Origin of the sequence: Bacillus sp. UNC437CL72CviS29 (assembly GCF_000482345.1) — a bacterium.
GTDB lineage: Bacteria > Bacillota > Bacilli > Bacillales > Bacillaceae_G > Bacillus_A > Bacillus_A arachidis.
Genome location: NZ_AXVB01000018.1, coordinates 1 through 57,671, shown reverse-complemented (window position 1 = coordinate 57,671; position 57,671 = coordinate 1). Strand labels below are relative to the sequence as shown.

Genomic DNA, 57,671 nt, shown 5'->3' with positions numbered 1-57,671 from the left:
TATTTACCAAGAAAGCTTTTTTTGAAGAAATCTAATTGAAAATCTAACGTAATTGGATCATTAAAGTAGAATTCTTTTGCATTTACTTCAAAAACTTTATTGTTTTTAACAGCTGGAATATTTTTATACGATTCTGTTTCTTGGAATGAATTATTTGCATCATTGTTTTTACTTACGATTAAGTAATCTCCAGCATATTCAGGTAGAACCTCAGCAGATAATGCATAGTATCCATCTTTTTGCGCTTTTTCTTTTACTTTTTCAGGCATTTTTAATTTCATTTCTTGATAAAGAATTTCCGTTCCACGTCCCCAGTTATCACCAAATACATAAATTTGTTTGTCAAAGTTTTCGATAACAGAAACGGTTGTATCTTCACCAATTTTTGCTTTAATATCTTTTCCTGCAGTTTGTGCACGTTTTTTGAAATCATCGACCCAAGCTTGTGCTTCTTTTTCTTTATTTAGTAGTTTACCGATTTCTAAATGTTGTGTTAAGTAGTCTACTTTTCCATATGTGAATGTTACAGTAGGAGCGATTTTCTTTAACTTATCGATATTTTTAACGTTTGATAAACCAATGATTAAATCTGGATTTAATTCGATGATTTTTTCAATATTTTCATCAGATACTTCTGTAACATCTTTTAATTGTTTCTCGAAACGTGGATTCATTTTAGACCAAGAATCTACACCAACAAGATTTACACCTAAAGACATTACGTTACCTGCGAATGATGATAGTACAACAACACGTTTTGGATTTGCGGGAACTTCAACTTTCCCGTTTTCGGATTGGTATGTAACTGTTTCTGTTTTACTTTCCTTTGCATTTGAAGCGTTTTTCTTATCTGTAGAGCCATTGCTACAAGCACTCATAGCGAGTACAAATAGAACTGTAAGTGAAATGAATAATTTTTTCATTTTTCTTCTCCTTCTATAAAGTGTTTGTAATGTATAGATTTCTAACAAGCTAGGTGTCTCGCTATTAATTATTCTTATAAATCTTGATATCGAGATTTATAAGAATAAAATACTTGATTGATCTAAAAATGAATCTTTATTTTCCTACCAATTTTGTTAATAGTTTACATATTGATAATGATTATCAATATTAACCCTTTAAATAATATAATTTTATCTTTTTGTCTTGTCAATAGTATTTTTAATTGTAAATTTAACGAAAAAAAGATATATTTTATTGATAATGATAATCAATTTTGTTCAATGAATGAGGAGTGAACGGAAATGAATCAAGAAGAGTTATTTGATGTGACCGTGATTGGAGGAGGTCCAGCAGGGCTTTACTCAGCGTTTTATAGTGGACTAAGAGAAATGAAAACAAAGATAATTGAATTTCAGCCACAGTTAGGTGGAAAGATACATGTTTATCCGGAAAAAATGATTTGGGATATCGGGGGATTGCCACCAGTTACTGGAGCGCGGTTAATTGAGCAACTTGTGGAGCAAGGGTTAACATTTCATCCAAAAGTAGTGTTGAATGAAAAGGTAGAATCAATCACTCGGAATGAAGAGGGAATTTTTATACTAACAACTTTCTCTGGTCAAAAGCATTTTTCAAAAACAGTTATTGTAGCTACTGGAAGTGGAATATTGAAACCACAAAAGTTAGCAATTGAAGGTGCAGAGAGGTTTGAAGTCTCAAATTTAAATTATACTGTAAAATCCTTAAAGCGTTTTAAAGATAAGACTGTAATTATTTCAGGAGGAGGAAACTCTGCGATAGATTGGGCAAATGAATTAGAACCCATTGCGAAAAAGGTTTATTTAACATATAGAAAAGATGCTTTAGCTGGCCACGAAGCACAAGTTACTCAACTTATGAATAGTTCGGTAGAGTGTTTCTTTAATACGTCTATTACAAAGTTGATGGCTGATGATAATCACGAAGTAATTGAATATATTGAGTTAACGAATCAAGAAACAGGTGAAGTTTCTCATTTATCTATTGATGAAATCATTATTAATCATGGGTATGAACGTGATATGACGTTATTGGAAAATAGTGAGCTAAATGTTGAAATCGTTGATAATTATTTTATTGCTGGGAGTGCAAGCAGTGAATCTTCCATAGAGGGGTTATATGCTGCTGGGGATATTCTAAAGCATGAAGGGAAATTGCACTTAATTGCTGGGGCCTTCCAAGATGGTGGCAATGCTGTAAATAAGGCGAAACAATTTATTCAGCCAGATGCGAGTGAATATGGAATGGTTTCTTCACATAATGATGTTTTCAAACAGCGTAACCGAGAACTTATTAAGCAAATGGTGAAATAATGGGTTGTGTTAAGAAGGTCAAAGAAAGAAATGAATAGAGAAAAATGCGTAAATGAATGATGAGGGATTTGAAATAAATATCTTTGTAATAGATAAACACCCAGTTACTTTCTTATCTTTATTAAGTAAGGAAGTAGGCTGGGTGTTTATCTGTTTTCTATCTTTTTTCTCATTTGTATTACACCGGTTTCTTCAGTGCACGTCTTTTACATGTATTTTGAAAGAAGAGAGTATAGAGACGTGAACGATTTATTTATAAATCCTTTTTTTGTTTATCTATTTTCTTAAGGCAAGGAAAATCATGCTGTTCCTTGTGCGTAATGATCAGGAAATTGCTTGTTTTGCACAGAGGCAATGTATTGTTTACCATGTTTTCTAGCAACAGATTCTAGTATGTGGCGTACACGTTTTGTAAGTCGCCCCTGATTTTGTAATGCCTCGCAGTATGCATCATAGTAAGCATATTTAGCCCAAAGAAAATCATCTTGTTGGAATAAGAAATGATTTTGGTACCATTCTCCAATTGTACTATAGTTCACGTTTTCATTTATAGCCTTTCTTTGCTCAATAATTCTTTTTGGTAAATCTTTAGAAAGCTGAGCAGCGGTGTTTGTTGTTTCAGATTGTAATGCTTGCTCTAACATTGTAATGATGTGATGAGTAGCCATATGTTAACTCCCCTTTTTGTAAATGGATAAGTGCCATCTGTATTTTTTATATCCTCTATATTACTATACAAGATATGGAATGCATCTACCTGCTTTTTGATTTGTATTTACAAAATCTTTTATAATGATCTAGACATAAAAAATAATAAGGGAATGAAACAATTGTATATAACGGTAAAAGAAGCAGCAGAATATTTAAATCTTCCGGAAGCTTACATTGAAGAATTGATTCAGCAAAAACGAATTCGAGCCGTATATGACGGTGAGCAATATTTGCTGAATAAAGAACAGTTCAATACGCATTTAGAGCAGATGGAAAAATATAAACAGTTAGTAGAAGAAATATTAAATGAGCCAATTCCAGAGGATATGGATGTAAAAGACGAAGATTAAAATTCATGGGTCTATGGTGTAGTATCCTATGAAAAGCTATACAGAATCGTTTTTAAAAATACCGTTTCAAGATGTGTAGAATGAGTATCTTGAAACGGTATTTTTTTATGCGGAAATAGTAAAAGAATGTGCATAAATGGAGGCCGATATCATGCCAGGTATTGATAGGAGCCCTGTTAGTCTTTTGTACATAAGAGACATACATATTGGATAAATGTACCTCCGTGTTAAAAACATATTTTTATATAATGGGACAATCATAGAGAACGTAACATGTACAGATACATATACTATCAGTGCAAACGACTTATAAATGAATGAAAGGAGTTTTCTCATGAGCGAGCTTAGTAGTGATTTGCTGTATGGATTGATTGGAGAGAGTGTTAGAGTGAATCGAGGTGGACCAGAGTCCCAAAAAGGTACAGTGGTTTCGGTTTATTCTGATTACTTTGTCTTGTTAAGTGAAAGTGGAACGGTTTTCTATTATCAGTTAGAGCATATTAAAAGTATTACAAGGAATGTAAAGGAGAGCGGTGTGGAAATTGTAAGTTTACCAACATTTGTAGAAAGTGATGATTTTCACGGCTTACTCCAAAACTTAAAATATCGTTGGGTGAAAATTAATCGCGGTGGTCCTGAAAAAATTGAAGGGATTTTACAAGATGTATCTTGTGAATTTGTAACATTAATCGTAAAAGAGGAAGTTGTACAGATTGCTCATTATCATATTAAAAGCATAAATTACGGTTTACAAGTACAAGCAGAAGAGGATGAAGATAATCAATCAAATAATCAACAATATAGAGCAAGAGCAACAAGACAGTCGAGTCGAAACCGATAATGATAAAGAAGGAAAAAGAGGAAAAGGAGGAGTGGAATTGAAAAATATACAGCCTTTCAATCAAATTAAAGGCTTGGTGTATCAAGGAGTAAAAGTGAACCTCGGCGGACCAGAGAGTCGAACTGGTGTGTTGTTAGCGGTTGGAGATGACTATCTTGTTCTTCAAGCCAATACGGGTGAAGTTGTTTATTATCAACAAGAGCATGTTAAAAGCGTGATAAATAAAGCAAAAGAACTAGGTATTGCCGCTAACTTTATCGAGCAGCCATATGTGACGGGGCAAGCTTTTCAAGATATACTTGCTACTTTGAAGCATAAGTGGGTAAAAATTAATCGTGGTGGTCCAGAGAGTGTTGAAGGTATATTAAGTGAAGTGAATGATGAATATATTACATTAGTGAACCGCGATGAAGTGATTTATATTGTTACATTTCACATTAAAAATGTAAATCAAATTACTAAAAATAAGAAAAATGAAGAAGAAAATTAATTATTAAAAATAAGAAGGGGCATATGGAAACAAGGGTCGAGAATGGAGACTGCTCAATAGGTCTTGTTTTTTCTTATAATATTGGTTACATGTCCCGCACATTTTTTGTGAGAAATGGATCATGTTTGTATTCCGTCATTAGAAATATGAAAAAGCAATGTGTGCTGTAAATAGGTCATAATCAATCTTATTTTTAGCGATATTGTCAAAATTAGTATTTGTAGAAAGGAGGACACAGATGAATGACCTAAGCAAAAATATTGGAGAATATATCTATGTTAAATTAATCGGTGAGAAAAGGTTTAAAGGATTATTAATTGATGTAGGCAATGATATTGTCGTTATTTATGATGGGAAAGATTATATCTATATTTCTTCATATCATATTCAATATTATAAATTTTTGGAGAGTCCTATGGCCGAAATACAAAAGCCAGAAACAGATTCTGTTATTAAAAGAGAGTCACCATCAATTTCGCTAAGGAAAGTCTTGAGTACATCGAAAGGGATCTTTACGGAGATTTATGTAGCTGGTGATTACGCTATTCATGGTTATGTTACAAGTATTATGAATGACTATTTAGTATTCTATAGCCCCGTGTACAAAACAGTATATGTTTCTTTAAAACATTTAAAATGGTTAATCCCCTATCAAGAAAATCAAATTCCGTATGCCCTCAATAAAAATGAACTTCCAGTTAATCCATTAAATATTACACTAGCTAGAACATTTGAAGAACAGCTAATCAAAGTAGCAGGGAAAATTATAGTGTTCGATTTAGGAGAGCTCTCAAATAAAATAGGGAAGATGACAAAAATTGAAGACGGTCATATTGAATTGATTAAGGCGCGTGATGAAAAAGTATATTTAAATATTCAACATGTAAAATCGGTTCATTTTCCGTAAGTTTGTTATGATGGCTTGCTTTTTCTTTTATGCATGTAAAAGAAAAAGCAAGCCTATTTTTGTCTTCCCATTCGGATGGGGAGTAGTACTTCAACCTAAAAAGAAAGGTTACATGTCGTTTTTTCAATTTGTATTTATAGAGTTATGAGTTAATAAGGCATATTTTCATAATAAAAAATGTGTACGAGCATGTTTATTATGTCCAAGCTACCCTTTCAAAATTGAATAAATTATGTATTATCTAATTAAATATTAAAGGAGTTTTCAAAGTGAGTCAGCTTAAACATTCATTTTCAATTACATTACTTGGTAGTGGCGGTGGAGCAGCTAAAGCAGTATTGGCAGTGTTAAACCAATCTGTGGTAAATATCAATGATCCTATTTATTCCGTGATAAAAGATTTAAAGTTTCATCTTGTTGATATAAAGCAAAAGGAAAAAAATTATTATGATGAATTATTTCCAAACTTGAAGGACAAATTCTTTCTTCATGAAATAAATCTTCAAAATTCGGTACTGTTTAAACAGCATTTACAGCAAACGGATACTGGTGTAGTTATCGACGTTTCTGGAGCAGATACGATTAGTATACTGAGTTGTTGTAATGAATTAGGAATTGCTTATATAAATTCAGCTTTAGAGAATGAACAGGTTGATCAAGATGATAGTTTAATGGGTTTTCAGCTTACGGAACGCTATACGAGATTTGAAAAGGAAAAAAATAAATTTACAAACACAAGAGCTATTATAGGATCAGGAATGAATCCTGGTGTTGTTCAATGGATGGTTGTACAGCTTATGAAAGAACAACCAGAGAAAAAGCCACGAGCATGTTATATTATAGAGCATGATTATTCTTTCTTTGCAGACCAAAATCTTATAAAACCAAATACTCTTTATGCTTCATGGGCTGTAGAACGTTTTCTTGATGAAGCGATATTAAGTTATCCAATGTATGTAAGTCATCATCGACCAATCTATTTTTATGAGGATGTATATGCTTCGGAGTATAAGGTGAGATTAGGAGAGAAAGAGTTTCATGGTTGTCTAATGCCACATGAAGAAGTTCTTATTCTTGGAAAAACATTTGATATGGAAGTAGGTTTCCTTTACCGTATTAATGAATATACAACAGATTTAATTCGAAAAAATCTAGATGATGTGGATAAATTATGGAATTGGAATCGAAAGGTTTTTAATCCGGCAGAGGACGAAATAGCTGGAGAGGATTTAGTTGGTGTGTTACTTGTTTATGAAGACAATGAAAAATATATGTATAATGTAATGAATAGTAGTGAGGTTTTTCAGAAATATAAGACGAATGCAACTTATTTTCAGGTTGGTTGTGGCATTTATGCTGGATTGTCCAGCCTGCTGTTAGATATATTTTCACCAGGTGCATATTATGTTGAGGAATTATTACTTAATACAAAAAGCAAATATGGTGAATATTTACGTGTTTATATGAACGATTTTGTGATAGGTGATAATTCATTTACAGATGGATTGCTTCATGAGCGAGTGAAGTGGATCTAATTAACTATTTGTTAAAGAAGGGGCACTCCCTTTATTATATTGGTACAGGGAAAAAGCCAAGGAACCTTGCCAAATATATAGAATTTAAAAACAAGAGTACTTTTCAGAAAAGTGCTCTTGTTGTGTAAATATAAACATTTTATGAAAAGTTACAAGAATGCTTTTTTTTATAAAATACTTAGTTTATAATGGAGGAAAATATCGACATGAAGTTTTATTACTCATGTACCGGTTTGTAGTTTTTACTTGTACGAATGGTTATAACAAGTTGGGTTTATGTGAATTAAAAAAGAGGGGTGCACATGCATCCTTTTTTCTATGTTGATATTATGACAGAGGTGGTACGATGGAACTAACATTAAATTCGACCGTATGTTTACACACGATTCAATTTCAAAAAGATCAAAAGAATTATATTGTAAAAGATACAATTACAGGAGAAAAATATGAAATGCCGCCACTTTGCATTGATGCACTTGCAATGATGCGTGACGGCTTTTTATTGGGAGAAATTGAAGAAAAGCTAAAGGAAGAGTATCCAAAAGAAGAAGTAAATATTTTGGAATTTGCGAGGCAATTGTTAGAACTAGAGCTTGTCGGAATGGTTGATGGAGAAGAAATTATTTGTACGAAAAAGAAAGATAAAGACTATTTTGCCTGGATTCGTCCTCGGGTTGAACAGTTTTTTCTTAATTTGAATCGAAAATATCGAAGCAGAGATCAATGATGATCTCTGCTTTTTTGTTGAATTAGAAAATAACCGCGAATGCTCTAGCAAAAGCGCCGTCACTATTTTTAATTTTTAATGGTGCTGCTGAAAAGAAAAAGCGTTTTGTTACAAGAATAAAAATAGGTATTCACCCAACTAAGGATTCCAGCATATGGTGGTTTATGTAAGTAAACTGCTGCAAAGGAGTGAGTGCAGTGACAGGGAAGATTTTAAATTATTATGCTGGTGGTAATACAGCTAGAGGTTTTTATAGTCTATACGAGGAAAACTTAAGTGGATTGGAAAGGCTGTTCATTTTGAAAGGTGGTCCAGGGACAGGGAAATCCTCACTGATGAAAGCGATTGGGCATGAGTGGACTGGAAGAGGATATGATATTGAATTTTTGCATTGTTCTTCTGATAACAAATCCATCGATGGTGTTATTATCCCCAAATTAAAAGTAGGAATTGTAGATGGAACAGCACCACATGTCATTGAGCCAAAAACACCTGGAGTTGTAGAAGAATATGTAAACTTAGGCGTTGCTTGGGATTCAGAAAAGTTACGAAAGCATAAAGATGCGATTACACGTTATATATCGGAAGCCAGCGGTGCCTTTCAATCAGCGTATGCTTGTTTCAAAGAGGCATTAGCTATACACGATGATTGGGAGAAAATTTATATTGATAATATTGATTTTGAAAAAGCAAATGAAGTAACAAATCAGCTTATACAAAAGTTATTTGCAACTAACAAAGGAATGCAGGCGGTTGTAAAGCACCGTTTCTTAGGAGCAGCGACACCAAAAGGTGCGGTTGATTTTGTTCCGAATTTAACTGAAGGGATTCCTCATCGTTACTTTATAAAAGGGCGCCCTGGGTCAGGGAAATCTACGATGTTAAAAAAAATAGCAGCGGCAGCAGAAGAAAAAGGTTTTGAAGTTGAAGTATATCATTGTGGATTTGATCCAAATAGTCTAGATATGATTATTGTAAGAGAGTTGGGATTTGCAATCTTTGACAGCACAGCACCACATGAGTATTTTCCAGAGCGAGAAGGTGACAAGGTTATTGATATGTATGATCTCATTGTTAATCCCGGAACAGATGAAAAATATGCTACAGAAATTCGCAATGTTTCGATTCAATATAAAACAAAAATGAATGAGGCGATGTCCTTCTTGGCAAAAGCAAAAGCAGTACGAGATAAGTTAGAGCGGATTTATATTGCTGCTATGGACTTTTCAAAGGTAGAGGAATATAAAAAAGAAATACAAAGAGAATTTGAGCGACTTGCAGAGGTTGATACTCAGAAACAAAAGTAGGAAAGTTTCGGGCTGTCAGGTAATTCCTGACAGCTGTTTTGAAATGTAGTAGAATTAGTATTATAGTTGTCGAATTTCCAGGGAAATGATCAGAATATGAGGGTGATACATATGAGAGATAAAATTCAATTGGAATTAGAGAAAATCGAGAAAGAGAACGATGTGAACATTTTATTTGCAGTAGAATCTGGAAGCCGGGCATGGGGATTTCCGTCGAAAGATAGTGACTATGATGTTAGATTTGTATATATTCATCAAGTAGATTGGTATTTATCTATTAATGAGAAGCGTGATGTCATTGAATATCCAATTAGTGATGCATTGGATATAAGTGGCTGGGATATTCGAAAAGCCTTGCAGCTATTTGCAAAATCAAATCCTGCATTATTAGAGTGGATCCGTTCGCCAATCTTTTACTCTAAGAACTCGGATCTTCCAGAACGTTTACAAAAAATAAGCGAAGATGATTTTGATCCAAAGGCAACAATGTATCATTACTTACATATGGCTTCAAAAAACTATCGTGAATTTCTACAAGAAGAGAGTGTGAAGTTAAAAAAATACTTCTATGTATTACGTCCTATTTTAGCTTGCAAATGGTTAGAAGAGAAAGGGACATTGCCGCCTGTAGAGTTTGAGGAGTTAATGAATGAACTGGCGTTAAAACAAAATCTTCTAGCTGAGATTAATGATTTACTAATAAAGAAAAAAAGTGGTGTCGAGCTGGATGCTGGCCCGAAAATTACATTATTAAATGAATTCTTGGAGGAGCAGATTTCTTATTATCAAGAATATGTAAAAGAAATTGAAAAGGGAAAGGGCATTGAAGTTGAGAAGTTGAATGATTTATTTAGGGATATATTATTTAAGAGAGGAACAGAGCACCGATAATTTGGTGTGCTGCTTTTTTAGATGATACGTCAAAACAAAGTGAGAGCTAGAGAATTAGGTAGGAGATAAACTCTCTGTAAATCCCCACTGATGTACGTTTCGCCTAAATAAGTGTACTTACATAATAAATTGACTCATACAAAAAGAAACGTTTTTCTGTATGAGTCAATTTTAGCTTACAGGAATTTATTCTCCATCAACCCGTTTTAATGGCTTATCCGCAGGCCCTTCAATCACATCTCCTTCAATTGAAAAACGTGATCCGTGACAAGGACAATCCCACGTACAATCACCGCCGTTCCATTCTACTTCACAGCCAAGGTGTGTACATGTCGTATCAACAATATGTAGTTTTCCTTCATCATCTTTATAAGCACCTGCACGTTTTCCGTTTACTCTTACAACGGCACCCTCGCCATTTTCAAGATCTTCTGGTTTACGCAAAGCAAACTCTAGCTTTCCTTCAATTAAATGTTTTGCCACATCAAGATTTTGAGAAACAAATGTTTTTATATCTGAATCTGCATGGAATCGTGATGGAGCAAAGAGTTCTTTGTAGGGACTATCTGTTTTTGTAATCGAGGCTTTTAATAGCTGCGCTGCAGCAGTTCCCGTTGTCATCCCCCATTTCCGATAGCCTGTTGCAACAAATATGTTTGGATTCCTTTCATTGATATGCCCAATGTAAGGAAGTTTATCTAGAGTAATTAAGTCTTGTGTGGACCATCTATAAGGAATTTCATCTATTCCAAATGTTTCTTCTGCGAAAGAGTACAGTGCTTCATAATGAAGCATTGTATTGATTCCTTGTCCTGTTTTATGGCTTTCACCACCAACAAGAATAAGTTTTTCTCCATTCATTGTTGTGTAGCGTAAGGAGCGTGTAGGGTTGTCTATGCTTAAATACATGCCTCCGGGATAATCTTTTTTCGCTTTGATTGCTAGAACATAGGAACGCTCTGCATACATTCTTGCGAAGAAAAAGCTGTTCGCATCATAGAAAGGAAAATGGGAACAGGAAACGACATATCCACATGTAATGCGATGACCATCTTTTGTAATGACTTGTGGATAGAAACCTTTTTCGATATCAATTGCAGTGGTTTGTTCATAGATTGTTCCACCTGCTTCAATAAACTGTTCTACTAGATTTTTTAAATAATGAAGAGGATGGAATTGTGCTTGGTTTTTCATAACAAGTGCCGCCTGAACTGAGATCGGAAGTGGAATGGACTCTACATAGTCACAAGGAATATTTAGCTTTTTATAAGCTTCGTATTCTTTTGTTAATTTCCGTAATCCGTCATTGCAGTTTGTATATAAGTAGGCATTTTCTTCAGTAAAATCACAGTCAATGTTATTTGTTTTAACTGTTTCTTTTATAAATTGTAATGCTTTTTCATTTGCCTCATAGTATAGGCGAGCTTGATCAGCCCCCAAATGATGAATTAGCTCATCATAAATGAGATCGTGTTGTGCTGTAATCTTTGCGGTCGTATGGCCTGTCGTTCCATTTAAAATATTTCCAGAATCGATTAAAACAACTTTCAAGCCCTCTTTTGCAAGTAAATAAGCAGTTGTGATACCTGTAATTCCAGCGCCGATAATCGCGACTTCTGTTTTTATATTTTCGGATAACTTGGGGAAAATAGGGAGTGAAGTAGAGTCACGCCAATATGGTTCTGGAAATTTGGGAAATGAATGGTTTGCCATCGTATGATCCTCCTGTTTTAAAATAATGTACTACTTAATTTTTCCAACCTTTATCAAATTCATGTAGATTACTTTTACTTCAGAAGAAGGGATACTGTACAGTTAAGAATAAGTTTTAAATATTTGTAAAACAAAAATATTATTTTGGTATAATTTAAAATGTGTGTTTTGTCATAAAGATATTTTAAATGATAGCCAATTTTATAAAGGATTATTTATGCTCACATATAAGCTACTCTTGTATGAAGCTGATTTTCGTATATGTGAAAGTATTTATATATATAATGGATAAAAGCTTATGAAATCTATGTTTTTCCTTTGGTAAAATAAAATATTATTATGAAAATACAACCACATTTTATTACTAGGTCATAAAAGTTATTGACAATACAGAAAGTCTATTGATATGATTCATCATGTGGAAAGGTTGATAAAGAGTAAAAAGAGAAATGTTTTTCATTGATAATAAAAGCGAAAATGAGTGAGTATGATTTGCTTATTATAAATGCTTTTTGTAATTACCTAGTGTTATCAATCTGGAAACAAGAATTGATTTATGCAAGTTGCGTAAGCGCGGCATAAGAAAGGGGCAAAAGGATGAAGGAGCTTCATACGTTTGGATGGTATGCAGCGCGTGTATCGCCGCATTTGCCAAAAAAAGCATTTAAACCAGTTCCAACTCGTTTATTTGGTGGACTGGCTTATTTACTTGTGGCGGTAGCTGGGTTAATAACGATTGGTTTATTTGACTTGAATGTGTGGGCAAATCTTGGGATTGCAATTGTTCTCGGATTATGTTTTGCCTCACTTGGATTTTTAGGACATGAAATTTTGCACGGAACGGTTGTAAGAAAAGCATGGCTTCGTGATTTTTTAGGGGCAATTGCATTTATGCCATTGTCTACAGGGCCGAAACTATGGAGAAAGTGGCATAATGCGACGCACCATGTGCATACACAACATGAGGAACATGACCCGGATGCGTGGCCAACACTTGAAAAGATGAAGAAGAGTAAATTTTTAAGATGGGTGTATCGTATGCCACTTCATGTACGTTCTTTCTTCAGTTTTCTGTCACTAACAATTCAATTTACAATACATTCAACTCGTATGTTCTTTCATTTTATAAAAGAGTTTAAGTCATCGAATCAGAAGTCTGTATGGCTTCAACTTGTCTTGCCGTGGACGGTTTGGATTAGCTTATTATTTATTATGGGGCCTGCGAAGTGGTTATTTGCATACGTGATTCCATTATTAATTGCAAACTTTATTGTAATGGCATATATTGCAACAAATCACCGCTTAAATCCAATTGTTCCTGTAAATGATCCATTAGCTAACTGTTTATCTGTAACAGTGCCGCGCTGGGTTGATGTTTTGCATTTTAATTTCTCATATCATACGGAACATCATTTGTTCCCTGCTATGAGTTCAAAGTATTACCCATTAGTAAAAGAAAAAATTAAAGAAATGTGGCCGGAGCGTTATCATGAAATGCCGATGACGAAAGCATTAGCAGCGCTTTGGAACACACCTCGTGTATATTATCAAGGCAGTGAATTAGTTGACCCTCATAAAGAACATTTCTATGGTTCTTTAGGGAATGGGTTAGATCCTGATAATATTTCATATCGTGAGGAGCATATAGACGAGCAGGAAACTATTAAAAAAGTGAATCCATGATTGTGTGAAGTAGATTATTTAGAACCCTTTAACTATAAAAAAGCAAACTACCTAAAAAGTAGTTTGCTTTTTATTTTGTATTTTGACATGTTTTTTTGTATGTAATAGTAACTTTTCATGCATTTTTTTCAATCTAATAGATGAAATATTTTTTGCGGTTTTTCCTATAAAGAGAGTGCTTTTTCTTTCTTTTTATTTACGTGCAAAGAATTACTTTGTTTACGTTGAAGCCTTTTCTCTAAGCGGTTTACGAGATAGGTAAATAAAAGTACGAGTGCAAGATAATAGATACCAACAACAATATATGTTTCTAATTGTTGAAAATTACCAGCCGCTATAGAGAGACCAGAGCCCCATAATTCTGACATACCTACATAGGCAACAAGTGAAGAATCCTTTAACCCAATAATAAATTGGTTTCCTAGGGGCGGAATAGAGAGCCGGAATGCTTGTGGTAAGATAATGCGCCGCATAGCAAGTGGATAAGACATTCCAAGGGAACGGGCAGCTTCTAATTGTCCACGATCGACGGATTGAATAGATCCACGAAAAATTTCTGTAATATATGCTCCATTATGAATAGCTAAAGCGATTGCCCCCGCCCAAAAAGGGGTGAAGACAATGATAGATGTAATCCCGAAGTAAAGAATAGCAATTTGTACGATTAAAGGTGTACCACGGATAATAGCAATATAAACATGTGCAATACTATTTAATATTTTATTATTAGAGATACGAAAGAAGGCAAATAGTAGTCCGATTAATGAACCGAGTAGTAAGGAAGTTAACGTTAATTGTAATGTTATACCAACAGCCTTTAAAAGTGTTGGATACGTAGATATGAAAATTTCAAACATTAGAGTCACCTCAATATAGAATTTATTTTAAGAAATAGATGTGAATGCCCCACGGCTGAGGTGGGGCATCGCTTATGAATGAAAAATGATTTGTTTTTTAGAAGGGTACATCCTTTTATTTTGTTTTTTCCTCTTCTCCAAGAATATTTTTTCCAAACCATTTTTTACTGATTTTTTCATATGTGCCATCTTTAATAATTTCCTCCAACGCTTTGTTTACTTTCTTCACCATTTCTTTATCGTCTTTACGAATTGCAATTCCCATTTCCTCAAGATTTAATGGTTTGCCAGCTTCTTTTATATTTGATTTTCCCTCTTTTATCATACGAAGACCAACCATTTGATCCGTAATAACAGCATCTACTCGGCCTGGTTCTAAATCCATAAGAGCTGTAATGTCACTGTCGTATTCAGTGATTTGATCTGTATGTTTTTCCACAAGTGTTTTAAATGTACTAGCTTTTACAACACCGATTTTTTTTCCTTTTAAGTCTTCTACTGAAGAAATGGAATTGTTCTTTTTAGCTACGAAAATTTGTGCACCAGAGCGATAGTATGGATTCGTAAAATTAACGGCTTTTAGGCGGTCTTCTGTAATTGCCATACTTCCTAATATGACGTCATATTTTTTTGCTTTTAGACCTTGAATTAATGTTTCCCAAGGATTTGTCACTGGAACAGGCTTCATTCCCATCTTCTTTGCGAGTGCCTCACCAATTTCGACATCAAAGCCAACTAGTTTTCCGTCATTTTCTTTGAAATTAAAAGGTTTATATAAACCGCTCATTGCATAACGAAATTCGTTCCCTTCATTTGTTGAAGTTTCCTTACTACAGGCTCCAAGTATGAAAGAGACACATAGTGTAATTGTTGCAAAAACAGTAAGTATTTTCTTTTTCATCAAAACCCCTCCTATATATTTATCCTGCACATACGGGTTGTATCGTCGTATTCGTATTTTATATAGAAAGTTTCTAAGGGTGGGGTAATTTAGGCTACCCGTATGAGTTTTAATGCTTTAAGTATTCGTTGGGAGCGAAGTCCATCTCTATAAAATGTTTCGTAAAAACTGTTTTGCTCTCTCGTTTGACGGTGCTGAAAAAAATTGTTCTGGTAGTGCATCCTCTACAATTTGTCCATCATCCATGAAAATGACGCGATCTGCTACATCTCGTGCAAAGTTCATTTCATGGGTGACGATTACCATTGTCATTCCTTCACCAGCCAGCTCTTTCATAACTTGGAGTACTTCTCCAACAAGTTCAGGATCAAGAGCTGATGTAGGCTCATCAAATAGCATGATTTTTGGATTCATTGCAAGTGCGCGTGCGATTGCAATACGTTGCTTTTGTCCACCAGATAGAAGGTGAGGTGTTACGTTTGCTTTGTCTTGTAATCCAACCTTTTTTAAAAGGTCATTACCAATCTCTTTTGCTTTTGTTTTGTCCATTTTTTTCACATGAATAGGTGCTTCTATGATGTTTTCTAATGAGGTCATATGTGGAAAGAGGTTAAAATGTTGAAATACCATTCCAACATTTTCGCGGACTTTGTTTAAATTTGTACTTTTGGGATCGATTCGTTCACCTTGTAAATGAATCGATCCTTCATCGTACATTTCTAAAAAGTTGAGGCAACGAAGTAAAGTACTTTTTCCTGAACCGCTTGCGCCGATTAAAACAACAACTTCTTTTTCTTTTACTTCTAAATCAATTCCTTTTAAAACGTCTAATGAGCCAAATGATTTTACTAGATTTTGAACTTGAATCATACCAACCCCCCAGTCAAATTTGTATTTTACAAATGTTGTCTCTTATTTTTTTTATTAGTCATAAAGTGCCAAAACCCTTTATTTTTTGCGAAAAACATTGTCTGAGGGACGTGGAATTAGGAAGAGAATTCTCCTAGTAAGGTGATAAAAAGAGGTTTAGAAGAAAATAAAAATGTGTGTTTTATTTGTGGAAGGGAGGGATACTTTGTGGGAATCGAAAAACATTACAAGGGTCATATACTGTTTTTACTTTACGTAATCTTGTAAAGTTGGTGCCATAGTAAGAGTTTTGCCAATCTATAATATCAATATCAGGCCAATTGACATAATCACCTAATGTATAAGGTGCCATAGCATTTCGTAAATTTTTAATCCAACGTATATTTTGTTGTTCCTCATTGTCGCATTTCCAAGAAGTAAGGTATTCTTGAGCAATAATTGCCTTTCGATGGAAATAAGCTGTTTCACTAGGAGCAATGTCTTCTACAGTTCCTATCAGTGATTGATGCCAAACGCTGGCTGAAGGGTTTGGGGCATGACTAAGAAAATGTTTTAGAACTTGAATACCTTTAAGTGGAATCGTCTTATATACATAAGAACCAGAACGTTTGAATTTTTCTGGGATGTTACCACTATTAAAGAATTCAACTGCTTGTATATAAGGGACTTCTTCTATGAACAGAGAAGGGGTTCCAGCTTGTAATAAAGGTGCCAATAAATCGAGGAGTTCAGAAGGATGACCAACATATTCCCCTTGCACTTTAATTTTATTTCTCTGTTTAGAAAATAATTCAATAGATGAAGTAAGACGCTCGTCTATATAAGGTGCCCAGTTTTGCCAAGCTTGAAATGCGGTAATAAAGTCTTTCCATTCCCAGGTGAGTGAAAAAATAGAGACGTTTTGAATAGGATGAACACGAAATGTTAAAGATGTAACAATTCCGAAGTTCCCACCGCCACCACCGCGGCATGCCCAAAATAAATCAGCGTTTTCTCTTTCGCTGGCACGAATAGATTTCGCTCCAGATTTACCGACTGCTTGCACCATTTCTATTTCTAGTAGTTGATCACAAGTTAATCCAAATAAACGTGATAACATACCAATGCCACCGCCAAGTGTTAATCCAACAATTCCAACGCTAGCACTGGTGCCGACTGGTAATGTGACGCCATATTTCCACAGCTCTTTATAAACAGCACCAAGATTCGCTCCAGCTCCAATGGTTGCTGTCAAGCTGTCTTGCTGGACTATAATTCGATTCATTTCACTTACATCAATAATAAGTCCACGATTCAAAAGAGAAAAATTTTCATAGCTATGGCGACCACTTCGTATACGAAATGGTATATGACGTTCACGGGCCCATTTCAAGGCATTGCATACATCTTGAGTATTTTGACAGAAGACAATTATGCAGGGGAGTTTTGGAATACTTAAATTTAAGTTTATGCGGGCTACATCATACTCAGGATCTTCTGGAGTTACAATGCGCCCTGTTAATTTTGTTTTTGTCATTATATTGTTCCTTTCCATATAAGATTGGTTTTTACTATTGTATGAGAAAGCTTGTTTAGGAGTGTTTACACTATAGATAGAAAATAAATATTATGAAGGCAATACAATCATTGGTGCTGGTCATTCGTATGCAGATATATTTGCTATTGTAGAGGAAGCACAACGAAAAGGTGTACATACTGGGTTTTGTATCTTTATATTCTAGAAAATAATACTTTGGATAAAGATTAAAAACTATGAACGTTTCCGCAACATTTATCCCTGTCTCTTTCGAATGGAAATTATAGCAAGATATAATGAAGTTATAATATTCGAAAGGGTGTCTTTTATGAAAAAGGAAAAAAGACAACGGCTAATAAAACAATTGGTAAGAGAGTATGAAATAGATACACAAGAGAGATTAGTAGAATTATTAGAAGAGCATGGTGTGTTAGTTACACAGGCCACTATTTCGCGAGATATTCGTGAATTAAATTTAATAAAGGCAACCTCTTCAAACGGTTTAACTATATATAAGGTTCTCTCAGAGGATAATTTACAAACTGATACGAAGTTAAAGAAAAAGTTAAGAGAAGTTGTCGTAAAGATTGATTATGTAGATCAATTAACGGTTATTAAAACGTTACCTGGTAATGCTCACGTTATCGGTGTCTTATTAGATGCTTTAGATTGGAAAGAAAAAGTAGGATGTATATGTGGAAATGATACATGCCTTGTAGTTTCTCAATCAGAATCGGATAGGAAAGTTTTAGAAGAAAGGTTGAAATTAATTATGTAGGTGAAAGTCCTGTTTCTAATTGTTACTAGAAACAGGACTTTTTTTAGGATTTTAATATAAATTAGGGAAATCGATATTCACTATATATGCGTAATATATAGCTGTTTTACAAAATAGGGAGCGAAAAACCTTATAAAAATACAAATATATATTATTTTAAAAAATAACTTGTGAAATATTTAACTTGATAGTGTTAGCGTTTTCACAAAGGGGGAAGCACGTACCGTTTATTATGTACTTGTAGACATCAAACAAATTTAAAAGGAGGTACAACAAATGAAACATCCGATACATGTTACTTCAGAAATTGGGGAATTACAAACGGTTTTATTAAAACGTCCAGGTAAAGAAGTGGAAAACTTAACGCCAGATTATTTGCAACAATTATTATTTGACGATATCCCATATTTACCAATTATTCAAAAAGAACATGATTATTTTGCACAAACATTACGCAATCGGGGTGTTGAAGTTCTTTATTTAGAAAAACTAGCAGCTGAGGCGTTAGTTGATAAAAAACTTCGTGAAGAATTTGTTGATCGTATTTTAAAAGAAGGACAGGCTGACGTAAATGTTGCACATCAAACTTTAAAAGAATATTTACTTTCCTTTTCAAATGAAGAATTGATTCAGAAAATTATGGGGGGCGTACGTAAAAACGAAATTGAAACTAGTAAAAAAACGCACCTGTATGAATTAATGGAAGATCATTATCCATTTTATTTAGATCCAATGCCAAATTTATATTTTACTCGTGACCCAGCAGCTAGTATAGGTGATGGTTTAACAATTAACAAAATGAGAGAACCAGCACGGAGACGTGAATCATTATTTATGGAATATATCATTAAACATCATCCACGATTTGCAAGTCATGATGTGCCAGTTTGGTTAGATCGTGATCATAAGTTCCCAATTGAAGGCGGCGACGAGCTCATCTTAAATGAGGAAACAATTGCAATTGGAGTATCTGCTCGTACTTCAGCTAAAGCGATTGAGCGTTTAGCTAAGAATTTATTTAGCCGTCAAAATAAAATTAAGAAAGTGCTAGCAATAGAAATCCCAAAATGTCGTGCATTTATGCATTTAGATACAGTATTTACAATGGTCGATTATGATAAATTTACAATTCACCCAGCTATCCAAGGACCAAAAGGAAATATGAACATTTATATTTTAGAAAAAGGACAGGATGAAGAAACTCTTAAAATTACACATCGTACATCTTTAACTGAAGCGTTAAAAGAAGTGTTAGGTTTAAGTGAATTAGTACTTATCCCTTGCGGAGGAGGAGATGTGATTGCTTCTGCTCGTGAACAATGGAACGATGGATCTAATACATTGGCGATTGCGCCGGGAGTAGTTGTTACATATGATCGCAACTATGTATCAAATGCTTTATTACGTGAACATGGTATAGAAGTTATTGAAGTATTAAGTTCGGAATTATCACGCGGTCGTGGGGGTCCACGTTGCATGAGTATGCCGATTGTTCGAAAAGACATTTAGTATAAATAACGAGGAAAGTAGGGATGAATCATGTTGATGACTAAACCAAACTTAAAAGGAAGAAGTTTTCTTGCGGAAAAAGATTTTACAGAGGAAGAAATGTTATATTTTCTAGATTTAGCAGCAGAATTAAAAGAGAAAAAGAAAAATGGTATTCCGCATCGTTATTTAGAAGGTAAAAATATAGCCCTTTTATTTGAAAAAACTTCCACTCGTACACGGTGTGCATTTACGGTGGCATGTACGGATTTAGGGGCAAATCCTGAATACCTAGGTAAAAATGATATTCAGCTTGGGAAGAAAGAATCAGTTGAAGATACAGCAAAAGTTTTAGGACGTATGTTTGACGGAATTGAGTTCCGTGGTTTCGCTCATGCAACAGTGGAATCTTTAGCTGAAAACTCCGGTGTACCTGTATGGAACGGTTTAACAGATATGTGGCATCCAACCCAAACACTTGCAGATTTGTTAACAATTAAAGAGCATGTCGGACGTTTAAAAGATGTTAAGCTTGTATACGTTGGAGACGGACGGAACAACGTAGCAAATAGCTTGTTAGTCGGCGGAGCGATTGTAGGGATGAACGTATGTATTTGTACGCCAGAATCATTATTCCCAGCACAAGAAATAATCGATACAGCTAAAAAATATAATGATCAAGTTATGGTAACAAGTAATGTAGATGAAGCCGTTGCCGGTGCAGACGTAATTTATACAGATGTATGGGTATCAATGGGAGAAGAAGACAAATTTGCTGAACGTATTGAACTATTGGCACCTTATCAAGTAAATATGGAGATGATTAGAAAGACTGGAAATGATAATGTGATGTTCTTACATTGTTTACCCGCATTCCATGATGTAGAAACAGCGTATGGGGAAGATATATATGAAAAATATGGATTAAAAGAAATGGAGGTAAGTGACGAAGTATTCCGCAGTAAGCATTCAAAAGTATTTGATCAAGCAGAAAATAGAATGCATACAATTAAAGCGGTTATGGCTGCTACTCTAGGAAATATGGAGTAAAGAAGGAAGGAGATCTTCCTTCCTTCTTTACTCCTTTAGACACTATCATTCACTATTGAGTTTATTCTTATTGCAATTAAAGAGAGGTGAGTGTAATGGGTGAAGAAAAGAAATTAGGATTATTTACTTTAACAGCTCTTGTTGTTGGTTCCATGATAGGTGGTGGGGCATTTAACTTAGCAAGCGATATGGCAAAAGGTGCTGGCTCCGGGGCTATTATTATCGGTTGGGTGATAACGGGAATCGGGATGATTGCTCTTGGATTATCATTTCAAAATTTAACGGTAAAAAGACCAGATTTAGATGGCGGTATCTTTAGTTATGCAAAAGCAGGATTTGGTAATTTTATGGGATTCAATAGTGCGTGGGGGTATTGGCTGTCTGCTTGGCTTGGTAATGTAGCTTACGGTACATTGCTATTTTCTTCACTTGGATACTTTTTTCCGGTTTTTGAAGGTGGACAAAATGTAGCATCGATTATCGGAGCGAGCGTATTGCTATGGTGTGTTCACATGCTAATTTTACGCGGCGTACAATCAGCAGCACTAGTAAATTTAGTCACAACAATTGCAAAATTAGTGCCTGTATTTGTATTTATTGTGGTGGGTATTTTCGCTTTTCACTTTGATATTTTCTTGGATGGATTTTGGGGCCAAGCAGGTTCTTTTTCTTGGGGAGCGGTAGGAAGCCAAGTTAAGAGTACAATGCTTGTAACTCTTTGGGTATTTATCGGTGTAGAAGGGGCTGTTGTCTTATCCAGTCGTGCTAAAAGCCGAAGTGATGTTGGGAAAGCAACTGTTATCGGATTAATTGGCACACTTATCATTTATATTTTACTTACATTATTATCTCTTGGACTTATGCAACAAGCAGATGTTGCGAATCTAAAAAACCCAGCTATGGCGTATTTATTTGAAAGTGTTGTCGGAAAATGGGGCGCTATCTTTATTAACTTAGGTTTAGTTATTTCTGTATTAGGTGCTTGGCTAGGATGGACTTTACTTGCATCTGAAATTCCGTATTTAGCTGCTAAAGACGGAGTGTTTCCAAAGTGGTTTGCGAAAGAAAATAAAAACAAAGCTCCTGTAAATTCATTATGGATAACAAATGGCTTAATTCAAATTTTCTTATTAACATTTGTTGTTTCAGATCAAGCATATAACTTTGCATTTTCTCTTGCTTCCTCTGCTATTTTAATTCCTTATGCTTTGTCAGCATTCTATCAATTTAAGTATAGTTTACAATCTGAAGAAAAAGATCGAACAAAAAATATAATCATTGGTTTGGTGGCAAGTATTTATGGAGTTTGGTTAGTGTATGCAGCGGGTTTAGATTATTTATTACTAACAATGACATTATATGCGCCAGGTATTTTCATCTTTTACAATGTTCAAAAGCAAACGAATCCAAAACAAATATTTACTCGTGTGGAACTGGCATCTTCTGTAGCTATTGGTGCCTTAGCATTTTTTGCGATTTACGGATTGATTACAGGAAGTATTACTTTATAAACTTTTGTAAAAATGAAATCAATTGGAGGGTTGAAATATGACACGAAGAAAAATCGTAGTTGCACTAGGGGGAAATGCTATACAATCTGGAAAGGCTACTGCTGAGGCGCAGCAAGAAGCGTTAGAAAGAACGGCAGAGCAACTCGTTAAAATTATGGAAAACGATGTGGATGTTGTTATTGCACATGGCAATGGTCCGCAAGTAGGTAACATTTTATTGCAACAAAAAGCTGCCGATACAGAAAAAACACCGGCAATGCCGTTAGATACTTGTGGTGCTATGAGCCAAGGAATGATTGGATATTGGATGGAAAATGCAATTGAGAAGGCTTTGAAAAAGCGTAAAATAAAGAAAGAGGTAGCAACGGTTATAACACGTGTTGTCGTGGATGAAAAGGATGAAGCTTTTCAAAATCCTACAAAGCCAATTGGGCCTTTCTATACAGAAGAAGAAGCGAGAAAGTTAATGGAAGAAACAAAAGCGGTATTTAAAGAGGATGCAGGAAGGGGCTGGAGACGAGTTGTTCCATCACCAAAGCCTGTGAGTATTCATGAGCATAAAATAATCAATTCATTAGTAGAAGATAGAAATATAGTCATTGCTGTTGGAGGTGGCGGAATCCCAGTTATTGACTCTGAGGAAGGTTTAACAGGTACTGAGGCTGTTATTGATAAAGACTTTGCAGCTCAAAAGTTAGCAGAATTAGTAGATGCTGATACGCTAGTCATTTTAACTGCAGTTGATTATGTTTATGTGAATTTTAATCAACCTGATCAAAAGAGATTAGAGGCTGTTACAGTTGATGAATTAGAAGGATATATACAGGATCATCAATTTGCAGCAGGTAGTATGCTCCCAAAAATTGAAGCTGCTATAAACTTTGCTAATACAGATCCAAAACGAAAAACAATTATTACTTCTTTAGAAAAGGTATATGAAGCATTAGAAGAAAAGGCAGGTACTATTATTTCTAATCAGGATGCATGTGTGTGTGTATAAATATAGCTCTTTCATTACTAGTAAGTAAAAAAGAATGGAGTTAATAACTTCATTCTTTTTTACTTATGAGTAATTTTTTGATAACTAATGTTCATAAAGTATTCATGATAAAATCAAGATATATAGGTTAACTATGATAAAATAAACTTGAATGCGCTTTCCTGACGTTTCACTCCAACATATAGCAAGAGAGAGGGAGTTCTATGAATAGACGGAATGTAGTTAAAGATCTAAAGCAGTTTGAATTATTTTCGCATGTAACAGAAAAAAAATTGAAAGGCCTAACAGAGTTTGTTTATTGGCGAACTTATAAGAAAGGTCAATTTTTATTTTTAGAAGGTGATTCAAGAGAAAGAATTTATTTCATGCTAGATGGTTTTGTAAAGTTAGAGCGAGTGAATCAAAGCGGAAATTTATTATATGAAGACTATGTAAAACGACTTTCTATTTTTCCTTATGGTGGTATGTTTACTGATGAGAGATATAATTATACAGCTGAAGCAATGACAGATGTAGAAGTATATTATATTCCTACAGTGATTTTTGAAGATATGATGAAGTCAAGCAGAACACAGCTCATGTATGTTGTTCAGCAGTTATCTTCTATATTAACAATTAACGAAAATCGTGTGCAAAATATTACAATCCCCAATGCACAAGATCGCGTCATTCAGACATTAAATTATTTAATGAACGATTTAGGTGAGCAGAATGGTCAAGAGATTGTAATTTCATGCCCGCTCACGACAATTGAAATTTCCAAAATATCTGGAACTTCTCGAGAGACTGTGAGTAGTGTATTAAAACAGTTAAAGAATGATAGTATTGTTACGGTTTTAGGTAAAAAAATTACAATACATGATCCAACTTATTTTGAGGAAATTTCGATGTGAAAACTGCATAATAAATAGTAGATAAGAGAAGTGTTATTAAAATAGTAAAATTACATATTAATTCTCTTATTCGTATTATATATTAATAAAGTTCTTTATATATTTATAAGGAACTTTTTTATGTTATTCCCTATAAAAAGATTGTATATTCCGATAATTTTAGCTAAAATCGATAATAAAAAACAAGGGGAAGGGAGAAAGAATGATTCGGATTGAATATGATCGATTAGTAGCTATTTTTTATAGTATTGGAGTATTACTATTAATAAAAATACCAAACGACAATGAATTAATCGGGGAAAAACTATTTCATACATATGGAATTCCAGTAGATACATATATTTATATGGGGTATAAGATTTCGAATGTCTGGATTTGTTCTTTAGTACTACAAGTAATTTCTTTTCTATTTCTTATAAAATGGTTAGAAAAGAATGATTCGAATTGGTTAAAGAAGCTTAATAAAATAAAAGTAGTGTGCATAAGTAGTTTGATTATAATGATGCCATTTACTTTAAATAAAGTACTTCAAACCCTTGATAAAACATGGCACTATACAGGAAAAAAAGGACTAGAGGCAATTGAATATAAAAAAGAAGATAGTCAATGTAAGATGGAAAAAAAGGGAGAGCATTTTAAGCAAAATTGCGTCGTCACTTTAAAAAATTATCGTAATCATTCACAATCGTTACAGCTAGTTCTATATCAAGATGAAAACAAGAAAGTGAAAAGTTATCAAGTACCAACACCTGTTTATTTACAGCGCCATGAAACAAAGAAAGTTGAATTTCAAATTCCAGTTGGCAATGGGGAGACTGTATTAGAAAATAAAGTACCAAATATCGAATTGCAGTTATTGAATGAAAATCATAAGATATATAATTAGCGTAGTATAACAAGGGAATTTTTGGGAGAAATAATTAAAAATGAAAGAGATAAGAAAACTTTAATCATCCAAAATGTTACGGGAAATCGGACATAAATGGGATGATTTTTTATTTGTGCTTATATTCATGAGAAAGGAGAGTTAAAAATTTGGAGCAGTATAAAAAATGTGTAAGGTCAATCAGAAGAGAGTATTGTTTCTTAATGAAAAGTAGATATTTAATAATAAGATAAAAATTCTCGTTGCAAACTCCTCATATTTTGTTATGATAGTGTTACGAAAACGTTTGCATAAATTTCCGAAGGGATGCAAAAGGAGAGAACTATTATGAATAAAACATGGTGGAAAGAAGCTGTTGCTTATCAAATTTATCCACGTAGCTTTATGGATTCTAACGGTGACGGTATTGGAGATTTACAAGGCATTATTGCAAAGCTTGATTATTTAAAGGATTTAGGAATAGATGTAATTTGGATTTGTCCAATGTATAAATCACCGAATGATGACAATGGTTATGATATTAGCGATTATCAAGACATTATGGATGAGTTTGGTACAATGGCTGATTTTGATGAATTACTAGATGAAGTGCATAAGCGTGATATGAAGCTTATTATTGATTTAGTGATTAACCATACGAGTGATGAACATCCGTGGTTTGTTGAATCACGTTCTTCTAAAGATAATCCAAAACGTGATTGGTATATCTGGCGTGATGGTAAGGATGGAGAAGAGCCGAATAACTGGGAAAGTATTTTTAGTGGTTCTGCTTGGGAATATGATGAAGTAACGGATCAATATTTCTTACACATATTCTCACGTAAACAACCAGATTTAAACTGGGAGAATGCAGAAGTCCGTGAAACCTTATATGATACTGTAAACTGGTGGTTAGATAAAGGAATTGATGGTTTCCGTGTAGATGCAATCAGTCATATCAAAAAAGAAGAAGGTCTAAAAGACATGCCAAATCCAAAAGGCTTAAAGTATGTTCCTTCTTTTGATAAACATATGAATGTAAATGGAATTCAGCCACTTTTAGAAGAACTTAAGGAAAATACATTTTCAAAATACGATATTATGACTGTTGGGGAAGCCAATGGTGTCAAAATCGAAGATGCAGACCTTTGGGTTGGAGAAGAGAATGGTAAATTCAATATGGTATTTCAGTTTGAGCATTTAAGTTTATGGGATGCAGAAAAGAAAAAAGAACTTGATGTTGTGGAACTGAAAAAGGTGTTAACAAAGTGGCAAAAAGGATTAGAGAATAAAGGGTGGAATGCACTTTATATTGAGAACCATGATAAGCCGCGTATAGTCTCCACATGGGGAAATGATAAACAGTATTGGCGTGAAAGTGCAACGGCTTTAGGAGCAATGTACTTCTTTATGCATGGAACACCATTCATTTATCAAGGTCAAGAAATTGGTATGACAAACGTTCAGTTCCCGAATATTGAAGATTATGATGATGTAGCAATTAAGAATTTATACCGCGAGAAAATTGCTGAAGGTGTACCTCATCAAGAGATGATGGAAATCATTTGGGCGTCTTGTCGTGATAATTCACGTACACCAATGCAATGGAATAATGAAGAAAACGCTGGTTTTACAACTGGTACACCGTGGTTTGGAATGAATCCAAATTATAAAGAAATTAATGTTCAAAAACAGCAAGTAGAGGCTAATTCTATTTTTAATTTCTATAAAAAGATGATTGCACTTAAAAAAGAGCATGATGTATTTAATTATGGAACATATGATTTAATCTTAGAGGACGATTCGCAAATTTATGCGTATACGCGTACGTTAAATGATGAGAAAGTTATTGTAATTAGTAATATATCTAAAGAGAACGCGGTGTATAATGAGGATTCATTCGCACTAGAACGCAAACGTTTGCTCTTAAATAACTATGAAGTAACAGAACATAACAAATGTACTACAATTACTTTAAAACCTTATGAAACAAGGGTTTATCGTATTTCTTGATAAAAAAAGATGCTCTCGTAGCATCTTTTTTTATGAAAAATAATAAATTTATATTGCAATGTGAAAACGCTTTTATTAAAATAGGTTTATGAAAACGTTTGCGTTAAAAAAGAGGTATCGTTTTCATAAAAAAAGAAATTATTATCTATATCATTAGGGATTTTATAAATAAGAGGGAGGAAGAAACAGATGAAAATTACGTCTTTTGATTTTTGGCAAAAGTTCGGGAAAGCATTGCTAGTTGTTGTAGCTGTTATGCCAGCTGCTGGTCTAATGATTTCCATCGGTAAGCTAATTGGCATGTCTGCTGGGGATGTAAATGCAGTACATACAATTGCTAGAGTAATGGAAGACATCGGTTGGGCAATTATTACAAACTTGCATATTTTATTCGCAGTAGCAATTGGGGGATCCTGGGCGAAAGATCGGGCAGGTGGTGCATTTGCAGCGCTATTAGCATTCGTCTTAACAAACCGAATTACAGGAGCTATATTCGGTGTGAACGCTGAAATGTTAGCGGATTCAAAAGCGAAAGTTTCTTCATTATTAGCAGGGGATTTAATTGTAAAAGATTATTTCACTTCTGTACTTGGTGCACCAGCATTAAATATGGGAGTATTCGTAGGGATTATTACAGGGTTCTTAGGGGCTACCTTATACAATAAATATTATAACTATAATAAATTACCACAAGCGTTAGCATTCTTTAATGGAAAACGATTTGTACCATTCGTTGTAATTGTTTGGTCTACAATTACTGCTATTGTTTTATCACTTTTATGGCCATTCATCCAAAGTGGATTAAACGAATTTGGTCGTTGGATTGCGGCATCAAAAGACAGTGCACCAGTTGTTGCACCGTTCGTATATGGTACATTAGAGCGTTTGTTATTACCATTTGGATTACATCATATGTTAACGATTCCGATGAACTATACAGAGCTTGGCGGAACGTATACGATGTTAACTGGAGCAAAAGTTGGTCAGGTTGTAGCAGGACAAGATCCGTTATGGCTTGCATGGATTACTGATTTGAATAATTTATTAGCAAATGGTGACACAAAAGCGTATAACGATTTATTAAATAATGTTGTTCCAGCTCGCTTCAAAGTTGGGCAAGTGATTGGTTCAACTGCATCATTAATCGGTATTGCGTTTGCAATGTTCCGTAATGTTGATAAAGATAAACGTGCAAAATATAAACCAATGTTTTTATCAGCTGCATTAGCAGTATTTTTAACAGGTGTAACGGAACCTATTGAATTTATGTTCATGTTTATTGCACCGGTATTATATATTGTATATGCAATTACAACAGGACTTGCATTTGCATTAGCAGATCTTATTAACTTACGTGTTCATGCGTTTGGATTTATTGAATTGATTACACGTACACCAATGATGGTTAACGCAGGATTAACAAGAGACTTAATTAACTTTGTAGTTGTCTCAGCAGTATTCTTCGGTTTAAACTTTACATTATTCAATTTCTTAATCAAGAAATTCAATTTACCAACACCGGGTCGTGCAGGTAACTATATTGATAACGAGGATGAATCAGAAGAAAGCACAACGAATGTAAAAGAAGGCTCATTAGCAACAAAGGTTATTGATTTGTTAGGTGGGAAAGATAATATCGCTGATGTAGATGCTTGTATGACACGTCTGCGTGTAACAGTAAAAAATCTAGATGTAGTTGCACCAGAGGCACAGTGGAAGCAAAACGGAGCTTTGGGACTTATTGTAAAAGACAAAGGTGTTCAAGCAGTATACGGTCCGAAAGCTGATGTGTTGAAATCAGACATTCAAGATATGTTAGGTGCATAATAAATGAAATTACTTACTTTAAACTGTCATTCTTGGCAAGAAGAGAATCAAATAGAGAAAATAAGACATCTCGCTAAAACGATTCAAGAAGAAGATTACGATGTTATTGCCTTGCAAGAGGTCAGCCAGTCTATAAAAGCTCAAAATGTATGCGGTAATAAGAAAAAGGATAACTACGGCCTTGTATTACTTGCAGAGCTTGAGAAGTTAGGCTTAAGAAATTACAATATCGTTTGGGATTTCTCGCATATTGGTTATGACATATATGAAGAAGGTTTAGCTATCATCACGAAACATCCGATTGTGAAGCAAAATTCTTTCTTTATATCAGAAAGTAAGGATATCTCTTATTGGAAAGCACGGAAAATTGTTAGTGTAACAATCTCTTATAAAGGGAAGAATATAACATTGTATTCTTGTCACCTCGGCTGGTGGAATGATGAAGAAGAGCCGTTTCAGGATCAAGTAGATTGTTTAATCAAGAATGTGAATAGAAATGAACTTTCATTCTTAATGGGTGATTTTAATAATAATGCTCGTTTGCAAGGTGAAGGATATGATTACCTTATGCAAAAAGGGTTTTATGACACATATGAGTTAGCTTTGAAAAAAGATGAAGGAACAACTGTACAAGGGAAAATTGCTGGTTGGGATGAAAATAAGCAGAACTTACGAATTGATCTTATTTTAAGCAACAAACCAACAACAGTTCTTTCTTCAAAAGTTATTTTCAATGGTGTAAATCGAAATGTTATTTCAGACCATTTTGGAGTAGAAGTTCAGTTGGATATATAATATAGAAGGAATCCTCATGGCCATGTAAGCGCTATGAGGATTTTTTTTCTGCAAATACAAGTATTTCCAAGATAAAATACTTGTATTTCTTATGACATTTCCTATATATTTGTTATTACTGAATGTAAAACCGATTTGGTCATTTTGTATGAATACTTTATCGGTTTCGTTATATAATGAAGTAAGTAAAAGGTTTTTGGAAAATAGTACATTTTCTTTTAAGCGACAACGAGGAAAATGATATAATTGCAAAATGCATGCATCATTTTCTAAAGAAGGAAAAATATATAATTAGGTGATAACTTATATGAAACAGATATGGCGTATTTATACGACGGACTTACGGAATGTAGCCAAACATTGGGCTGCGATTGTAATTGTAATAGGGCTTATGATTTTACCATCTTTATATGCATGGTTTAACATTAAAGCTTCATGGGACCCATATGGGAACACGAAAGAGATCCCGATTGCAGTTTCTAACCAAGATGTTGGATCGAACCTACGAGGAAAAGATATTAACATCGGGAAAGAAATTATAGATTCACTTAAGAAAGACAAGAATTTTGGTTGGAAATTTGTTGATGAAAAGCAAGCGATTTATGGAGTAGAGCGTGGAGACTATTATGCAAGCATTACGATTCCAAAAGACTTCTCTGAAAAAATTACAACAGTCATTAGCGATAATCCACAAAAACCAGAGCTGAACTATTTTGTAAATGAAAAGGTTAATGCCATTGCACCGAAAATTACGGCAAAAGGTGCATCAGGTATAGCAGAAGAAATCAGTAAAAACTTTGTTAAAACAGCAAATGGTGAGATTTTTAAAATCTTCAATGACCTTGGAATCGATTTAGAAACAAACTTACCAAGTATTGAAAAAGTAAAAGATCTTGTGTTTAAGCTAGAAGCACAATTCCCGGAAATGTATACACTTGTGAATACAGCATTAGATGATGCTGGTAGAGCGCAAGGGCTTGTGAAGACTGCACAAAATACATTACCGACAGTAGAAAATGTGATTCGTGATGGACAACAAATGACGAAAGATTTGGATGCATTCTTTGCAAGAAATGGTCAAACTTTAGATAATGCGCCTGGCGTTATGAAAAATAACTTAACGGTATTGAAAAAAGGAATGGATGGTGCAGCGACGGCTACAGACTTCTTAATGCATCCAGGGTTTGATTTAAATATAGCCCTCCCAGATATTCCAGATCTTCCACAAGTTAATACAGAGGGATATAAAAATATAGCGAACGGTATTAATCAAACTGTGAACAATGTTTTTAACTCCACGCGTGTGGGAACTGCATATGCACAAAGTGTTATGGATGGATTGAAAAATAAAGATGTTGACCCATCTGTAGCCCAGAAAAATGTAGCTGATGCTTCTAAACACATCCAAGGACGAATAAGTGATGTATCGTATTTAATTGATTTCTTTACTGAACTTCAAAAGAGTGCATCAACGGATTTCGGTCGAAAAGTCTTTGGAGATAGGGTTGAGCATTTAACTATTCTTAAACAATCTCTGCAGGATGCAGATGATAGAATTAAACATGTTGGAGAGTTAATTAGTACAGGTCAAGAAGTAAAACAAGATGTAAGAGACGCTGTTAATCAAAAATTAAATGCAGTAAATGGTTTAATTGATCAAGCTGAAAAAGATTATAATGAAACTTTTGTAGCAGATTTCCAAAAAGCAGTGGGCACGGCAGAACAGTTGAAAAATGAGGCAGGAAATACAATAGAGAGTGCTCAAAAGACAATAGAAGATTTCAAAAAGGCAAAAGAAGATTTACAAAATAAAGGTATTAATGGATTAGGTACTACGAAAACAGCTTTAAACAGCTTAAATGGTCAATTTCAAGCAACTATAAATATGATTGATGATATGATACCTGTCTTAAATGATTTGAATAAAATTTTAGGTGATGTTAATAGCGATAAAAATGTTAACAATCAGATTGATAAGTTAAACAAAGTAAAAGCCGATCTTCAAAAAGGAATGGATTTAACGAATAAAGGAATTGCTGCGATTGATAAAGGACAGCAACCAGCAAAAGATGTAATTGAAAGTATTAACCAAGTGTCAAAAAGTACTTCAGCACAATTAGGCGACATTTTAGCAAGATATGATTCTGAAATCGCTCCGAGCTTTAATGCTGCAATTGAACGTACAAAGCAAATGTCAAAAGATACTGCTAAAATTCTAGGCGAAGCAAATAAAAGTCTTCCAGATGTTAAAAAACTGTTAGAAGATTCATCGAAAGGCTTAGTAGAAGGTACAAAGAAAGTTGAAGATATTAAAGCTGAGATGCCAGCTACTGAGAAAAAGATTAAGGAACTAGCAGATAAGATTCGCCAATTTGAGTCGGAAGAGGATGTAAAAGACATCATCCGTTTATTGAAAAATGATGTTGAACAGCAAAGTGATTACTTTGCAAAACCAGTAAATTTAAAAGAAAATAAATTATTTGCGATGCCAAACTACGGTTCGGGGATGTCACCATTCTATACAGTGCTTGCATTATGGGTAGGGGCACTTTTAATGGTTTCATTATTAACAGTAGAAGTACATGAGCCAGGCGCAAATTATAAGAGTCATGAGATTTACTTTGGACGTTTCTTAACGTTCTTAACGATAGGTCTTGCACAGGCATTTATTGTAGCGATGGGAGATATTTTCTTACTTGGTACGTATGTAGTTGATAAGTTTTGGTTTGTTTTATTCAGCTTATTTATTGGTGGGGTCTTTGTTTGTATCGTGTATTCACTTGTTTCTGTTTTTGGAAACGTTGGGAAATCGATGGCAATCATTCTACTCGTACTACAGGTGGCTGGATCGGGTGGAACATTCCCAATTCAAATGCTTCCAAAATTCTTCCAAACAATTTATCCATTCTTACCGTTCACATATGCAATTAGCGCGATTCGTGAAACAGTGGGCGGAATGCTTTGGGATATTGTGATAAGAGATCTTCTCGTATTGAGTGCCTTTGTGGTAATTATGCTTGTACTTGCACTCGTACTGAAAACACCGATTAATAAATCGAGTGAAAAATTCGTTGAGAATGCAAAAGGAAGTAAAATCATTCATTAAAAATAAGAGGTTCCTACTGAAAACGGTAGGAACCTTTTTGTTTAATCAAATTTTAATTTCTTTAACGCTTCTGCAAGTGCATTATTTAATGGCTCTTCTTCTTTTTGTTGCTGTTTCATATATTTTTGAACGTCGCGTTTATCTGCTTTATTACCTGATTCTTTCTTACGACGTTCTTGGAAAGTGGATAACTTTTCACGATATCCGCACTTACACGCGAAAATTTGGCCAGCACCTTCACCACGTAGTTCTAATTTTTTCTTACATTGTGGGCAACGGGCATTTGTCGTACGAGATACATTTTTACGATGTCCACATTCGCGGTCTTGGCATACGAGCATTTTGCCCTTTTTACCGTTTACTTCAAGCATTGGTTTACCGCAGTCTGGACAAGACTTCGTTGAAATGTTGTCATGTTTATACTTTTTATTGCTCGCTTTAATTTCAGTAACAATTTCTTTCGTATAGCTTTTCATTTCAGCAATGAATACTTCTTTTTTTAATTTACCTTTTGCGATCGCTTCAAGTTTTTGCTCCCATTCACCAGTTAGTGTAGGAGATTTTAGTTCTTCCGGTACTAAATCAAGTAACTGACGGCCTTTTGATGTAATGTGAATATCTTTACCACGTTTTTCAATTAAGAATGAATTGAATAGCTTGTCGATAATATCAGCTCGTGTGGCTACAGTACCTAATCCACCAGTTGACTTTAATGTGTCAGCAAGTTGTTTGTTTTGCGTATCCATGTATTTTGTTGGGTTTTCCATCGCTGAAAGTAATGTTGCTTCATTAAAGCGTGCAGGTGGTTTTGTTTGACCTGATGTTTGTGCAATTAGTTTTACGTTTAATGTATCGCCTTTTTCAATACGAGGTAAAATTTGCTCTTTTAAATCTTCCCCTGCATCATCATCCTCAAATCTGTTTTCATATACTTCTTTCCAACCAGAATGTAAAATTGTTTTACCGCGTGCGACGAATGTTTCATCACCAATTTTTGTGCGTAATGTTAGTTGTTCATATTCGAAGGCTGGGAATAAAACTGCTAAGAAGCGCTTTACCACTAAATCGTAAATTTTGCGTTCCTTATCTGTGAAAGCTGAGAAATTCACATAGCTTTCCGTTGGGATAATTGCGTGATGATCGCTTACCTTACTATCATCAACAAATGCCTTAGAAACTTTTATAGATTTATTTAAAACCTTATGAGCTAAAGGACGATATTCTCCTACTCCACACGCTTTTAGACGTTCTGGAAGTGTTCCGACAATATCGGATGAGATATAACGTGAATCTGTACGAGGATACGTTAATACTTTGTGCTGCTCATACAATTTTTGCATAATATTTAGCGTTTCTTTTGCAGAGTAACCAAAAATTTTATTCGCATCACGTTGTAGCTCTGTTAAATCATAAAGACCAGGAGCAAATGATTTTTTCTGCTTTTTCTCAATGTCAACGACAGTAGCATTGTGCTTGTCAAGTTTTTTCACAACGGCATCGACTTTCTCTTTATTAAAGCTACGACTATTGCCTTTCGCATCTTGCCAAGTTAGCTTTAATTTGCTAGATGTTTGAGCTTCAATACCATAGTATGTTTGTGCTTTGAAGTTTTTTATTTCATCTTCACGACCTGCAATGATAGCCACAGTAGGTGTTTGTACACGACCACAGTTTAGTTGAGCATTAAACCTTGTAGTTAATGCACGTGTTGCATTTAGGCCGATGTACCAGTCAGCTTCTGAACGAGCGACAGCTGAAGCGTATAAATTGTCATATGCTTTACCTGGTTTTAAGTTTGCGAATCCGTCTTTGATTGCTTTATCGGTAACAGATGAAATCCATAGACGTTTGATAGGTTTATTAATTTTAACTTTATCAATAATCCACCGGGCGACTAATTCCCCCTCGCGACCTGCGTCTGTAGCTACAATGATTTCATTTACATCTTTTCTAATTAGTTGGCTTTTAACGGCATTAAACTGTTTGCCAGTTTGCTTAATCACTGTTAATTTCAAACGTTCAGGTAGCATTGGTAAATCTTCTAGATTCCACTTTTTGTATTTTATATCATAGCTTTCTGGGTCTGCTAATGTAACGAGATGCCCTAAAGCCCAAGTAACGATATATTTATTACCTTCAAGATAACCGTTACCTTTTTTATCACACTGTAGTACACGTGCAATATCACGTGCGACAGAAGGTTTCTCAGCAATTACAACACTTTTTGCCATATTTAAAACATCCTTTCAAATTTCCATAAGTTAAATATAGCATACATCCTTTTTTGATTCAGTTATGTTGAAGATTCTAACCTTTTGTTAGTCATTAAATACTCTACATCTTTGAATAGTAGGGGGATGTTTTTCGTTTTTATGGAAAAGTATCAAAGCGTGTTGTGGCGAAGTGGTGGAAGTGATAAAAGATGATGTGCCAAAATATCTTTCTAAATATAAAGATAAAAAATATACAAACTTGTTATTTTATTAGAATAAGAGTAGACTCTGAATTAGATGAATAAGAACACATGGGAGTTTGCGGATGCAGACTGAGAGTACGACTAATCTGTCGTTGACCATTAGAACCTGTTGGATAATGCCAGCGTAGGGAGAGTGTAACAGCACATGTTCAGGCACTTTGCATACGCAAAGTGTCTTTTTGTGTATCTCCCACTATTAAGTTAGGAGATGAAGAGAATGAATATACAAGAAATCGCAAAAGTAGTGGAAACAGTAAGAGGGGCTAATCCTCTTGTGCATAATATTACAAATGTCGTTGTGACAAACTTTACAGCCAATGGCTTACTTGCATTAGGAGCATCACCTGTGATGGCGTATGCAAAAGAAGAAGTGGCAGAAATGGCTAGCATTGCAGGAGCGCTCGTTCTAAATATGGGTACGCTGCGCCCTGAAGAAGTGGAAGCGATGCTCATTGCTGGAAAATCTGCAAATACACATCATGTACCAGTATTATTTGATCCAGTTGGCGCAGGGGCTACTTCTTATCGAACAGAAGTAGCAAGATATATTCCGAGTGAAGTGAAATTAGCAATGCTTCGCGGAAATGCAGCGGAAATTGCCAATGTAATTAATGAGAAATGGGAAATTAAAGGCGTCGATGCTGGAACTGGAAACGGTGATGTTGTAGGAATTGCGAAACAAGCAGCGGATGAACTAGATACAGTGGTGGTGATTACTGGAAAAGAAGACGTTGTAACAGATGGTGAGCGAACAGTTATCATTCGTAACGGCCATCCGATTTTAACGAAAGTTACAGGAACAGGCTGTTTATTAACTTCTGTAATGGGAGCATTCGCAGCAGTTGAAAAAGATTATGTGAAAGCGGCAGTTGCTGCATTAACATTTTATGGTGTAGCAGCAGAAATCGCTGCAAGTAAAACGGTAGAGCAAGGCCCAGGGAGTTTCCAAATTGAATTTTTGAATCAGCTAGCTAATGTTACTGCAAATGATGTTGAACAATATGGAGAAGTGGAAGGGGTTCGCTAAGGGGGGATGAGAGAAATGCCACGCATAGATAGACAACAAATATCTAAGTTATTACAAGTCTATTTTATTATGGGAAGTAATAACTGCCAAAAGGATCCACTGCAAGTTACGAAAGAAGCGCTAGATGGTGGAGTGACCCTTTTTCAATTTCGTGAAAAAGGTGAAGGAGCTTTAGCTGGAGAAGAACGAGTGCATTTTGCTAAGCAGCTACAAATGCTTTGTAAAGAATATGATGTACCTTTTATCGTGAATGATGATGTGGAATTAGCAATTGAATTAGATGCAGATGGTGTTCATGTCGGCCAAGATGATGAAGGAATTACATCCGTTCGTGAAAAAATGGGAGATAAAATTGTTGGGGTATCTGCCCATACGATAGAAGAAGCGCGTTTTGCGATTGCAAACGGAGCGGATTATTTAGGAGTAGGGCCTATCTTTCCAACAAGCACGAAAAAGGATACAAAAGCAGTACAAGGAACGAAGGGGTTGCGTCATTTTAGAGAGTCAGGAATTACGATCCCAATTGTTGGGATTGGTGGAATTACAACTGAAAACGCCGCTTCTGTTATAGAGGCAGGGGCAGATGGAGTGTCCATTATTTCAGAGATAAGTTTAGCAGATTCACCTTATGAAAGTACGAAGAAACTTATGGAACAAGTAAATAAATAAGAAAGAGAAAGCAGCTTAAAAAGAAATAAGCTGCTTTTCTTATATAATAATGAGCTATTTTGAGAGCGCGAGTGTCATTTTAATACATATATGAAATTGTATATCATTATATTATTCCTTTTTATGGAAATGTAAAAAATGGTATGATATAATCGGTTTGTTAAAACTGATTATTCTATCTTTTTTGAAAAAAGGTGATTGCCAAGATGACAAAAATTATAGTAACACCAGAAAAATTATATCAGTTAGCAAAGAAGATACAGGAGTTTGCTTACTTTATCGAACAAACAGATGGACAACTTCGAAGTTCGTATGCCCAAATACAATGGGAAGTAAAGGTAAGGAGTCGGATTGAACATGAAATGCAACAAGCTTCTACTGTGGCTAAAAATATTAGTAAGCAATATTATGAGCTCGGAGATAAACTAAGACAGAAGGCTGAAGAGTTTGAGAAAGCAGATAGAGAAGGGGCACTTTCACAGCAGAAAAGTAAGGGCATTTCTAATTTAAATGCAGATAATGCGTTAGGTTTAGGGAAATTATATAAAACATTAAGTGGTGCCTACTATAAAGTGATTATACCTGGATATGGTTCAATTGCGAAAGGCTTAAAGATAAAGCCGGATGCTGTGAAGGGAAAAACATACTTATATGGGCAAAAAAGACCATTTACTGGATTTTCAGATGGAGGAAAATTAAAGAAAAGTGCAGGGTTTTTTCTAAAAATAGTAGATAGGCAGTATTTAGGGTGGAAGAAAACATCTGGTTTAAATGGGACAAGATATAACTATGATAATACAAAAGTAGGAAAATATTATAGTTTGGGAAATGGTGTGAAAGGTGCGTTAAAAGAAAGTTTTGATGTAACGAGTCTGTTTAAAAAAGGTAAAAGTGTAGAAGCGATAAAAAATATTATGAAAGGGAAAGGTTTATTTGGGACCTTATTAACTGTAGGTGGTACAACAAAAGAATATTTGTCTAATGGAAAAGGCTTACTAAGTACTGAATATGCATCTGCACTTACTGTGGATTTAGGCAGAGCAGCCGTATCTGTAGCTGCTGGGGCAGCTGCAACTGCAGCATCAGGGGCCTTGATGGGGGCAACAATTGGCTCTGTAATTCCAGGGGTTGGAACAGCAGTTGGTTTCTTGGTTGGTTTAGGTGCCAGTTACATCCTATCTTCTGGAGGGGTAGGAAACTTTATAGATAATACTGTTAAAAAAGGAGTAAATGATTTTCTAAAAGGTTCATCAGCAGTTATAAAAAATGTTGGAAATTCGATTTCAGATAAAGTAAAAGGAATTGGAAATTCAATTGGAAAATCCGTAATCTCAATCTTCTCTTGAAAGATTTATATAACGTATATAGGGAAGTGAAAATTTGAACACAAAAAAAGATATAAGGCTATATAAAGGGATTTATTATAGTGTTTTTTTTCCGTTCGTTTTTGGGTGTGCATGTTTAGTGACATGGCCGGATAGTATGTTATATGTTATTTCTGGCTTGCTTTTAAACTTTTTGTTAGCTGTACTTTCTTATGTATTTAAGTGGGAGAAGTATTTAGGCTGGCGAATTTATTTTGGTATTATTCAGTTTGATTTATCTTGCATATTTACTTTGATGGCAACGTGGTATAGATGGGGAAGTATGTGGGAAATTGGTGTTGGAATGGTAGGGTGTTTTCTGATATGTAAAATAATAGGTTATAAATTCCGGGGAATTATTTTAAAAGAAGCAATAAATCCTAAAACAGTAATTGGAAAAATTATTTATGGATTAGGTTTTTTAGGGGGGGGAACTGCAGGGTTTGCGGGACATTTTTTAAATACAGAGCTGCAGGGAAGATATGGAGAACATGTAGGCGGTGGAATTGTATTAGGAATATTATCGGTGGGACTTTTATTACTCTCAATGTTTTTTCAAGCTACACATTATAAAATTGATCATCCGAATTTTGATGCTTTTGGAAAGGGCAATCCAAAATTTAATGGGTTTTAATTTAGGGAGGGAGAAATTTGATTAAGCATGACATTATAAAAATAGATGATGCATTAAAAAGTAATCCAGATAATATAGAAGAAATTGTACAGCAATTATTCGAAGGGGATTCAGTAGAGAATCAGTCTTTAAGACCAGAGGTTGTGCGAGAAGTTAATTATCTATATGAAAATGTATGGATGGGTTTATTTTGGTATTTACACCGATACACAGGGGAATGGATTCAAGCAGAACCGTTAGTAGAAGAATTAAATGAAAAAGTTCAAGAGGCTGAATCATTAGAAGAAGCGGCAACAAATGCGATATATATATTACAGTCATGGGGAGAACAAGTAGTATTTGACTTTATGGGAACGCTCTGCATGCTAGAAGCAGATTTGGTGACAAGAGACGGAGAAATAGATGAATTATTACATATTATTCGAACTTTTGAAGGTAGTTATTCAGGGTATGTGAGAGAAAGAGAAAAACAGCTTGTAATGGCAGTAGATGAAGATATTCAGCCAGGTATGGGGTATTATATTGCACAACCAATTATTCAAGAGGCACCTGCTTTTGCTGTTTGGGTTCAAGCGGTTTTACAAGTTGCCTTAGACCAAAGAAGAGGTCTAATTAAAGACGCTCTTAGTTCTATATCTTTTAAAAGAGGCAGCTATGAAGAATTTATATTGAAAATCTCAATGGCAATTCAAGGAGTCATTGAAGATACAGCTTTATTATGTGGTTATATTGCGGTAAAGGTTTTTCAATTACAAAGGTACTATACATTTCATATTTGATGTATGTAGTTTTTACAGAAGTAAGGGTTTTAGCAGGAATTTTGGTGCATTAATATTCTTATCTTACATTTTTTTTGGAAAACAAGGCGGTGAAGTGAGAGATTGATGTTCAACAAAATTTTAATTCATGAGATAGAAATAGTCAGGGGAAGCAATTCCACGGATTAAAGTTTTACTTTTCAGCATAAAAACATTGGTGCCGCTCAAACTAACGTGTATGAACATATATTGTTTCGGAGGCGACAACATGATTTCTTTACAAGACATTATAGCTGCTCATGAGAAAATGAAAGGCATTGTACATATGACACCACTAGATTATTCAAGTACATTTAGTGAATTATCAAAGAATGAAGTGTATTTAAAACTGGAAAATTTGCAAAAGACGGGTTCTTTTAAGGTGCGTGGTTCTTATAATAAGATGGTTTCTCTTGATAAAGGTGAAATGGAGAATGGAGTCATTGCTGCGTCAGCTGGAAATCATGCTCAAGGAGTCGCCTATTCTAGTAATATGCTTGGCATTCCTTGCACGATTGTGATGCCAAAAGGTGCACCGCTTAGTAAAGTGTTGGCGACGAAGCGATATGGTGCACATGTGGAATTACAAGGGGATGTATTTGATGATGCTTTAGCTTATGCGCTAGACTTGAAAGAACAAACGGGAGCGAAATTTGTTCATCCGTTTGATGATGAAGCGGTGATTGCGGGTCAGGGTACCGTAGGCTTAGAAATCTTGCAGCAGCTTGATGATGTAGAAGCTGTTATTTGTCCTATTGGAGGCGGGGGCTTAATCGCAGGTGTTGCGATGGCGATTAAAGAGCAAAAGCCATCGGTGAAAATATATGGTGTACAAGCACTTGCCTGTCCAGGTATGAAGCAATCTATCGAAGAAAAGAAAGTAATTACAGTAGAATCTTCACCAACTATGGCAGATGGAATCGCGGTGAAAAGGCCAGGAGAGCATACTTTTCAGCTTGTAGAGCGTTACGTAGATGGTATTTTTTGTGTGGATGAAATGGAAATAGCGCGAACGATGCTAATGCTACTTGAACGCAATAAGCTATTAGTAGAGGGATCGGGTGCTAGTTCATTAGCGGCTTTACTTTATCAAAAAGTACCTGTGAAAGAGAAGAAAGTTGTGTCAATATTAAGCGGAGGTAATGTCGACGTAAACTTCATTACTCGTATTATTGAACATGGAATGGTTGAAGCAGGGCGATTCGTTCATATTGCAACGATGATTAAAGATAAACCAGGACATTTGCAACACTTACTGGAAATTGTAACAAGTTTTGAAGCAAACGTGTTGCATATTCATTTAGAGCGGATTGGAACAAAGGTATTCCCAGGTTATGCGCAGCTTCATTTATCGCTAGAGACGAAGGATAAAAATCATATTGAAGAAGTATTAAGTGGGATAGAAAAGAAAGGGTATAACGTAGAAATTATTGAATGAAAAATTTAAACAAACGTTTGATTAAATGAAAAAGCACAAACTTTATTCGAAAAAAGTTTGTGCTTTTATATGTTAAAACATAATTGAAATGAGTAGCATTCCAATTCCGATGGAGGTAAATGTTGCAACCAAACCAGGAATCATAAAACTATGATTTAATACATATTTACCAATACGTGTTGTTCCTGTGCGATCAAAGTTAATCGCAGCAACAATTGTTCCGTAGTTCGGAATGAAGAAATATCCGTTTACTGCAGGAAACATCGCAATAAGAAGTGCTGGTGAAATACCAAGTGATAATCCGAGTGGCACTAACGCACGTACTGTTGCTGCCTGACTATACAGTAAAATAGATAGAATAAATAATGCAATAGCAAATAACCATGGTGCACTTGTTACTAAGTGTTGAATCGATCCTTGAATCGTATTTAAGTTTCCGTTGAAGAATGTGTCTCCCATCCAAGCGATACCGAAGATTGCAACAACAGCTGTAGCGCCTGCTTTAAAGACATTACCAGATACAATGCTTTCTACATTTGGTTTACAGAAGATAATAATAAGAGCAGCAATTGTAAGCATAACCATTTCAATTGTATTTGGCATTGAAAGACGCACTAATTTTCCATCTACCATCCATCCTGGACGAAGTGCTTCGAATGAACCAAGAAGGACAACAAAAAGTGTAGCGAATAAGAAAAGAATAACAGATAACTTGGCACCTTTTGCACCGATAAATTCTTTCTTTTCTTCAAGTTTCGGAATCATGCCTTCTTTCAATCGTTTTAAGTATTCTGGGTCTTCATTTAACTCTTTACCCATTTTGCTTGCAACGAAAGCAGCTAGCATGCAAGCGATAAAAGTAGAAGGAATACTTACTTTTAAAATATCTAACAATGTAATTTTATAATCAGCTAGCATCGCTAATAGGGCCACAGTTGCAGCTGAGATTGGGCTTGCTGTGATTGCCTGTTGTGAAGCGATTACGGCAATGGACATTGGGCGTTCCGGTCTAATTCCTGACTCTCGTGATACTTCTGCGATAACAGGAAGTACAGAATAGGCAACGTGACCAGTTCCAGCACATAACGTAAATAAATAAGTTACAATAGGAGCAAAGAATGTAATGCGCTTTGGATTTTTACGTAGTGCTTTTTCTGCGAGATGGACAAGATAATCCATTCCACCCGCAGCTTGCAGGGCACCCGCAGCTGTAATGACTGCTAAAATCATCAGCATAACGTCAATAGGAGGAGCTGTTGGTTGTAAGTGGAAGACAAATACGAGTATTGCCATACCAACTCCGCCCATTACTCCTAGTCCAACTCCACCAAGGCGTGCACCGATAAAAATACAGAGAAGCAAGGTAAGAAATTGTAGCCAAAACATGATAAACTACCTCCGAAATTCATATGGTAAGATATTTTTGAATAATTTAAATTTAACTGATAATTATTAAATTAAACAAAGAGAAAGTTGTTATATAAACCTTTTTTATTATATAACACGTAAAAAGTAACATTCACTACATTTTGTGACATTATTTCAAGAAAATTAAGTGTAAAGTGATGAAAAAATGTGATTTGTTTGTTTGAAAAAATAAATCATGCTACAATGAAAACGAATTAAAACCGGGGAGCCAATTGGCTGAGAGGATGTAAGTGAGCATCGACCCTCAACCTGATCTGGATAATGCCAGCGTAGGGAGTTACTTAAAGTGATGTAAGCAGATGTTATTGTATAATAACTTGCATGCAAGGCTTTCCTACGTATTTCGTGGGAAAGCCTTTTCTTTTTACAAAACATATTTTGCAAGGGGGATTTTAGTATGTCACAACAAGTTACCATTTCATTTTCAGTCGTACCACAAGCAAAAACGAAAGATGTGTATGCCGTTGTTGATAAAGCAATTGAAGTCGTACAACAATCTGGTGTTCGTTATGAAGTAGGTGCGATGGAAACAACGCTAGAAGGAGAATTAGATGTGCTTCTCGACGTGATCAAACGTGCACAACAAGCTTGTGTTGATGCTGGGGCAGAAGAAGTGATTACGTCTATTAAAATTCATTATCGTCCAAGCACTGGTGTAACGATTGATGAGAAAGTTTGGAAGTACCGTGATGAATATGAAAAACCAGAAACGATCTAATATAACAATTACAGCGCTTTGGCTAATCCTTCTCATTGCCATATGGGAAGGATCTGTTTCATTATTTCAAATTGAACAGTGGATTTTGCCTAAACCTTCTGCTATTGTACAGGAACTGATTGGAATGAAGGATTTATTACTACCAAATATAATACAAACATTGCAAGAAGTTATCATCGGATTATTCTTTGCGATTTTACTTGGAACGAGTATTGCAATTATTATGGACGTTATTCCATTGTTTCGTTTGTTAATTAATCCGTTACTCGTTATTTCACAAACCATTCCGATTGTCGTGCTAGCACCTTTATTTATTATTTGGTTTGGATATGGCATGCTTCCAAAGGTGATGGTCGTTATTCTTGTTTGTTTCTTTCCAATTGCTCTTAGTATTTTAGAAGGTTTTCAAACAGTAGATAAAAATATGCTCAAGTTACTACAAACAATGCGAGCGTCGAAATGGCAAATCTATCAGAAGGTAAAATTCCCAGCTGTGCTCCCGTATTTTTTCTCAGGACTAAAAATAGCTGTTACATATAGTGTGATGGGAGCAATTATTGGGGAGTGGCTTGGTGCGAGTGAAGGATTAGGTGTCATGCTTACGCGTGCAACAAAATCCTTTTTAACAGCTCGTGTATTTGGTATCGCAGCAATTATTGTCATGGTCACATTGTTCTTGTATTTTATTGTAGAATTTATGGCAAGACTAACAGCACCATGGATATACAGAAAGGACGGCAGAAAATGAAAAAAGGTTTGAAAGTTATGCTAGCCGCAATACTTGCAGTTGGTGTTGTCGGTTGTAATGCAGCGAAGAAAGAAGAGAGTACAGATAAGGAAAAGAAAGTAAAAGTTGTTTTGGACTGGTTTCCAAATACAAACCATACTGGTTTATATGTAGCAAAGACGAAAGACTACTATAAAAAGCAAGGTTTAGATGTAGAAATTATTCAGCCTGGTGATAACGTATCGGTAGAGCAAATGATTGCATCAGGAAAAGCGGATTTCGGTGTGAGTTATCAAGAAAATGTAACATCAGCTCGTGTTGAAGGAATACCAGTTGTTTCGATTGGAGCAATTATTCAACATAACACATCTGCATTTGCATCGTTGAAAAAAGATAATATTACTTCTCCGAAAGATTTTGAAGGAAAGCGTTATGGGGGTTGGGGAGCGCCAGCAGAAGAAGCAACACTGAAAACAATTATGAATAAACATCAAGCTGATTTTAATAAAGTAGAAAAGATCGTTCTTGGACAAACAGATTTCTTTAAATCAATTGGTAGAGATGCAGATTTTGAATGGATTTATTATGGCTGGGACGGTATTGAAGCAAAACGACAAGGAAAAGAATTAAATACAATCATGGTAAAAGGTCTAGATCCAGCATTAGATTTCTATAGCCCTGTCATTATCACAAGTGAAAAGAACACAAAACAAAATAAGGATTTTGTGAAAAAATTTATGAACGCAACGGCAGAGGGATATAACTTTGCAATTAAAGAGCCAAAAGAAGCAGCTGATATTTTAATAAAAAATGTACCGGACATTAATAAAGAGTTAGTACAAGAGAGTCAAAAGTGGTTAAGCACGAAGTATCAAGATGATGCGAAAGCATGGGGAGTACAGAAGGAAGAAGTTTGGACGAATTACATGAATTTCTTACACGATAATAAAGTGATTAAAAAGAAAATTGATGTAAAAGATGCATTTACAAATGAATTCCTTCCAAGTGAAAAATGAGCGGATTACAAATAAAAGATGTTGTGAAAGCATTTGATGGAAAAAATGTACTAGAAAAGATTAGCGCTTCTATACAAGAAGGTGAGTTTGTCTCATTTGTAGGCCCAAGTGGTTGCGGGAAAAGTACGTTATTAAATCTGATTGCGAGCGTTGAAGAGGCGACTAGTGGTCAGGTAATTTACAACGATACTCTTGTTCAAAAACAGGATATTGTAAGCTATATGCCGCAGCAAGATCTATTGCTTCCGTGGCGCTCAGCACTACAAAACATTGTTCTTCCATTAGAAATTGATGGGAAGCCAAAGAAAGAGCGACTTGCAGAAGGAATGGAAGCCTTGCAGCAGTTTGGTTTAGCTGAATATGCAAATCATCATCCAGATGCATTGTCTGGTGGTATGCGTCAGCGGATTAGTTTTCTTCGTACTTATTTATGTGAAAAGCCGATTATGTTACTTGATGAACCGTTTGGTAAGTTAGATGCATTTACAAAAATGGAAGTGCATCATTGGCTTTTAGATTCATGGCATCAAGAGAAGCAAACGATTGTAATGGTAACGCATGACTTAGATGAAGCGATTCTGTTATCTGATCGTGTATTCATTATGTCACAAAGACCAGCAACAATTGTAGGTGAGGTGAAGGTTAATTTACCTCGTCCTCGAACGATGGATATGTTAACATCCCTTGAGTTAAAAGAAGATAAAGCAGAGATTTTAGGGATATTAGCTCCTTATATGCGGAAGTAAAAAAAGCCTCTTAACAATTTTTGGTATAATGATTGTTAAGAGGCTTTTTGTATGGAGGAGATATGATGGATAAAACAATTCAACAAATGATAGATGAATTAAACGTAAATAGTGTAGAAGAGATAAAGCCGCAATTGAAGAACAAGATTAGCATGATGCAGCTTGGTTTGGTGGAAGATTCCGATGTAACAGCAGAAGAAGTGGAAAAGCTAGTTGACTTTATGAAATTACGTAACGAATTTTTAGAAGAAACACCAGAATTGACGGGGAATTTTTTAGTAGGGAAATTCGAGCAGATATTCGATGAATTTACAGATTCTATGATTCAAAAAGGATACGTAGAGCATGCGATGTCTTTCGTAACAGATTTATTAAAATGTATGGACGCAAGAGCGGAGTTAGCCAAAATTATGCTGCTTCGTAAGAAATATGATGAATTTGATACGAAAGATACGTTTTATGAATTGAAAAATACTTTTTATCGAATGATGAATAAGCAAGCAAGAGGAAATCTTCATCGAGAAATGTTTCTTGTAACTGGATGTATACATACAATTCTGTTTGATTTAGAAGAACAATCACAAGAACATGGCCGAGGAGTTATCAGCTGTTTAACAGATTATACAACAGGTGAACAGAAGTCGGTAAAACAATTTGAGGAAGAAGAGCACGTTCCAGAAGTAAAGAAGATAGCAAGTAAAGAGTATGGAGTAGAATTGCAGAGAAGAATCCATATGTGGAAATCATTAACTTTTGATTTTACAAGTCCATATGTAATGGAGAAAATGTATGAAGAAATTTTTAGTGAAAAAGAGGAACAAACAGATTTATAACGAATAAAATATAAGAGCATGGTATATGCTTGTTATAGAACAATAATGATTTACAAAGGAGTGAAAGGATAAAATGACTTTATCAACTGTTCTTCAAATGGTTTTAGCTTGATATGGGAGGAGTCTGCCCATTTTTAAAGTTTAGGCCAAATTGAAGACAGCAGGTAAAGAACCTTAATCCTTTTTTACGATAATAAAGTGAAATTGTAATGGGTAAGGTGTATTCACCTTACCCATTTTTTCATGTATACACAATTAAATAAGATCTTTATTTTGCTGTTCTCTCTATTTGGCTTGTTAGTTATAAAGAAAAGGAGAGAACAAAAATGAGCGTATTAACAGTAGAAAATCTTATGCATACGTATGGAGATAAAACCATTTTATATAATGCTTGTTTTCGATTATTACAAGGGGAGCATGTTGGACTTGTTGGAAATAATGGTGCAGGAAAGTCAACATTGCTTCGGCTGTTAACAGGAGAAATTTTGCCTGATGCTGGAACGATTGAATGGTTTCCACATGTGAAGATCGGTTTCTTACAGCAACATATTGATTTACAAGAGGGAACAACGATTGAAGAATATTTACAAAGCGCTTTTTCTCATCTTTATGAAATTGAACGTGAAATGGTAACACTTGCTGAAAAGATGGGAAAGGAAACGGAGTTAGAAAAGTTATTAGTGAAATATGGAGAATTACAAAATATATTGGAAGGCTCAAATTTTTATCAAGTTCATACAAAAATAGAAGAAGTAGCAGCTGGCTTAGGTTTATTAGACTTAGGTATGAAAAAAGATGTTTCAAAACTAAGTGGCGGCCAGCGTACAAAGTTATTACTTGGAAAGCTTCTTTTAGAGAAACCACATGTCTTATTGCTGGATGAGCCAACGAATTATTTAGACACAGTTCATATTGATTGGTTAAGGGCATATTTACAAGCGTATGAGCATGCTTACATTGTCGTTTCACACGATGAGTCATTTTTAAATCACATTACAAATGTTATTTATCATTTAGAAGGGCAAACAATAAAGCGATACGCAGGAAATTATGAAAGGTTTTTAGAAAGCTACCAACTTCAGAAGCAACAATTACAAGTAGCTTATACAAGACAGCAAAAAGACATTGCAAATTTAGAGAGTTTTATCCAAAAAAATAAAATTCGAAAAGCGAAACAAGCAAAAAGTCGTGAAAAGGTATTGGAGAAAATAAAAAAGGTTGAAAAGCCTAACGATGTAACAAAGCCGTATTTTCATTTCAGCATTCACACTGAGCCTGTGAGCCGTATATTACAAGCAAAACAGATTCAAATTGGTTATGCGGAACCATTATTTTCATCTTTTAATTTACAAGTGAAAAGAGGCGAAAAGATTGCAATTGTTGGTCATAATGGAATTGGAAAAACAACAATGTTAAAAACGTTACTAGGGCAACTAGAACCATTAAGCGGAGCAGTTCATATTGGAGAGAGAGTACAGCCTGCATATTTTGCGCAAGAAGAGTTTGCAGCTGAAATTACACCACTTGAGCAAGTATGGTCAAGGCGTCCGGATATGACGCAAAAAGAAATTCGGCAATCTTTAGCACGATGTGGGTTAAAGGCAGATCATATTCGGCAATCTCTATGTTCTTTAAGTGGCGGAGAACAGACAAAAGTACGTTTATGTGAGCTGATGCTAATGAAAAGCAATTTTTTAATTTTAGATGAACCAACGAATCATTTAGATATATATGCGAAAGAGGCATTAAAGGAAGCATTAGAGCAATACACGGGAACGATTTTACTTGTTTCTCATGAACCTTCTTTTTATGAGTCTTGGGTGACTCGAGTTTGGAATCTGGAGGAAATGGATGTTACTAAAAGATAAGAGGGAAATTTATTTGGAAGTGTAATGGGTGAGGGATAGATTATTTTAGTGAGAAATTATGAAAGCAGCTACGTGTTACGTGGCTGCTTTCGTATTATTTACTGGTTTACTTGTAATCGTTCTTGGATGAATAGTAGCAATTTAACAATGCTATCTTCCGTATAAATGTCAAATTTTTGTCGATGAAATTCACCATGTTCGTGATAAAAAATCAGTTCACCTTTCCCAGCAACTTCGTTTATTAACATATGAAAACTAAGTGGTGTTGCTACAATTGATCCATTATCATCTCTTAAAAGAATTTGGCAGAGCGTTTTTTGTTGTGCAACCTCATATAAAAAATCGTAATGAAAGGATTGGGCTAGTTTTTCTATCTGGGATAATAGTAGAGTTTGTATAGCATGATTTTCGTGCATACAATGTAACCTCTTTTCGTTTGTATGTATAAAGTATTTACTGTTATTTAGTATATTAATTCTGAGTATCATTTGTATACCATATTGTGGTACCATTTAAAATTTTCATGTAAAATAATAGTAAAAATATGTAAGGGGGGATTATGTGGGTTTTGTGATAGCAACATTATTGTTTTTAGTATTAATTGGAATGATTGCCAAATCGATCAAGAAAAATAAACGAAAAGTAAATCTTTATAAAACAGGTAATGGTGATAGTACTGCTTCTACACCAGTATTCTTTGCAGGATCAGATAATGATAGTTCACATGATTGCGGAAGTTCTTTTGGAGGCGATAGCGGTTTTTCAGGCGGTGACGGCGGTAGCTGTGGCGGCGGTGGAGATTAAGGAGAAGCGCTCTTTATGGGCGTATTTCTTTTTAAACAAACGTTTGATTAGTGGACTTGAACTCGTATAGAATCAGCTAAACAAACGTTTGATTAGTTGCCGGTAGAGTATTTATTGTCAAAATTGGTTTTAAGATTGGAGTTATTCATATACCTCGAATCTGGTTTGAAAATACATTTTCCTAAATAAGGAATATAGCCTCTTGTAATAGAGGCTATATATTTGTTATTATTAGACTGAACGGTCGGTTTTGTGAGGTGTGAACATGAGAAAGAGTGCAGAAGAGATAAAAAAGGAAATAGCGTACCAAGCGGAAGAGTTATTTTCACAAAAAGGATACGCTGCAACATCTATGGAAGACATTTGCGAAATTACAGAACGTAGTAAAGGTAGCATTTATTATCATTTTAAAAGTAAGGAAGAATTATTTTTATTCGTGGTAAGACAACATACGTATGATTGGCTTGAAAAGTGGAATGAAAAAGAAAAACAGTATCATACGAGTACCGAGAAATTATATGGACTTGCAGAGTACCATGTAGAGGATACACAGCATCCAATTTTTAGTGCAGTTGAAGAGTTTTCCATGAGTCAAGTTGTAAGCAAAGAGATTTTAGATGAAATGCTTGTTCTAGCAAGAGAATCATATGGTGTTTTTGAGAAATTAATTGAAGAAGGCATAAAATCTGGAGAATTCCGTCAAGGAGATATCCGGGATCTTATGTATATTGTGAATGGTTTACTATCTGGGCTTGGTGTACTTTACTACGAGTTAGATTCTGTAGAAATGAAGCGAATTTACAAAAAAGCAATTGATGTATTATTACAAGGACTGGCAGCTGAATCATAAATCAGCAGCTTTTCTTTCATATTAATTTAGACTGAACGGTCGGTTTATAAAGGGAGGAATAACATGAAAGAGTTATTTAAAAATCGGGCATTTATGCTTGTTATGGCGTCTGATATTTTACAGCAGTTTGCGATTTGGATTCGAAATATGGCATTGTTGTATTTCATTATGGAGCGAACAAATAATGATCCTGTTTCAGTTTCATTATTATCGGTTATGGAATATGCACCTATTTTTATTTTTTCCTTCATTGGTGGTGCGCTAGCAGATCGTTGGAATCCTAAGAGAACGATGGTAGCTGGAGATATGCTAAGTATGTTATCCATTATAGGGATTATTTCACTGTTAAAAATGGATTATTGGCAGGCTATATTTTTTGCAACTCTTGTTTCAGCAATTGTTGGGCAATTTTCTCAGCCTTCATCGTCACGTATATTTAAACGTTACGTAGAAGAAAAACATGTTGCAAACGCAATTGCTATTAACCAAACGTTACAGTCGTTATTTCTAATTTTTGGTCCAGTTGTAGGTTCGATTGTATATACACAACTTGGATTGTTCGCATCACTATATAGTTTAATCGGCTTATTCGTGTTATCTGCTATTACTCTTTCATATTTACCCAGATGGGTTGAAAAAGAGAGAACGGAGAGTATTTCATTATGGAATGATATAAAAGAGGGCTGGAGATATGTCCTTCAAACCCAAAATTTATGTATGATTACAATTACTTTTGCAATTATGGGTTTAGCAGTAGGGCTAACAAATCCATTAGAAATATTTCTTGTTATTGAACGATTAGGTATGGAAAAGGAGGCCGTTCAATATTTAGCAGCAGCTGACGGGATAGGTATGCTAATTGGAGGCGTCGTTGCAGCAGTTTTTGCTTCAAAGGTACATCCGAAAAAAATGTTTGTGTTTGGTATGATTGTATTGGCTACGTCACTTCTAGTAGAAGGACTGTCTACATCATTTTGGGTTACTAGTTTGATGCGATTGGGAACGGGAATTTGCTTAGCTTGTGTTAACGTTGTTGTTGGAACGCTTATGATTCAGCTTGTACCAGAGAATATGGTAGGGCGTGTAAATGGTACGATTTTACCGCTTTTTATGGGAACTATGTTACTTGGAAATTCACTAGCTGGGGGATTAAAAGAAGCGACCTCACTTATTATTGTATTTTGTATAGCGATGTCACTTATTCTACTCGCGATTTTGCCAATTTTACGTATGAGAATAAATGAAGAAGCCAGAAATAAAAAAGAGGATACGAATCAAAAGGGGATTACGGATTCTTTGATGTAGGAATTTTACTGGAAAAGGCGCCTTAGGCTCTTTTTTGTATGGGAATTTTTTGACAACTATATGTACCGAATATATACTGATGTTGTAAAAAGGATTTTACAGGTTAGGAGAAATGATGTGAAAAATCAAATTTGCGCATTACGCACTGAAAATAATATTTCACAAGGTGCATTAGCTGATAAATGTAAAGTATCAAGGCAGACAATAAATGCAATTGAAAATAATAAATATGATCCAAGTTTAGCCTTGGCATTTCGTTTAGCAGAAGTATTAGGGACGACGGTTGATCAATTATTTTTGTATAAGTAGTGAAAATTTTAGTGGTGAAAAGGTATCGATGGAATAAGAGAAAATGTCCCTTTCTGCATGCAGAAAGGGACATTTTCTCTTATAGTGTTTCTGATTTTGGAGTAGGTGGTGTAACAGAAGCCACATTTTCCGGTACGCGTGTTAGTATGAATCCGCCCAGTATAAATAAAATGATAATGCTTAGTACACCAGCATTTGTTCTTCCAGTTAGCTGAGTTGTTACACCGACTAATAGGGGTCCCATAATAGCTGCGAACTTACCGAAAATATTATAGAATCCGAAGAATTCGTTTGCAGATTCTTTTGGTACCAACTTTGCAAAATAGGAGCGACTGAGTGCCTGAATCCCGCCCTGAGAAGTTGCAACTAACATTGCTAAAATCCAAAAGTCGAGAGTTGTTTTTAAGAAATAAGCATATATGCAAATAATGATATAAATAATAATACCGACATATATCATTTTCTTGTCTTTGAACGTTTCAGATAGTTTCCCATACAACAAGGCGAATGGACAAGCAACAATTTGTGTTACAAATAAAATAATAAGTAAGTTTGTCGCACTGATACCAAGGTCTGTGCCATAAGCTGTGGACATTGTAATAATTGTATCGACGCCATCAATGTAGAAGAAATAAGCAAGCAAGAACAAAAATACAGTGCGATATTGACGGATATTTTTAAAGGTATTAGCTAAGCGCTTAAAGCTCATTGTGATGGGTTTTGGGTGACGTTCAATATAATGCGTTTGTTCCACATTCTTGAGCATCGGAATCGTAAATAATCCCCACCAAAGAGCTGTAATTGCAAAGGAAATTTGACTGGCAATACCAACTGATAATGGGATTGTTCCTTTTTGGGCAAGGATAATTAGAGTCATGCATCCAATAAAAGGAATTGTACTTCCGATATAGCCTAATGCAAAACCCCGAGTCGAAATCCGAGTCATTCGATCTTCTGTTGTGATATCTATTAAAAATGCATCATAGAAAATGTTTGCTCCAGCAAATCCAACTAAGGCGAGCATATAGCAACCTAGTAGTAAATACCACTGTGAAGTTGGCACAACAGCTAGCATACTTGTAAATATAATACCGAGTCCAAAAAAGAATGTGAAAAAGCGCTTTTTAAATCCTTTATAATCGGCAATTGTACCGAGAATAGGGGCAAGGATAGAAATTAAAAGCGTAGCGAAAGAATTTGCATATCCCCAAAAAGCTGTTGAGGTCGCTCCGGACAGACCTGCTTCTTTTGCTGCAGCTTTGAAATAAATAGGAAATAGTGCAGTTGTAATGACGAGAGAATATACCGAGTTTGCCCAGTCATACAATATCCAGCTTTTTTCTTGCCTGGACATTTTCTTCATATAGTGTTCCTCCTTAAGTTTGTTCTAACAATAGTGTACAAAAATAAAAGTTGTAAAAAGAGAAACAGAGATAAGTTTTACGTAATTTTTACATATATACACATTTCTTTACAATTGAAGTAAATCCTCTATTACAGTTCCATCGGTTTCACCAAGGTGTAATCCGAGTAACCGTGCGATGGTAGGTCCTTCGTCAATGAGACGCATATAGGGAATAATCGTACCTTGACGAATGCCTTTTCCAGCAGCCATGAAGATGGTTTCATAGTTTGGTTTTATTGGAGAATAGCCATGTGCACCAAACGTGTATTTTTTACTAGGGGTTACATCTTTTTCCGTGATTTCCTTTATAAAGTCTCCTGTATAGTTTTGGGTGAAGTAATAGCCTTCACGTGCTTCAAGCATAAAAAGGCAATTTGCATCTGCACCGCGGTCTTTTGCATCTTCATCATGGAGTATAAATTCAATTCCATTTTGTTTATCTTGAAGAAGTTCGTCAAGAAGACGTCGGACAGTTTGTATAGTGTGGATATCATTTTTATCCTTTACATACACGTAAGCGGAGCCATCACAGCTTTGACAATAAGCTTTCCAATCTAGTAATTTTCCTTTTTTATTAACAGAGATGAGTCCCTTTTGATGAAAAAGAACGTTTAGTTGAATTGCTTTGTTTTCACTTAGAGCGCTATGATCACCAAGGGCGATAATGGTACATTCCTCGTATATGTTACTATCTTTCAATGCATGAATAATTTTTCCTAGTCTTTCATCGTGCCTATGGATAGCAGCCCTTGTTTCCTTAGAAGAAAATCCGTAATAATGCCTTTGTGTATCTAAATCTGTAAAATGAACAAACATAACATTAGGTTTTTTTGTTTGAATGGTGTACACAGCGGAAGCGAGAACGAAATCATCAAGTTCAGGTTGTGACAATCCGTTTCTAATATGGCCAAAACGATGATTTAAATCTAGTTGATACAATGGGCTGCCACTAAATAATGAAACCAGAATTTGATTTTGCCACGGTCTATTTGGAAAGATTTCAGGTAAATTGTAGTCAATCTTTGCTCTTCCGGTAACAGGCCATAAAAGGGCAGCAGTTGTTAAATTTGCTTTTCGTGCCTCGTCATATAATGTTGTTCCTTTAATAGAACGACGATACCAATGCCAATCTGGTGATTCCTTGCCGGGCTGAAGTAATGTATTATTTACAACACCATGTTTGTTAGGATAGTTACCAGTTACGATCGTGGCATGACTGGGATATGTTACAGAAGGATAAATGGCTTCTACTTTTTTTGCAATTGCACCTCGTTTGATTAAAGAACGAAAGTGAGGGAGCTCTTGTAATATAGGCAGATCTAAAGCTGATAAGCAGTCAAAAGATAAAACAATTACATGGTTTGTTAATGGCTTTTCCATTATATATCCCTCCTAATTATATATAATCTATTATCATATATTACTATTAATACCTGGTCACAAAAATTTATTCTTAAAGAAAGTTTATTGTTTATTTTTAGAATTTTAAAACATATAATAAATTATAAGGGAATGAATGGAAGGAGGGAATGGCATGAATGGATTTGAAGTGTTTTTTATAATTGGAGCTGTGACAATCTTTATTGTATTTACTGTTTCATTTTTATTAAAGAAGCAATTTCCACAGAAATCGTTTGATATTATATTTGCACTTATTTTAATTCTTATTTGTTTAGCTTTCTTTCCAGTTACAATCTTCGCTATTGGCGGATGGGATGGAATGGGTTACGGTATTGCATGTTTCCTTGTTTTAGTGGGAACACTTATCGGTATGATTACTCATCAAATTATGAAACTCTTTCGAAAAACCTATGTGTAGACTTAGTATAAAACAGAAAAAAGTGAAAAGAATATATAAAAATAAGAAAATTAGCTATTGTTTTAAAATGGAATTTATATTATGATATTCAACAAATTTATCTTGTTATAACGATGAAAAAGGATTAGTACATGTCCCACCTTTTTTGCAGAGAGAGAATCCATTTGGCTGCGAGATTCTTAAAAAGGCGATATGGAACCTACCTTTGCGTTCTGCATGTGCAGCGGGAAGTTCCCGTTATCAAAAAGAGAGCATGTACAAATTTATTTGTACATGAATCAGGGTGGTAACGCCGGCAAAAGCTCGGTCCCTATTTTGGGGACACGGGCTTTTTTTATTTTCTAAAGGAGGAAGAATGAATATGGCAAAAGAACAAGTACAAGCCATTACGAAAATGGAAGAAGACTTTGCTCAGTGGTATACCGATATTGTGAAGAAAGCAGAGCTTGTTGATTATTCAAGTGTAAAAGGCTGTATGATTTTACGGCCATACGGATACGCATTATGGGAAAATATGCAGCGAGTGATGGATGAGAAATTAAAAGAATCTGGTCATGAAAATGTGTATATGCCAATGTTTATTCCAGAGAGTTTACTTCAAAAAGAGAAGGATCATGTGGAAGGGTTTGCTCCTGAAGTAGCGTGGGTTACACATGGAGGAGATGAGAAGTTAGCAGAAAGGCTCTGTGTGCGTCCAACATCTGAAACATTATTTTGCGAGCATTTCTCAAAAATTGTTCAGTCTTATAATGACTTACCGAAATTATACAATCAGTGGTGTTCAGTTGTTCGTTGGGAGAAAACGACGAGACCATTTCTTCGCACAACCGAGTTTTTATGGCAAGAAGGTCATACAATTCATGAAACGGCAGAAGAATCTCAAGAAGAAACTTTAAACATTTTGAAACTATATGCTTCTTTCTGTGAGGACTACTTAGCAATTCCGGTAATTAAAGGGCAGAAAACGGAAAAAGAAAAATTTGCAGGGGCAAAAGCAACATATACGATTGAAAGTTTAATGCATGATGGAAAAGCACTTCAAACAGGAACGTCTCATAATTTCGGTACGAATTTCTCTGAAGCGTTTGACATTAAATTTTTAGATCGTAATGGAAAATGGCAATATGTACATCAAACATCTTGGGGAGTATCAACCAGAATGATCGGTGGACTTATTATGGTTCATAGCGATAATAATGGACTAGTGATGCCACCAAAAGTAGCGCCAATACAAGTTGTCATTGTACCAATTGCTCAGCATAAAGAAGGGGTATTAGAAAAGGCAATCCAGTTACAAGAGCGTATTCAAAAAGTTGTCCGCATAAAAATAGATGCTAGCAATAAAACACCAGGCTGGAAATTTAATGAGTATGAGATGAAGGGGGTTCCAATTCGATTAGAAGTTGGTCCGAAAGATATAGAGAAGAATCAAGTAGTACTTGTTAGACGAGATACGAAGGAAAAAGAGTTCGTATCAATGGATCAATTGGAAGAGCGTATCACATTATTACTGAGTGAGATTCATGATTCTTTATTGAAGAAAGCCAAGGCATTTCGCGATGAAAATACGTATAGTGTTACAACCTTTGAAGAAATGAAGCAAGCGGCTGATGAAAAGCAAGGATTTATCAAAGCGATGTGGTGTGGTGAGCTTGCGTGTGAAGAAAAATTAAAAGAAGAAGCAGGCGTATCATCGCGTTGTATACCATTTGAGCAAGAAGAATTAGCACAAGAATGTATATGCTGTGGTAAAAAAGCAGAGCATATGGTGTATTGGGGCAAGGCGTATTAATTATACAAGTTTTCAAATAGACCTTTATCTCGAATTTGAAAAATTTGAGATAAAGGTCTATTTATATGTTTGTTTCAATTTACAGTATATATTTTGTGGGATGAAATGATGTTATTTTCATTATTTCACTCGTTTTCTACGAACAAATAGAGCAATACCGAAAAGGAACGGTAGTGGATGTGTTAAGATTAAATAGTAATTTGAGTTTGGCAAGGGAGGGTTGAAGAATATAAAAGTATTTATATTCTTATAAATAAATGAGGAAAACAACGAAACAAATCATAACAACTACATTTTTAGCGACTGCAGCATCTCTTATTTCCACAAATGCTTTTGCACAAGAGGAAAATTCAGCGATAGTGAATGCAACGAATTTGAATATACGTGAACAGCCGACAACGCAAAGTAAAGTTGTGGGAAAATTAAAGAAAGGGACAACAGTACAGGTTTTAGGAAAAGAAAAAGATTGGGCTAAAATTTCTCATGATGGGAAAGAAGGCTATGTTTCATTACAATTTTTAAAGATGAAAGTATCAGAGCCAAATGTTGAAACAAAACAACAACCAACAATTAATAGTGAAAAAAGAGAAACAGGTGTTGTTACAGCAACACGGTTAAATGTAAGAAATAATCCTGTTTTGGGAAGTTCGATTGTTGGATATGTTACAAAAAATGAAAAAGTAACAATCCTAGGAAAAGCAAATGGATGGGCGAAGATTAGTTA

At 35.0% G+C, this 57,671-nt stretch carries 52 protein-coding genes, 1 pseudogene, 2 riboswitches and 1 other annotated feature (1 of these 56 running past the window's edge); of the genes and pseudogenes, 40 read left to right on the top strand and 13 right to left on the bottom strand.

What is annotated here, in order from left to right:
- Positions 1–923 carry the 5' portion of an iron-hydroxamate ABC transporter substrate-binding protein gene (locus tag M014_RS0115675; protein WP_026592591.1) on the bottom strand. Its footprint begins 1 nt before the window's first position, so only the first 923 of its 924 coding nucleotides appear in the window; it begins with the start codon at positions 921–923; only part of the stop codon is in view: it crosses the left edge, with 2 bases visible at positions 1–2.
- 324 nt (positions 924–1,247) lie between these two features.
- On the opposite strand from M014_RS0115675, the gene M014_RS0115670 reads away from it, so the two are divergent.
- Complete coding sequence (locus M014_RS0115670) at positions 1,248–2,297, top strand: NAD(P)/FAD-dependent oxidoreductase (protein WP_026592590.1); 1,050 nt, start codon at positions 1,248–1,250, stop codon at positions 2,295–2,297.
- Positions 2,298–2,596: 299 nt separating this feature from the next.
- On the opposite strand, the gene M014_RS0115665 is transcribed toward M014_RS0115670, so the two are convergent.
- Positions 2,597–2,965: a hypothetical protein gene (locus M014_RS0115665; RefSeq protein ID WP_026592589.1), complete on the bottom strand. Its 369-nt coding sequence runs from the start codon at positions 2,963–2,965 to the stop codon at positions 2,597–2,599.
- Between the two features lie 153 nt (positions 2,966–3,118).
- Here M014_RS0115665 and M014_RS0115660 point away from each other — a divergent pair, with 153 nt between their 5' ends.
- From M014_RS0115660 to M014_RS0115635, 6 genes are all read left to right on the top strand, one after another.
- On the top strand, positions 3,119–3,358 hold the full coding sequence (locus M014_RS0115660; protein WP_090692530.1) for a helix-turn-helix domain-containing protein: 240 nt from the start codon (positions 3,119–3,121) through the stop codon (positions 3,356–3,358).
- A gap of 334 nt (positions 3,359–3,692) precedes the next feature.
- Positions 3,693–4,199, top strand: a complete 507-nt coding sequence (locus tag M014_RS0115655; protein ID WP_026592587.1) for a hypothetical protein — start codon at positions 3,693–3,695, stop codon at positions 4,197–4,199.
- Positions 4,200–4,236: 37 nt separating this feature from the next.
- The gene (locus M014_RS0115650; RefSeq protein WP_026592586.1) at positions 4,237–4,689 is read left to right on the top strand and encodes a hypothetical protein; all 453 of its coding nucleotides are present in this window, start codon (positions 4,237–4,239) and stop codon (positions 4,687–4,689) included.
- A gap of 238 nt (positions 4,690–4,927) precedes the next feature.
- Positions 4,928–5,596: a hypothetical protein gene (locus M014_RS0115645; protein ID WP_026592585.1), complete on the top strand. Its 669-nt coding sequence runs from the start codon at positions 4,928–4,930 to the stop codon at positions 5,594–5,596.
- A gap of 269 nt (positions 5,597–5,865) precedes the next feature.
- Entirely contained in the window at positions 5,866–7,131 is a 1,266-nt protein-coding gene (locus M014_RS0115640) for a hypothetical protein (protein WP_026592584.1), read from the top strand.
- Between the two features lie 346 nt (positions 7,132–7,477).
- Complete coding sequence (locus tag M014_RS0115635; protein WP_026592583.1) at positions 7,478–7,858, top strand: hypothetical protein; 381 nt, start codon at positions 7,478–7,480, stop codon at positions 7,856–7,858.
- 22 nt (positions 7,859–7,880) lie between these two features.
- Here the strand turns inward: M014_RS0115635 and M014_RS29250 are convergent.
- Positions 7,881–7,964, bottom strand: a pseudogene (locus M014_RS29250) (cyclase family protein); the annotation flags it as partial.
- A gap of 82 nt (positions 7,965–8,046) precedes the next feature.
- Between M014_RS29250 and M014_RS0115630 the strand changes: the two are divergent.
- Positions 8,047–9,165: a PRK06851 family protein gene (locus tag M014_RS0115630; RefSeq protein ID WP_170833677.1), complete on the top strand. Its 1,119-nt coding sequence runs from the start codon at positions 8,047–8,049 to the stop codon at positions 9,163–9,165.
- Positions 9,166–9,276: 111 nt separating this feature from the next.
- Positions 9,277–10,056 (top strand): nucleotidyltransferase domain-containing protein, encoded by a 780-nt coding sequence (locus M014_RS0115625; RefSeq protein WP_026592581.1) that lies wholly within the window; start codon positions 9,277–9,279, stop codon positions 10,054–10,056.
- Between the two features lie 186 nt (positions 10,057–10,242).
- On the opposite strand, the gene M014_RS0115620 is transcribed toward M014_RS0115625, so the two are convergent.
- Entirely contained in the window at positions 10,243–11,769 is a 1,527-nt protein-coding gene (locus M014_RS0115620; RefSeq protein ID WP_026592580.1) for an FAD-dependent oxidoreductase, read from the bottom strand.
- A 597-nt stretch (positions 11,770–12,366) separates the two neighbouring features.
- Here M014_RS0115620 and M014_RS0115615 point away from each other — a divergent pair.
- Entirely contained in the window at positions 12,367–13,452 is a 1,086-nt protein-coding gene (locus M014_RS0115615; RefSeq protein WP_026592579.1) for a fatty acid desaturase family protein, read from the top strand.
- A 164-nt stretch (positions 13,453–13,616) separates the two neighbouring features.
- Here M014_RS0115615 and M014_RS0115610 read toward each other — a convergent pair whose 3' ends face one another.
- From M014_RS0115610 to M014_RS0115595, 4 genes are all read right to left on the bottom strand, one after another.
- Positions 13,617–14,309 carry an amino acid ABC transporter permease gene (locus M014_RS0115610; RefSeq protein ID WP_026592578.1) on the bottom strand — a complete coding sequence of 231 codons (693 nt, stop codon included), beginning with the start codon at positions 14,307–14,309 and terminating at the stop codon, positions 13,617–13,619.
- A 115-nt stretch (positions 14,310–14,424) separates the two neighbouring features.
- Positions 14,425–15,210, bottom strand: coding sequence for an ABC transporter substrate-binding protein (locus M014_RS0115605; protein WP_026592577.1), 786 nt, complete (start codon positions 15,208–15,210; stop codon positions 14,425–14,427).
- Positions 15,211–15,357: 147 nt separating this feature from the next.
- Positions 15,358–16,080, bottom strand: coding sequence for an amino acid ABC transporter ATP-binding protein (locus M014_RS0115600; protein WP_026592576.1), 723 nt, complete (start codon positions 16,078–16,080; stop codon positions 15,358–15,360).
- 181 nt (positions 16,081–16,261) lie between these two features.
- Positions 16,262–17,596, bottom strand: coding sequence for an FAD-dependent oxidoreductase (locus M014_RS0115595; protein ID WP_026592575.1), 1,335 nt, complete (start codon positions 17,594–17,596; stop codon positions 16,262–16,264).
- A 328-nt stretch (positions 17,597–17,924) separates the two neighbouring features.
- Between M014_RS0115595 and argR the strand changes: the two genes are divergently transcribed.
- The 11 genes from argR (at position 17,925) to M014_RS0115540 (ending at position 32,922) form a co-directional block, all read left to right on the top strand.
- Positions 17,925–18,374 carry an arginine repressor gene (gene argR / locus M014_RS0115590; RefSeq protein ID WP_026592574.1) on the top strand — a complete coding sequence of 150 codons (450 nt, stop codon included), beginning with the start codon at positions 17,925–17,927 and terminating at the stop codon, positions 18,372–18,374.
- A gap of 276 nt (positions 18,375–18,650) precedes the next feature.
- Positions 18,651–19,883 (top strand): arginine deiminase, encoded by a 1,233-nt coding sequence (arcA, locus tag M014_RS0115585; protein ID WP_026592573.1) that lies wholly within the window; start codon positions 18,651–18,653, stop codon positions 19,881–19,883.
- 30 nt (positions 19,884–19,913) lie between these two features.
- Complete coding sequence (gene argF / locus M014_RS0115580) at positions 19,914–20,912, top strand: ornithine carbamoyltransferase (RefSeq protein ID WP_026592572.1); 999 nt, start codon at positions 19,914–19,916, stop codon at positions 20,910–20,912.
- 95 nt (positions 20,913–21,007) lie between these two features.
- On the top strand, positions 21,008–22,423 hold the full coding sequence (arcD, locus tag M014_RS0115575; protein ID WP_026592571.1) for an arginine-ornithine antiporter: 1,416 nt from the start codon (positions 21,008–21,010) through the stop codon (positions 22,421–22,423).
- Between the two features lie 37 nt (positions 22,424–22,460).
- Positions 22,461–23,423, top strand: coding sequence for a carbamate kinase (gene arcC / locus M014_RS0115570; RefSeq protein WP_026592570.1), 963 nt, complete (start codon positions 22,461–22,463; stop codon positions 23,421–23,423).
- Positions 23,424–23,626: 203 nt separating this feature from the next.
- Positions 23,627–24,316, top strand: a complete 690-nt coding sequence (locus M014_RS0115565; protein WP_026592569.1) for a Crp/Fnr family transcriptional regulator — start codon at positions 23,627–23,629, stop codon at positions 24,314–24,316.
- 202 nt (positions 24,317–24,518) lie between these two features.
- A complete protein-coding gene (locus M014_RS0115560) occupies positions 24,519–25,202 on the top strand; it encodes a hypothetical protein (RefSeq protein WP_026592568.1) in 684 nt (227 codons plus the stop codon).
- A 327-nt stretch (positions 25,203–25,529) separates the two neighbouring features.
- On the top strand, positions 25,530–27,194 hold the full coding sequence (locus M014_RS0115555) for a glycoside hydrolase family 13 protein (protein WP_026592567.1): 1,665 nt from the start codon (positions 25,530–25,532) through the stop codon (positions 27,192–27,194).
- A 189-nt stretch (positions 27,195–27,383) separates the two neighbouring features.
- Entirely contained in the window at positions 27,384–29,021 is a 1,638-nt protein-coding gene (locus M014_RS0115550; protein WP_026592566.1) for a PTS transporter subunit IIBC, read from the top strand.
- 3 nt (positions 29,022–29,024) lie between these two features.
- Positions 29,025–29,816, top strand: a complete 792-nt coding sequence (locus M014_RS0115545; RefSeq protein ID WP_026592565.1) for an endonuclease/exonuclease/phosphatase family protein — start codon at positions 29,025–29,027, stop codon at positions 29,814–29,816.
- 307 nt (positions 29,817–30,123) lie between these two features.
- Complete coding sequence (locus M014_RS0115540) at positions 30,124–32,922, top strand: YhgE/Pip domain-containing protein (protein WP_026592564.1); 2,799 nt, start codon at positions 30,124–30,126, stop codon at positions 32,920–32,922.
- Between the two features lie 41 nt (positions 32,923–32,963).
- On the opposite strand, the gene M014_RS0115535 is transcribed toward M014_RS0115540, so the two are convergent.
- Positions 32,964–35,153 (bottom strand): DNA topoisomerase III, encoded by a 2,190-nt coding sequence (locus M014_RS0115535; RefSeq protein WP_026592563.1) that lies wholly within the window; start codon positions 35,151–35,153, stop codon positions 32,964–32,966.
- 283 nt (positions 35,154–35,436) lie between these two features.
- Positions 35,437–35,546: riboswitch (TPP riboswitch) on the top strand.
- A gap of 69 nt (positions 35,547–35,615) precedes the next feature.
- On the opposite strand from M014_RS0115535, the gene thiM reads away from it, so the two are divergent.
- From thiM to ilvA, 6 genes are all read left to right on the top strand, one after another.
- Positions 35,616–36,425 carry a hydroxyethylthiazole kinase gene (gene thiM / locus M014_RS0115530; protein ID WP_026592562.1) on the top strand — a complete coding sequence of 270 codons (810 nt, stop codon included), beginning with the start codon at positions 35,616–35,618 and terminating at the stop codon, positions 36,423–36,425.
- 6 nt (positions 36,426–36,431) lie between these two features.
- On the top strand, positions 36,432–37,094 hold the full coding sequence (gene thiE, locus M014_RS0115525) for a thiamine phosphate synthase (RefSeq protein ID WP_081811055.1): 663 nt from the start codon (positions 36,432–36,434) through the stop codon (positions 37,092–37,094).
- A gap of 206 nt (positions 37,095–37,300) precedes the next feature.
- Entirely contained in the window at positions 37,301–38,440 is a 1,140-nt protein-coding gene (locus M014_RS27580) for a WXG100 family type VII secretion target (RefSeq protein ID WP_026592560.1), read from the top strand.
- Positions 38,441–38,576: 136 nt separating this feature from the next.
- Complete coding sequence (locus M014_RS0115515) at positions 38,577–39,092, top strand: hypothetical protein (protein ID WP_155924337.1); 516 nt, start codon at positions 38,577–38,579, stop codon at positions 39,090–39,092.
- A 17-nt stretch (positions 39,093–39,109) separates the two neighbouring features.
- Complete coding sequence (locus tag M014_RS0115510) at positions 39,110–39,871, top strand: hypothetical protein (RefSeq protein ID WP_026592558.1); 762 nt, start codon at positions 39,110–39,112, stop codon at positions 39,869–39,871.
- A 247-nt stretch (positions 39,872–40,118) separates the two neighbouring features.
- The gene (gene ilvA / locus M014_RS0115505) at positions 40,119–41,327 is read left to right on the top strand and encodes a threonine ammonia-lyase (RefSeq protein WP_026592557.1); all 1,209 of its coding nucleotides are present in this window, start codon (positions 40,119–40,121) and stop codon (positions 41,325–41,327) included.
- A 72-nt stretch (positions 41,328–41,399) separates the two neighbouring features.
- Here the strand turns inward: ilvA and M014_RS0115500 are convergent, their stop codons facing one another.
- On the bottom strand, positions 41,400–42,713 hold the full coding sequence (locus M014_RS0115500) for an anaerobic C4-dicarboxylate transporter family protein (RefSeq protein ID WP_026592556.1): 1,314 nt from the start codon (positions 42,711–42,713) through the stop codon (positions 41,400–41,402).
- 233 nt (positions 42,714–42,946) lie between these two features.
- Positions 42,947–43,048: riboswitch (TPP riboswitch) on the top strand.
- A gap of 104 nt (positions 43,049–43,152) precedes the next feature.
- Between M014_RS0115500 and M014_RS0115495 the strand changes: the two genes are divergently transcribed.
- The 6 genes from M014_RS0115495 to M014_RS0115470 all read left to right on the top strand — a co-directional run bounded on the left by M014_RS0115495 (position 43,153) and on the right by M014_RS0115470 (position 48,663).
- Positions 43,153–43,473, top strand: coding sequence for an MTH1187 family thiamine-binding protein (locus M014_RS0115495; protein WP_006093425.1), 321 nt, complete (start codon positions 43,153–43,155; stop codon positions 43,471–43,473).
- On the top strand, positions 43,445–44,221 hold the full coding sequence (locus tag M014_RS0115490) for an ABC transporter permease (RefSeq protein ID WP_026592555.1): 777 nt from the start codon (positions 43,445–43,447) through the stop codon (positions 44,219–44,221). The genes M014_RS0115495 and M014_RS0115490 overlap by 29 nt, the downstream gene beginning before the upstream one ends.
- Complete coding sequence (locus M014_RS0115485) at positions 44,218–45,216, top strand: ABC transporter substrate-binding protein (RefSeq protein ID WP_026592554.1); 999 nt, start codon at positions 44,218–44,220, stop codon at positions 45,214–45,216. The genes M014_RS0115490 and M014_RS0115485 overlap by 4 nt, the downstream gene beginning before the upstream one ends.
- Positions 45,213–45,962 carry an ABC transporter ATP-binding protein gene (locus tag M014_RS0115480; protein ID WP_026592553.1) on the top strand — a complete coding sequence of 250 codons (750 nt, stop codon included), beginning with the start codon at positions 45,213–45,215 and terminating at the stop codon, positions 45,960–45,962. Before M014_RS0115485 ends, M014_RS0115480 begins: the two co-directional genes overlap by 4 nt.
- A gap of 65 nt (positions 45,963–46,027) precedes the next feature.
- Positions 46,028–46,795, top strand: coding sequence for a hypothetical protein (locus M014_RS0115475; RefSeq protein WP_035415183.1), 768 nt, complete (start codon positions 46,028–46,030; stop codon positions 46,793–46,795).
- 326 nt (positions 46,796–47,121) lie between these two features.
- Positions 47,122–48,663: an ABC-F family ATP-binding cassette domain-containing protein gene (locus M014_RS0115470; RefSeq protein WP_026592551.1), complete on the top strand. Its 1,542-nt coding sequence runs from the start codon at positions 47,122–47,124 to the stop codon at positions 48,661–48,663.
- A 98-nt stretch (positions 48,664–48,761) separates the two neighbouring features.
- Here M014_RS0115470 and M014_RS0115465 read toward each other — a convergent pair whose 3' ends face one another.
- Positions 48,762–49,079, bottom strand: coding sequence for a hypothetical protein (locus M014_RS0115465; protein WP_026592550.1), 318 nt, complete (start codon positions 49,077–49,079; stop codon positions 48,762–48,764).
- A gap of 145 nt (positions 49,080–49,224) precedes the next feature.
- Here M014_RS0115465 and M014_RS0115460 point away from each other — a divergent pair, with 145 nt between their 5' ends.
- From M014_RS0115460 to M014_RS0115445, 4 genes are all read left to right on the top strand, one after another.
- On the top strand, positions 49,225–49,467 hold the full coding sequence (locus M014_RS0115460) for a hypothetical protein (RefSeq protein ID WP_026592549.1): 243 nt from the start codon (positions 49,225–49,227) through the stop codon (positions 49,465–49,467).
- Positions 49,468–49,732: 265 nt separating this feature from the next.
- The gene (locus M014_RS0115455; protein WP_026592548.1) at positions 49,733–50,317 is read left to right on the top strand and encodes a TetR/AcrR family transcriptional regulator; all 585 of its coding nucleotides are present in this window, start codon (positions 49,733–49,735) and stop codon (positions 50,315–50,317) included.
- A 63-nt stretch (positions 50,318–50,380) separates the two neighbouring features.
- Positions 50,381–51,622, top strand: coding sequence for an MFS transporter (locus M014_RS0115450; RefSeq protein WP_026592547.1), 1,242 nt, complete (start codon positions 50,381–50,383; stop codon positions 51,620–51,622).
- A 60-nt stretch (positions 51,623–51,682) separates the two neighbouring features.
- Positions 51,683–51,931, top strand: coding sequence for a helix-turn-helix transcriptional regulator (locus tag M014_RS0115445; RefSeq protein ID WP_081811054.1), 249 nt, complete (start codon positions 51,683–51,685; stop codon positions 51,929–51,931).
- A gap of 79 nt (positions 51,932–52,010) precedes the next feature.
- On the opposite strand, the gene M014_RS0115440 is transcribed toward M014_RS0115445, so the two are convergent.
- Together M014_RS0115440 and M014_RS0115435 are read right to left on the bottom strand one after the other, a co-directional pair.
- Positions 52,011–53,294, bottom strand: a complete 1,284-nt coding sequence (locus M014_RS0115440; protein ID WP_026592545.1) for an MFS transporter — start codon at positions 53,292–53,294, stop codon at positions 52,011–52,013.
- Between the two features lie 108 nt (positions 53,295–53,402).
- Positions 53,403–54,716 carry an alkaline phosphatase family protein gene (locus M014_RS0115435; RefSeq protein WP_026592544.1) on the bottom strand — a complete coding sequence of 438 codons (1,314 nt, stop codon included), beginning with the start codon at positions 54,714–54,716 and terminating at the stop codon, positions 53,403–53,405.
- Positions 54,717–54,870: 154 nt separating this feature from the next.
- Here M014_RS0115435 and M014_RS0115430 point away from each other — a divergent pair, with 154 nt between their 5' ends.
- From M014_RS0115430 to M014_RS27060, 3 genes are all read left to right on the top strand, one after another.
- Positions 54,871–55,155, top strand: coding sequence for a YesK-like family protein (locus M014_RS0115430; protein ID WP_035415179.1), 285 nt, complete (start codon positions 54,871–54,873; stop codon positions 55,153–55,155).
- Between the two features lie 104 nt (positions 55,156–55,259).
- Positions 55,260–55,470, top strand: a binding site (T-box leader).
- A 46-nt stretch (positions 55,471–55,516) separates the two neighbouring features.
- Positions 55,517–56,947 (top strand): proline--tRNA ligase, encoded by a 1,431-nt coding sequence (gene proS, locus M014_RS0115425; protein WP_026592542.1) that lies wholly within the window; start codon positions 55,517–55,519, stop codon positions 56,945–56,947.
- Positions 56,948–57,204: 257 nt separating this feature from the next.
- The coding region (locus tag M014_RS27060) for an SH3 domain-containing protein (RefSeq protein ID WP_035415177.1) at positions 57,205–57,671 on the top strand (467 nt) is incomplete at its 3' end.

Coding starts and splice junctions, on each gene's coding strand:
- M014_RS0115490 (WP_026592555.1), top strand. CDS start 43,445: ATGAATATGAAAAACCAGAAACGATCTAATATAACAATTACAGCGCTT.
- arcD (WP_026592571.1), top strand. CDS start 21,008: ATGGGTGAAGAAAAGAAATTAGGATTATTTACTTTAACAGCTCTTGTT.
- M014_RS0115635 (WP_026592583.1), top strand. CDS start 7,478: ATGGAACTAACATTAAATTCGACCGTATGTTTACACACGATTCAATTT.
- M014_RS0115555 (WP_026592567.1), top strand. CDS start 25,530: ATGAATAAAACATGGTGGAAAGAAGCTGTTGCTTATCAAATTTATCCA.
- proS (WP_026592542.1), top strand. CDS start 55,517: ATGGCAAAAGAACAAGTACAAGCCATTACGAAAATGGAAGAAGACTTT.
- M014_RS0115595 (WP_026592575.1), bottom strand. CDS start 17,596: ATGACAAAAACAAAATTAACAGGGCGCATTGTAACTCCAGAAGATCCT.
- M014_RS0115470 (WP_026592551.1), top strand. CDS start 47,122: ATGAGCGTATTAACAGTAGAAAATCTTATGCATACGTATGGAGATAAA.
- M014_RS0115475 (WP_035415183.1), top strand. CDS start 46,028: ATGGATAAAACAATTCAACAAATGATAGATGAATTAAACGTAAATAGT.
- M014_RS0115540 (WP_026592564.1), top strand. CDS start 30,124: ATGAAACAGATATGGCGTATTTATACGACGGACTTACGGAATGTAGCC.
- M014_RS0115670 (WP_026592590.1), top strand. CDS start 1,248: ATGAATCAAGAAGAGTTATTTGATGTGACCGTGATTGGAGGAGGTCCA.
- M014_RS0115455 (WP_026592548.1), top strand. CDS start 49,733: ATGAGAAAGAGTGCAGAAGAGATAAAAAAGGAAATAGCGTACCAAGCG.
- M014_RS0115625 (WP_026592581.1), top strand. CDS start 9,277: ATGAGAGATAAAATTCAATTGGAATTAGAGAAAATCGAGAAAGAGAAC.
- M014_RS0115600 (WP_026592576.1), bottom strand. CDS start 16,080: ATGATTCAAGTTCAAAATCTAGTAAAATCATTTGGCTCATTAGACGTT.
- M014_RS0115535 (WP_026592563.1), bottom strand. CDS start 35,153: ATGGCAAAAAGTGTTGTAATTGCTGAGAAACCTTCTGTCGCACGTGAT.
- M014_RS0115550 (WP_026592566.1), top strand. CDS start 27,384: ATGAAAATTACGTCTTTTGATTTTTGGCAAAAGTTCGGGAAAGCATTG.
- M014_RS0115565 (WP_026592569.1), top strand. CDS start 23,627: ATGAATAGACGGAATGTAGTTAAAGATCTAAAGCAGTTTGAATTATTT.
- M014_RS0115655 (WP_026592587.1), top strand. CDS start 3,693: ATGAGCGAGCTTAGTAGTGATTTGCTGTATGGATTGATTGGAGAGAGT.
- M014_RS0115560 (WP_026592568.1), top strand. CDS start 24,519: ATGATTCGGATTGAATATGATCGATTAGTAGCTATTTTTTATAGTATT.
- M014_RS0115665 (WP_026592589.1), bottom strand. CDS start 2,965: ATGGCTACTCATCACATCATTACAATGTTAGAGCAAGCATTACAATCT.
- M014_RS27580 (WP_026592560.1), top strand. CDS start 37,301: ATGACAAAAATTATAGTAACACCAGAAAAATTATATCAGTTAGCAAAG.
- M014_RS0115430 (WP_035415179.1), top strand. CDS start 54,871: ATGAATGGATTTGAAGTGTTTTTTATAATTGGAGCTGTGACAATCTTT.
- thiM (WP_026592562.1), top strand. CDS start 35,616: ATGAATATACAAGAAATCGCAAAAGTAGTGGAAACAGTAAGAGGGGCT.
- thiE (WP_081811055.1), top strand. CDS start 36,432: ATGAGAGAAATGCCACGCATAGATAGACAACAAATATCTAAGTTATTA.
- M014_RS0115620 (WP_026592580.1), bottom strand. CDS start 11,769: ATGGCAAACCATTCATTTCCCAAATTTCCAGAACCATATTGGCGTGAC.
- arcC (WP_026592570.1), top strand. CDS start 22,461: ATGACACGAAGAAAAATCGTAGTTGCACTAGGGGGAAATGCTATACAA.
- M014_RS0115485 (WP_026592554.1), top strand. CDS start 44,218: ATGAAAAAAGGTTTGAAAGTTATGCTAGCCGCAATACTTGCAGTTGGT.
- M014_RS0115480 (WP_026592553.1), top strand. CDS start 45,213: ATGAGCGGATTACAAATAAAAGATGTTGTGAAAGCATTTGATGGAAAA.
- M014_RS0115660 (WP_090692530.1), top strand. CDS start 3,119: ATGAAACAATTGTATATAACGGTAAAAGAAGCAGCAGAATATTTAAAT.
- M014_RS0115450 (WP_026592547.1), top strand. CDS start 50,381: ATGAAAGAGTTATTTAAAAATCGGGCATTTATGCTTGTTATGGCGTCT.
- M014_RS0115545 (WP_026592565.1), top strand. CDS start 29,025: ATGAAATTACTTACTTTAAACTGTCATTCTTGGCAAGAAGAGAATCAA.
- M014_RS0115605 (WP_026592577.1), bottom strand. CDS start 15,210: ATGAAAAAGAAAATACTTACTGTTTTTGCAACAATTACACTATGTGTC.
- M014_RS0115615 (WP_026592579.1), top strand. CDS start 12,367: ATGAAGGAGCTTCATACGTTTGGATGGTATGCAGCGCGTGTATCGCCG.
- M014_RS0115515 (WP_155924337.1), top strand. CDS start 38,577: ATGTTATATGTTATTTCTGGCTTGCTTTTAAACTTTTTGTTAGCTGTA.
- argF (WP_026592572.1), top strand. CDS start 19,914: ATGTTGATGACTAAACCAAACTTAAAAGGAAGAAGTTTTCTTGCGGAA.
- argR (WP_026592574.1), top strand. CDS start 17,925: ATGAAAAAGGAAAAAAGACAACGGCTAATAAAACAATTGGTAAGAGAG.
- M014_RS0115445 (WP_081811054.1), top strand. CDS start 51,683: ATGTACCGAATATATACTGATGTTGTAAAAAGGATTTTACAGGTTAGG.
- M014_RS0115610 (WP_026592578.1), bottom strand. CDS start 14,309: ATGTTTGAAATTTTCATATCTACGTATCCAACACTTTTAAAGGCTGTT.
- ilvA (WP_026592557.1), top strand. CDS start 40,119: ATGATTTCTTTACAAGACATTATAGCTGCTCATGAGAAAATGAAAGGC.
- M014_RS0115495 (WP_006093425.1), top strand. CDS start 43,153: ATGTCACAACAAGTTACCATTTCATTTTCAGTCGTACCACAAGCAAAA.
- M014_RS0115435 (WP_026592544.1), bottom strand. CDS start 54,716: ATGGAAAAGCCATTAACAAACCATGTAATTGTTTTATCTTTTGACTGC.
- M014_RS0115440 (WP_026592545.1), bottom strand. CDS start 53,294: ATGAAGAAAATGTCCAGGCAAGAAAAAAGCTGGATATTGTATGACTGG.
- M014_RS0115500 (WP_026592556.1), bottom strand. CDS start 42,713: ATGTTTTGGCTACAATTTCTTACCTTGCTTCTCTGTATTTTTATCGGT.
- arcA (WP_026592573.1), top strand. CDS start 18,651: ATGAAACATCCGATACATGTTACTTCAGAAATTGGGGAATTACAAACG.
- M014_RS0115465 (WP_026592550.1), bottom strand. CDS start 49,079: ATGCACGAAAATCATGCTATACAAACTCTACTATTATCCCAGATAGAA.
- M014_RS0115645 (WP_026592585.1), top strand. CDS start 4,928: ATGAATGACCTAAGCAAAAATATTGGAGAATATATCTATGTTAAATTA.